The organism is Bradyrhizobium canariense (genome assembly GCF_019402665.1).
Lineage (GTDB): Bacteria > Pseudomonadota > Alphaproteobacteria > Rhizobiales > Xanthobacteraceae > Bradyrhizobium > Bradyrhizobium canariense.
The window spans coordinates 57,672-105,671 of record NZ_VSST01000022.1 but is presented as its reverse complement, the minus strand read 5'-3'; the positions used below and the strand labels follow the sequence as shown (position 1 = coordinate 105,671).

Genomic DNA, 48,000 nt, shown 5'->3' with positions numbered 1-48,000 from the left:
ATGGAAACGATCGAGACCAGTTTCCATCAGGATCTGAATGGCGATGGGGTCATCGGGCTCAACAACCCCTCAGCCATGGCTGCTGCCGAATCGTTTCAGTTCGCCGCCGTTAATGCCTCTACTCCGGCTGTAGTCGACACGAGTCGCGTGGATACAATCCAGCCGGCGGTGACGCTTGTCGCCTCGACACCACAGGCCGTTCCCGACCACAGCACAGACCTGTCAAGCGTCCTATTGGCGGACCTGCACGCCCACGGCTTCCTGATCCAGTGATGCGTGATCTCAGGCGCTTGACGATTGCGGACTTGTAGTCCAAATCCCGTCCGCTGGCCCGCGCTTGGAATCGTCGCAATTTTGTGAAAGATCCGGGAGCCGCGTCTTTCGGCATAGCTGCCAAATGCGCTACAAGTGCTTCCATGACCAAAACCGATCAACCGAAACCCAGGCAAATCGTCATATTCGGAGCCGGCGAAATCGCCGAACTCGCGGATTACTATTTTTCCTGCGATTCCCAATACGAGGTCGTCGGATTCGTAGTGGATCGCGCGTTCCTGAAGCAGGCAGAGTTTCGCGGTCGGCCTCTCGTCGCGTTCGAGGAGGTCGAGGAGAAGTTCGCGCCTGAACGCCACGCGATATTCGTCGCCATCAGTTATGCCAGGGTCAACGCGGTGCGCGCAGAGAAAGTGGCTGCAGCGCGGGCGAAGGGATACAGGATCGCGAGCTATTTGAGCAGCCGGGCGACAGTATTCCCCGAGTTCGAGCTGAAAGAGAATTGTCTCATTCTCGAGGACAACACCATCCAGCCCTTTGCTAGTGTAGGAGCGAATGTAACGCTGTGGAGCGGCAACCATATCGGCCACCATTCGGTGATCGAGGACGATGTCTTCCTGGCGTCTCACGTCGTCGTCTCCGGAGGAGTTCGCATCGGGCAGGGGTGCTTCGTGGGCGTGAACGTCACTATCCGCGACCACGTCACGATCGGCAAGCGATGCGTGCTTGGCGCTGGTGCATTGGTGCTAGAGGACCAGCCGGATCTATCGGTGGTCGCACCACGCGGAACTGAGCGCTCGCTGGTGCCCAGCAATCGCCTCCGGAATCTGTGAGGCACGTGATGCCGTGGCGTCGCCTGGGTCTGGTTTATGTTCCTGATGGTTCGCTTCCATGGGCGCGCAGCCATGCGGCGCTGCCCACTCCTGTACACCTTGAAGGCGACACCTTTCGCTTCTTCTTCAGCTCGCGCGATGCGGAGAGGCGCTCGCATGTCGGGTGGGTCGATGTTGAAGTTTCCGAGACGCCGCGTGTGCTCGGAGTGGCCGAGCAACCGGTCATCTCGCCTGGCGAAGATGGTACGTTCGACGACAGCGGTATCAGCCTTGGCTGCATCACGCAGGACCGGGGCGGGTATCACCTCTACTACATGGGATGGAACCTCGGTGTCCGATCGCCGTGGCGAAATGCGATCGGTCTGGCGCGCTCACGCTCGCCTGATGGTCCCTTCGAGCGCGCTTCGCCCGGACCTGTTCTGGATCGCTCGCCCGAGGATCCGTACACACTTACCTACCCCTGCGCGCTCAAGATTGGGCCTGGGCATTGGCGCATGTGGTATGGATCCAATCTGTCAGCAAATCTCAACGAGGAGATGCTCCGGCACGCGATCAAGGTTGCGGATTCCAGCGACGGCTTTCGCTGGGCGCGGGATGGCTCGATCGCCCTAGGGCTGACAGCGCCTCAGGAACATGTGATTGTGCGACCAAGCGTCGTCCGGGTTGGCGACCTATATCTGATGACATTTGCGACGCGCGGGGTGCGTTACACATTGGGGGCCGCCTGGAGTAAGGATGGAGTCCATTGGGAGCGCATCGACGAAATCATGAAAATCGATCGGACCACGCCTGGCTGGGACTTCGATATGGTCTGCTACCCATCGCTTTTCTGGCACCGTGAGCAGCTTTGGCTCGCCTACAACGGCAACGCCTATGGAGGGACGGGGTTCGGACTTGCTGTGTGGGATGGCGATCATCCGTTGCAAAAGCTCGCGAGCTGACTTGATGTCCTGCTTCAGTACCTCCCGTTCGCTTTGCTAGCTCTCGAGGGTAAGATATGACCAAGACAGGTATCGCACGTTACGGCGTTCACACGCAGGCTCAGAGCAGCACCGCACTGGACAGGGCCCTTGAACAGATAAAACTGGTCGGATTTGCCGTCGTGAGTGGAGATTATGATGCGAGCGATCTGCGTCGGTTCGCCGATGCGTTCGATCGCACGTTGCAATTAACCCAGGGCATGTACGGAGGGCGCGACAAGCTCAAGCGCATCGATGAGCACAATACGATCCGGGTCCCGCTCGCTCATGACCCTCTGTTTCTCAAGCTGGCAATGAATGCAAACATTCTCGAAATCTGTGGCCGGTTGATCGGCGACTACATCATCCTCAATCAGCAGAACGGCATCGTCAATCCGCCAAACGCGCAACATTACAACCAGGCGGCGTACCATCGGGATTTGCCGTATCAGCATTTCGTTTCGAGTCGTCCACTTGCGCTCAATGCGCTTTTCTGTCTCGACCCCTTCACGGCAGAAAATGGGGCCACGCTGGTGGTGCCCGCGAGCCATAAGGAGGAGGCGTTTCCATCCGATTTCATGGTGGAGACCTTGCAGAAGACCGTGACTGCCGAGGCCGGCTCATTTCTGGTCTTGGATGCAATGCTCTTTCACTGCGGCGGCGTGAATCAGACCTCGAATGTGCGCAGGGCGGTCAATCATCTCTACACCATTCCGCTGATGCGGCAGCAGATCGATCTGCCCTCGATGCTCGGACCCGACTACGCAACAGACAAGCAGACACGTCGTCTTCTTGGCTATGAAGTCCAGACGCCGCGCGACGTTTCCGCCTTCTACGGAGGACGTCTGTCGAGGGTGTCGACCTGATCGAGCAATGCGAGATTCCAATGAACGGAGGAACCAGTTCATGACGGAGACGGGGTTTTTCTGTCCTCGCTCACACGAGCCTCTTGTCTATTCGGCCGACGGTCGCTTTTTGGAGAGCCCCGCTGGCGATCGCTACCCCATCATCGATGGCATTCCCTCGCTGTTGCTGGCCTCCGGTCACGAGGAGGCGGGCGGAGACAGGAATAAGTACTATCGAGAGCGCGCGGCCGAATACGATCGCGGCAACGACGTCATGTTTCGCATGCTCAAGTGCGAGGAGAAACAGACCCGCGAGCAAATGACCGACCTGCTGAAGATCGCTCCGGGTGATCGCGTGCTGGAGGTTGGTTGCGGCACGTGTCGCGACACGCGTTACTTCTTGAGCCGCGGGGGCTCGGTTTACGCCGGCGATATCAACCGCGAGATGGTCCATATCGGGCGCGAACGGCTGCAAACGACGGGTGTCGACACCTCTGCGCTGAAACTCTTTCTGGCCGATGCCGGCCGATTGCCGTTTCCCGCCGGCTTCTTCGACCGCGCTTTCCACTTTGGCGGCCTCAACCTGTTTCCCGACGTGCGAGCGTCCATCGCGGAGATCGCGAGGGTCGTCAAGCCGGGTGGCCGGGTGGTGCTCGGTGACGAGGGTGTTGGAGCTTGGCTCGGCGAAACCGAGTTTGCGAAGATACTGAAGAACTCAAATCCGCTTTTCCATTATCAGGCTCCGCTCGAGAAGATCCCGGTGCTCGCGCGCAATGTGTCGTGTCACTGGATCCTGAACGGCTCGTTCTATCTGATGGTGTTTGACGTGGGCGTTGGAGAGCCGCAGCTCGATCTCGATGTCGAGTTTCCCGGCTGGCGCGGCGGATCTCACCGCACGCGTTATCTCGGCAAGCTCGAGGGGGTTTCGCCCGCGATCCGCGACAGCGTCGTGAAGGCGGCGGCCGCGGAGGGGGTCTCGGTTGTCTCCTGGCTCGAAAAGGCGCTTCGCCGCGCGCTGGACTGACAGCGGCTAGACTGCCTCGGACACGCTATTGCGAACGATGATCGTGAATTCGTAGAGCCCATAATCCTGGAGAAGGGCCACCGATCGTCCGTATTGGGACAGGCAGTAGGATAGTATTTCCGCAGGGTCGGCATAGTAAAGATCCGGTCTGCGTCGGTCCGGGTCGCTCGACATGCTGAGCACGTTGAATCCGAAGCCCTGTCGTCCAGCTCGCGCCAAGACGTCAATCGTTCGCAGCACGTAGCCCTTCCAGATGTCGCCCGGGACGTCACCTTTGACGTTGAATATGCCGCTCGCGACCGCGAAGTCGGCCCTCTCCGAAGGGACTGCGCCGACATGCCACTGCCGGTCGTACCCTTCGCCGTAAAGCTCCCGCGCCTTTTCGATCATGCTCGGCGCGATGTCATAGCCGGCAAAGCGACCACGGTACCCAGCGAGGCGCAGGAAGCGCAGGAAATCTCCGAACCCGCATCCGAGATCAATGAGTGAGGCATCAGGGTTGTCATTAACGAGGCGAAGAAATTGCCGGTGCCGCAGCTCATGGGAGTGAGGGTCGTTCCAGTCGACCCCTTTCGAAGTCGAGCCGTGAGTCTGGAGCTTGGACGTGTAATGGGTCGCGACCTGCTGCAAGATTGGGGAATCGATCGAGTTATTCATCTCGGGTGCCGTTGAGCTGCGAGCTGTGCATCGGAAGCCACGTCGCGGTTCAACTTGCGATCGGCCACGGCGCTCGACTTGTAGATGCGGCGGACCACGGTGTAGGGGCGTCGCTTGGTTTCTGCCATGATGTTCGCGATGTAGATCCCGAGAATGCCGAGAATGAGGGTTATCAAGCCTCCCAGGAACCAGATCGATATGATTAGAGAGGTGAATCCATCCACGCCGATGCCCGAGGTGAAGTAACGCATCAGGTAGAATAGGATGATGACGCCAGAAAATCCGAAAATCAGGACGCCGGTGTAGAGAACGAAGTAGAGCAGCCGTGTTGACGTGGTCGTTACGTGCTTCACCGCTAATTCGATGCGGCTCCGCAACGAATAGGTCGACGGCGACAATGAGAGTTTCCTTACGACGATCGCGGTCTGACGAAAGCCCGTCACCTGCCACAGATCGGAGATGACGAATTCGCGGTCCCGGTGGCGAACCAGGGCGTTGACATAGTCGCGGGTCATCAGACGCGACGTCACCAGATTCCGCGGGACTGGGCGGTCACCCAAGGCATCGAGGATGGCAAAGAACACCGTGCCGGTCGTCCGCTCGAAGAATCCGCCGCGCCGGCTGTCCTGAATACCGTAGACCACATCGCAAGCCTCTCGCTTCATGACCGAGTGGAACTGCGCGAGATCTTCAGGTGGCTCCTCCAGGTCGCTGTCGACGAGAAATATCAACTCCCCAGTTGCGTGGGCGAGGCCCGTCATCATCGCCTTGTGGTGACCGAAATTTCGGGCAAGATCGACGACCGTCACGCGCGGATCGCGCTGATGCAGTTGCAGCGCGAGACCAAGGCTATCGTCAGGCGAGCCGTCATTGACAATGACCATTTCGATATCGCTGGTCATGGCTTGTGCAGCCTCCATCGCGCGTTCGTAAAACGCCTCAATCGTATCGGCGGATCGATATAACGTTGTTACGATAGAGAGCTTCACCAAACGGTCTCAATACGAAGGTTGACATCTACAACTTGCTTGCCTTGTTAGCCGAATTGCTCGCTCAGTCCAATGGGATAGCGAAGGCCAGGATGCGATCCAGGCATTGCTTCTTCGCCTCTGAAGCGGCACGGGTGCGGCGCTCCTGAGGCCCGTGCTGCACAGCAGATCAAGCGTCGTCACACAGTGCTCGAAGAGACCGCAAAACCCAGCCTTCGGTCCAGGGCGGAGGTTGTTGCTGTGCAAAACGAAAGCGTCGCCCCGGTGCGCTCAATCAGCACCACAGTCTGCAGCAATTTCAGGTTGCAACTGACGGGAATTTGGAAAAACGTCACCATTCTTCAATACCTTAGGGGAGGCATCGGGAGTCCGCTTCTTACGACAATTATATGCCAGGCGCGAAGGCGCAGAACCTTCCGATCAACCAAGGCGATAGATGCGACAAAAGTGCACCGAGATTGAACTAAGGGGCGCAATTCGCGCACAATTAGCGGGGTGCCATCTCGTCCTTCCGCCCGGAATTGCCTTCTGGCCTCGCTCCTGGAATTTGTTGACTGCGTAACCGGTCAGTCTAGCAGACATCCATGTACACTTCTGGGCGGGGTAGTCGCGACTGCCTTCTTCCAGAGATGCGTACCGGCTCCGCCGAGCAGTTCCATGGCGGACGAATAGTGTATTTCATTCAAGCGGACCGGAAAGAAGTTCCGGTCAGAAGGAGGTTTTAATTATGCGCAGTTTAGCAATTGTTGCGTTTGCCGCGTGCCTGATACTGCCGGCTCTGATTTCGGCCCCGGCCCACGCGCAAGCGTCACGCACTTGGGTGTCGGGCGTCGGTGACGACGTCAATCCCTGCAGTCGTACCGCCCCATGCAAGACTTTCGCCGGGGCAATCTCTAAGACGGCCGCATTCGGCGAGATCAATTGCCTCGATCCGGCGGGTTACGGCGCGGTGACGATCACCAAGTCGATCACACTGAACTGTAGCTCCACCATCGGATCCGTGCTGGTCGCGGGAACCAACGGTATCGTCATCAGTGCCGCGACGACCGATAGAGTGGTCCTCCGCAACATCCAGCTTCAGGGTCTTGCGGGCACGGCCTCTCCCGGTCTCAACGGTGTCAGGATCCTGACCGCGGCATCGGTCTCGATCGAGAACTGCGTGATCCAAGGGTTTTCGCAGGCCGGCATCAGCGACACACGAACCGCGGGCAATACCCAGCTCTACGTTCGCAACAGCGTCGTCGTCAACAATACTGGGACCGGCATATCGATCGCTGCGACCGCTCCGAACAGGGCTACCCTCGATGGCGTCGAATTGGTAGGCAATCTGTTCGGCATTGCCGCTGCGAACGGCAATACTGCTATGGTCACCCGCTCCGTGGTGTCCGGCAATACCACGGGCGTTGAGGCAGATTCCGGCGGCGCAATCAATATCGACAGTAGCTCGATCACCGGCAACGGCACCGGCGTACAATCCACCAGCAACATCCGCCTGTCGAACTCCGACGTGACTCTCAACACTACGGGCTTCACCGGCACAGCCCTTACTCATGGCAACAACCGACTACTGGGGAATACGTCGCTCGGAACGTCGCCCACCGCGGCCGGCGGTGTCTCCAACAATCTCGGTGAGCAGTAAGCGCTTGCTGGTCCGTAATCCCTCGTCTGAGCGGCGGATCACGGCATCGGACGGGAAATGCGGGGACCTTGTCCCGGGATTTTTTAGGCCAGAGAAAGCGGCTCCGCCTTAGGCCGTGATCCGAGGGCGCATGAAACGCGACGCTCCAGGGCCGGTGTTGAACAGGAGGTCGAGCACGCTGACGGCATGTTCGAAGCCGCTATGGAGTTGTGGATATTCTGGATAGCCCGCGTAGCTCATCCATTCCGTAACGATCCCTGCATTGGCGAGCAGCCTCTCGTCAAGATAGGTCTTGGCCGAGGGACCACTCAAATAGCGATCCGCACCGGCGGCCTGTGCTATCAACATCAACCGCGCACTCTTCGCGCCATCCGCCGGATACTCCGCGTCCCTGATAATGCGCGTCTTCAACCCGAGTAGGTCCGCAATCCCTCTTATAAACAGCTCGTTCACGTCGGTGAGCCGCCTCTCTCGCTCGGCGCGCTCATACCAGCCTCTGACTTCGGGCGCGAACAGGTTAAAGAACGGTGCGCGCCGGTAGGCCAGCTCGAGTGTCCGCCAATGCTTGTCCGCCCAGGGCTTCTCGATCAGGACTTCGTCGATCGCCTGATCGAACCGTCCTTTGGTCACCACGGGCACAGTGAGCCATTCGACGCCATTGGCGGTCTTGATCCGGTTACGATTGTGCCAGTGACGCTTCACAAACTGCATGCGATCATAGATTACGTATTCATCGCACCGTCCAATCAGGTCGAAAAAGCCCTTCCACGGGATATAGCAGGATTGGACAATCGAGATTCGCACGTTCTAACTTGCAGCCTGCTGAGGAAGTGAGCGTCGCCGAAACAGGGTACGACGCGCATAGTTGATCCGAAAAGATGGCCAGCTTGGCCGCCCCGAGCCTCTCTACACTGACTTCGTGACGAATTCACCCTCAATCCGCGTTTCTCGTCGGGCTCTCAACCGATCAGCGCTTCGCAATCAGCGCAGAAGTCGTCCGCCCATGGTCGGGCGACCTGAGCGACCGGGATATCTGGATTCCGTTATGTAACCACAATAGTCTATCGCAGCTGTGATCGATGAGAAGGCCAGACGAGAGCGAAATTGACCCAATCGGGGTTCAAACTGTCAGGCTCCATTGCTGTGGTGTGGGCTTGTGACCCTTGTATCGCCGGCTTGATGATCGCAACCGCGACTGATGCGACGGCCCAATCCCTCCGCCAGGGCATCGCCGCGTTCCAGCGTCAGGACTATGTGGCGGCGTCCCGCGTCTTCATTCCGCTCGCCGAGCGCGGCAACGCGGCGGCGCAGAGCCATCTCGGCTCCTGTTCGAGACCGGCCGCGGCGTGCCGCAGAACTACAGGAAGCCGCCATGTGGTACCGGCGCGCTGCGGAGCAGGGCGACACCCGGGCCCAATATTCGCTGGGCCTGCTCTACGACCGCGGCTTTGGCGTGCCGCAGGACATTGTGGAGGCCTCCAAATGGCTCAATTTGTCGACGGCCGCGGCGCCGCCTCCGGTGCGCGAGCCCGGGGCCCGGATCCGCGACGCGGTCACCACCAAGATGACGCGCGGTGAGAGATGGCCCAGGCCCGCCTGCGGGCGTTGGAATGGGCGCCGAGCCGCGATCACTAACGGCCTTTCAGCGCCCGCTTTCCCCGGCCGTTCGGGCTCCGAAAAAAAGCGCGAAAACAACCCCATGCAAAGTAGAAGTCGATCGCCGGCGCGGCGTCTCCCACCTGCGCCTGAATGACGATTTATTCCGGTATCATAGCGGCTTAGCCCGGCCAGCCGCCGAGACAGTTCGTATACCAGGTCTCGCCCAGCCAACCGATCCAGATCGCAGGTGCCAGGAACAGCCCGAACGGCAGGAAGGCGGTCGCGCGCAGTGGTCTTCTTTGCAGCGCAGCATGGACGGCATAGGCGCCGATCGCGAGCAACGCCGCCAGCTCGATCACCGCGGCCACGGTCGCAAGATCGAGCCAGGCGCAGCACACCACGGCGAGCTCGACGTTGCCGAGCCCGAGCCCGTCGCGGCTGCGCCAGCGCCGGTAGAGCGCCATCACAGGTCCATAGTTTCGTGCGGCTGCAACGTGCAGCAATGAACGGGTAGCAATCTGCGATGAGTTCCTGGCCCATCTCTTGTAATTTTAGCGGTCGTGGCGATTGGGCAACATTTTCATGTGCCGCAACATACGGCTCGGCAATATGGAACCCGGCGGTGGTAGCTGGCCCGGTCGGGTTGATGGCAAGGCGCGTCCGGACTAGGCTGACGCGGAAGGTCGCCTGCGTCGTGGTACGGGGCCGATCGCAGGGGATCCCGATTTTGGGGTGCTGAGGCCAGCAGGACCAGCAGGGTTGGCCGTCATCTGGTAGATCCTGGACATTGCCGGAGCTTTGGCCGCGACCTCCTCTCGCGTGGGCATCCTGTCCGACGATGCCGTGCGGGGGCCAGCTGAGACCATCGACGTCGGCACGGTCAAGCCGATCGCCCGGCCCGCGCACCCCGCCAAACCCGTCCCGCGCGGCAACCCGCTGTGGTCGGTGCCTCTGTCGGCGCAGGAGCGTCCGATTTTCTCGGCCGTGCGCCGGCCGCCGCAGCGGGCGTCGCCGCAGTGTCGGTCGAAGTGGTCATGCCGCCGCCGCCAAAGCCGATCAGCGCGCCGCCGCCGCTCCTGCTGGTCGGGCTGTGGTGGGCGAGGGCGATGCGATTGCGATCCTCATCAACCACCTTGATCGGAAGGTCATCCGCCTGTGCCAGGGTCAATCGCATGACGGCTGGTCGCTGATCTCGGTGCAGCCGCGCGAGGTGACGTTCAAGAGGGCGATCGCAGCGAGGTGTTGGCGCTCTAGCGGCCGGACGGCGCGTCCGCATCGACCGCTCCGCCGGCAATCGCTGCCGGTGCCGCCGCGGCGAGCGCCAAGGTGACAGTATCGGCCACGGGCGACGCCTCGTTTGCTCCATTCGTGCCGCACGCGACGCCGAAGAACGGCGAGTCGGACAGGCTCTGAGCTCTACAGCATGATTTGGAAAAGTGCGCACGCTTTAGCGCCTGAGGATCGCGCCGAGCGTGTCGCAGACCCGCTGCTGCTGGCTTTCCCGCAAACCTATCCACAGCGGCAACCGGATGAGGCGTTCCGATAGATTGGTGGTGAGCGGAAGATCACCATGCGCGCGCCCGTAGCGCAGGCCGGCCGGCGCGGAGTGCAGCGGCACATAGTGAAACACCGCGTGAATCTCTGCTTCCTTCAGCTTGCTGAGCACCATGCCGCGATCGACCCGAGGCGGCAGCAGCACGTAGTAGAGATGACCGTTGTGCTTGCAATGGGCGGGCACGATCGGACGACGCAGTAGGCCGCGCTGCTCGAGCGGCGCCAGCATGGCGTGATACTTGTCCCAGGCTGCGATCCGCTCGCGCATGATGTGCTCGGCATCCTCGAACTGGGCCCAGAGGAAGGCCGCGGTGAGATCGCTCGGCAGAAAGGACGAGCCGATGTCCTGCCAGGTGTATTTGTCGACCTCGCCGCGGAAGAAGCGGCCGCGATCGGTGCCCTTTTCCCGCATGATTTCGGCGCGCAACACCAGTTCGGGGTTGTTCACCAGCAGGCTGCCGCCTTCGCCGGAGATGATGTTCTTGGTCTCATGAAAGCTGAAGGCACCGAGGTCGCCGATGGCGCCGAGCGGCGAGCCCCTGTAATTCGCCATGACGCCCTGGGCCGCGTCCTCGACCACCCGCAGATTGTGGCGCTTCGCGATCGTCATGATGGAGGCCATCTCGCAGGACACGCCGGCATAATGCATCGGGGCGATCGCACGTGTTCGCGACGTGATGGCGGCCTCGATCAGCCGTTCGTCGAGATTGAGCGTGTCCTCGCGGATGTCGACGAACACCGGAACGGCGCCGCGCAACAGGAATGCATTCGCGGTCGAAGCGAAGGTGAAGGACGGCAGGATGACTTCGTCGCCTTCCTTCAGGTCGAGCAGCAGGGCGGCGAGATCGAGCGCAGACGTGCAGGAATGCGTCAGCAGAGCCTTCGCTGTACCGGTGCGCTGTTCGATCCATCCGTGGCAGAGCTTGGTGAAGCGTCCGTCGCCCGAGATGTGCCTGCGCTCCAGCGCCTCTTGGATGTAGCCGTGCTCCTTGCCGGTCGCGTAAGGCCAATTGAACGGGATGAAATCGGTCACCATTGCAAAAGCTTCCCAAATACCTGTCAGAAGGGGCCTTCAATGCCTCAATTCCGGAGGAGTCAAGGGGATGCCGCCTATCGCCTCGCTCGACACGGCGGGCGCCCTTGCTTCCCGGCCAATTGAATGCCATTGGCTACCCTTTGATCCATATCCCATGTCAAAGATCAGACCAATGCGACGTGTTCCGCCCCCGGGATCGACTGTCGAGCGCGTGCGAGCTGGCATGGCCCAACGAGTTGAAAAGGCGTGAGAAAAAGTCCGTCCGATCTGCTCGGAAACTCGGCTTGGAACGCGTTCGCGTTCGTGGTGGCGGTGCTGCTTAATCTTGCCATCCTGCCGTTCGTCGTCAGCCGCCTCGGGCCCGGTGCGTTCGGTGTCGCGGGGTTGGTCACGGCATGCATCGCGCCCGCGCTTATGTTCAGCAACTCGCTGGCCCTGTCGACCGCGCGCGAGCTGGCGCAGCGACTGGCGCCGTCGGACCGCCGTGATGCGCGACGTCTGTTTGCAACCGCGGTGGCGTTGGCGGCTTGTGTGGGCGGCCTGATCGCGGTCTTCTTCTGCGTGGCCGGGGCACCGCTCGCGCGGCTTGGTTTCCATCTCGGCGGAGCCGCGGCCGACGATCTCGGGCTCGCTTTTGTGTTGGCGGGACTTAGCTGGCTGTGCCAATGCCTGTCGGCGGTCTTCCTAACACTGTTCACGGCGCGCCAGGACTATCGGCGCATTGCCTCCATCAACATCGCGAGCACCGTGATTGCGACCTTATCCATGCTTCTGCTGATCCCGGCCGCGCCGCGTGCCTCGACGTTTCTCGGATGCCAGGCGCTCGGTTTTGCAACCAGCCTGATTGTGGCGTTCGCCTGGTCGCGCAGCGCGGTCAAGGACTGGCTGGCGCGGCCGGCAATTCATCGCGATGCTCTCGGGCGGCTGGTTCGGCTGGGCGGCTGGCAGGCCGCGGCACAGGGCGGCGCGCTGTTTGCAGGACAGGCGGACCGTTATCTGCTCGGCGCACTACTCCAGCCGCAGTTCGTCGGCTTCTACGGTGTCGCGCAGCGTCTCGAAGAGGCCGTCTATATCGGCGTGCTAAAGGTCGGCGAGACCTTGTTTCCCTTCTTCAGCTCGCTCCAGGCGGAAACCGAGGAGCGCAAGGTCGACCTGCTGCTGCGTTCGTCCTGGATCTTGAACGTGTTTGCCGCGAGCGCACTGGGCGGCCTCATTCCCGTCGCCGGGCCACTGCTCCATCTTTGGACCGGCGGCGAGGTCGCCACTGAGGGGGAGACCGTGCTGGTGGTGCTGTCGATCGCTGGGATATTGGGTTCGAGTGCCAACGTTCTCGCATTCTATCTGCTGGCGCAGGGGCGCTCACGTGACAATGCGCTCATCGCGCTGTTCACCGGCGCGGCCACGCTCGCGACCAGCCTCATTGTGCTGCCGCGGTTCGGCTGGCAGGCTGCGGGCTGGAGCACTTGCGTTGGCATGATCGTTCAGATGATCGCGACCGTGGCGCTGGTCCGCCGCAGCATCAGCGCCGCCGGCCTGGGGTCGCGCGTTTTTCATTTCATGCTGACGCCACTCGGCGTCGGGATCGTGACGTCCCTGGCCCTGCGCTCGGGGCTCCGTCACGCAGCAGTCGCCTCGACATCGGCGTGGTGGTATGTTGCAGCCGTCGGTGCCTTGTCGGCCGCGATCATCTTCGTCGTCGCGGTTGCAGCGTCACAGGCCGGTCCCTATCGCGCGGTCTGTCGGCGTGACCTCCTTGCCATCGCCGGCCGTTTCGTTCCGTTGAAGGCGGTCTAGAGCATGTGCGGTATTGCCGGCATCGTAAATTTTGATGGTCACGCCGTATCGCCTGCGGACCTCAGCCGCCTGACGAACCTGATCGCGCATCGTGGCCCTTTCGGCGAGGGCGCCTGGTTCAGCGCGGACGGAAAGCTTGGCCTAGGGCACCGCCGGCTTGCGATCATCGATCCCGGCGAAGGCGGTCGCCAGCCGATGGTCTCGGTCGATGGCCGCCATGTCATCGTCTACAACGGCGAGATCTACAATTTCCTCGAACTGCGGCGCGAGCTTGAGGGACGTGGCGCGGTGTTCCGCAGTCAGTCCGACACCGAGGTGATTCTCGCAGCTTGGCAGGCTTGGGGGGAGGACATGCTGCCGCGTTTCAACGGCATGTGGGCGTTCGCAATCGCCGATAAAGTCAGCGGCGAGCTGTTTCTCGCGCGCGATCGGTTCGGCGTCAAGCCGCTGCTCTACAACCTGTCGTCCGAACGTTTCGTCTTCGCCTCCGAGCAGCGCGCGCTGGCGCGGTGCGGATTGGTCGACGCGTCGGTCGACACCGATGTGGCGCGGCGCCTGCTGCTCGATGCGTTCGGCATCGAAGGCAGCGAGCGGACGCTGTTTCGCAACATCCGCCGCCTGCAGGGCGGACATTGCATGTGGCTGCGCCAGGGCAAGTTGAGCATGCGACGCTGGTGGCGCACGGTCGATCTCCTACCGGAGATCCCGCGCACCGAAGCCGAGCGCGTCGAACGTTTCCGCGAGCTGTTCCTGGATGCGGTGGCGTTGCGGATGCGCAGCGACGTTCCGATCGGGACCTGCCTCTCGGGGGGCTTTGACTCATCGGCGGTGATCTGCGCGATGGCTGCGCATGAGAAAGCCGGAATGGGGCCGCGCGACAGCACCGCTTGGCGCCACGCTTTCGTCGCGACCTTTCCGGGCGCGATAAATGACGAGCGGCCGATGGCCGAGCAGGCCGCCGCCTGGGCCAACGTCGCGCCGACGTTTCTCGAGATTGGACGAGGCGACGCGCTGACCGATATCGACCAGATCCTGGACGACCATGACGACGTCTATATCAGCCTACCGAGTGCGATCTGGCTGATCTATCGGGAGCTGAGGCGCCACGGCGTGACGGTATCGCTGGACGGGCACGGCGCGGACGAATTGATGGGCGCCTATTTGCAAGATGGCCAATCGGGCGCGTTCCGGATCAGAAATGCCGCGGCGGATATGGCCTCTCGCTCGGCGCTGGCGCGTCGTGGCGTGGATATCGCGCGCGCCTGGACCATCAAGGCCAAGGGACATGGCTTCCTGCGCGGCGGGCTGAACGTGCCCGACGCGCTGCCGCTCGTTGCGGAGAGCGACGAATTGCCGGCCGAATGGGGCGGGCTGAACCGGCGGCTTTATCGCATGTTCCACAGCACGGTATTGCCTACCATCCTGCGCAACTTCGACCGCCTTTCGATGGCTCACGGGATCGAAGTCCGTATGCCGTTCATGGACTGGCGTCTCGCGACCTATACGATGGCGCTGCCGGAATCGAGCAAGCTCGCCGACGGCACCACTAAAGCGATCGCGCGGCGGGCGATGGCGGGCCAAATGCCGGAATCGATCCGTGCGGGGCGGCGCAAGGTCGGCTTCAATTCGCCGATGCCGGAATGGCTCAACGGCCCGCTTGCCGGCTGGGTCGCCGCGCTGCTCGACCAGAAAGTACCGGCCTTTACCGAGCTGGTCGATGAAGCTGGCCTGTCGCAGGCCGTCGGCCGCTTGACGGCATCGAAGGCATGGGACTGGGAGACCGCCGGCCGGATCTGGCCGTACCTCAACATGAAATGGATGCTGGCAAGGTCGACTTAGACGATGCGTCTTTTCCAAAACAGCGCTCTTTACCCGTCCTATCTGGTCCGGTTGAACCAGCTTGCAGCGAACACCCAAAGCTTCGCGGAGCGACGGCGCCTATTTCTGGACGACCGCTTCGGCGCGTCGCATGTCCTCAAGCCGGTGCTCGACGGATTGGCCGAGGCTTTCTTCACCAATGGCGACGACGAGGTTCTGCAGCGCCGCTGGGCGCGCGAGCAGGGTATGCCGGGCGAGCCGGCCCTCGAGGCCATCCTGCTCGCCCAGATCGAGCATCACGCCACCGAGGTGTTCTACAATCTCGATCCCGTGCGCTATCCGAGCGCGTTCGTCGCAAAGCTGCCGGGTTGCGTGAAGACGGCTCTGTGCTGGCGCGTGGCGCCGTCCGCCGGCGCCGATTTCTCGAGATATGCTGCCGTGCTGGGCAACTTTCCCTCGATCCTCGATATGTGGCGTCGCCAGGGGTGCCGCGCCGAGCCATTTTTTCCGGCGCATGATCCCGTGATGGATGAGTACGGCCATGGCGAGCGTTCGATCGATATTTCGTTCGTCGGCGGCTATTCGCGACATCATCGCGGGCGCGCGCGGACATTGGAACAGGTGGCGCAGCTCGCCGGAAGCTACAACGTCGTATTTTGTCTCGATGCCTCGCGCCTGACCAGGCTCGCCGAAAGCGCGATCGGGCGGTTGCTGCCGCTACGGCAGCATCGGCGTCCCGGCGCCATCGCCGCTATCGCACGGCCGCCGGTGTTCGGGCGAGACCTCTATGACTTGATCGGCTCGTCGAAGATCGTGCTGAATGGCTCGATCGACTTGGCAGGTACCGACCGTGGCAACATGCGCTGCTTCGAAGCGATGGGGTGCGGCGCAATGCTCGTCTCGGACGCCGGCAGGTATCCGGACGGCATGCAGGAAGGAACCACCATCGCGACCTACGACACGCCCCAGCAGGCCGTCGAGGTCATCTCGCGCAGTCTGAAGAACTGGTCCGCCTCCGCGGAAATAGCCGCTCGCGGCCGCGACCAGATCCGAACCGTCTACAGTAAGGATGTTCAGTGGAGGCAGTTCTGCGACCTCGTCGGATGCATCTAGCTGTGTTAGAGCCTCCAACACGCCCCGCTTTCAGTTGATCGCATGAGCTTGAATTTCCTCATCCAAAGGCTCACCGGCCGCAATGCCGACTACCTGATCCAGCGGGTGGTCGGCCGTGCGACGTGCCGGTTGCGGGCAGGTGCAGCACTCGGCGCAGGTGCGCGGATCAGGAACGTCCTTGGTGATTCTGACAAAATCGTCGTCGGCGCACAGAGCCGGATCTTCGGTGAGCTCATGACGTTCGCCCATGGCGGCGAGATCAGGATCGGCGAGTGGAGCTTCGTCGGGAAGGGGACGCGAATCTGGTCGGCCGCCTCCATCGAGATCGGAAACCGCGTGCTAATCTCGCATTCGGTCAACATCTTCGACAGCCTGACCCATCCGCTTGGAGCGGCCGCGCGCCACGAGCAGGTCCGTCAGATCTTTACGCACGGACATCCCCGCGACATCTCGCTGGGCGAGGCGCCGGTCAAGATCTGCGACGACGCCTGGATCAGTGCCGGCGCAATGGTGCTGCGCGGCGTGACCGTCGGGCAGGGTGCCGTGGTGGCGGCCGGCGCGGTCGTGACCAAGGATGTCGCGGCGTTCTCGGTCGTGGCCGGCAATCCGGCGGTCCTCGTCAGGGAGCTGCGGCCCGATGAGCGGTGAAGGTAAGTTCACGACGTGGGAAGAGGCCGTGCTCTGGCTGCGCAATCAGCCGGATCGAGGACAACTCGTGCGCGATGCCTTTTACGATGATCCGCTTGCCGAGGCTGCCGAGCGTTATTTTCAGAGCACGGAGTGGAAGGCTGTCGCAGCGCTTCTGTCGGGTCGGAAAGGTTCCGCCCTCGATGTTGGCGCCGGGCGCGGCATTGCGAGCTACGCACTCGCGCGCAGCGGATTCACGGTGACGGCGCTCGAGCCCGATCCCAGTGCGATCGTCGGCGCGGCGGCGATCCGCGATCTCGCGGCGCGCACCCATCTGCCGATCCAAATCGTCAAGGAGTTTTCCGAGCGTCTGCCGTTCGCCGACGAATCTTTCGACGTCGTGTTTGCCCGCGCTGTGCTGCATCACATGCGCGATCTGGACGACGCCTGCCGCGAGATGTTTCGCGTGCTTCGTCCCGGCGGTGCGCTGATCGCCGCGCGTGAGCACGTCATCAGCAAGGAAGCCGACCTCCCGCAATTCCTCGATCAGCATCCGCTGCATCACCTCTACGGAGGCGAGCACGCCTATTTGCTCGACCGCTATACCGATTCGCTGAAATCAGCCGGCTTTGCGGAGATCGAGATCCTTGCGCCGCTGCGCAGTCCGATCAATCTGTTTCCGTACACCATGGAGACCCTGAGGACCGCAGTCATCGCGGGATTGACCCGGAAGATTCCCATTGGTCCGCTGTGGCGCGTTGCGTTGGGCTCGCCGAGCGTGTTTGCATCCTTGCTTCCGCTCGCCGAACGCTTTGATCAGCGGCCCGGGCGGCTCTTTTCGTTTGTCTGTCACAAGGCCTGAAACCATGTCCACATGGATCACCGGCGCCAACGGATTCATCGGCCGCCATCTCGTCCGCGAGCTGGCGGATGCTGGCCGCATGGTGCATGGCGTCGGTCATGGTGCGCTCGATTCGGGTGATGCACGGGCGCTCGGCTTGCAGAGCTGGATCAACGGCGAGGTCGATGCGGCCAATCTGAACGCGCTCGCGGACGCGCATGGATTGCCGTCGGGGGTGTTTCACCTGGCGGGCGGATCGTCCGTCGGGCTGTCGATCGAACGCCCGTTCGAGGATTTTTCCAGGACCGTGGCGAGCACGGCGCGACTCCTGGAATGGCTCCGCAGCGCCGCACCCGACTGTCTATTGGTCGTGGCCTCGAGTGCGGCAGTCTATGGAGCGGATCACCCGGGCCCGATCCCGGAGGATGCTGCCCTGCTGCCGATGTCGCCCTATGGCGAGCACAAGCTGATGATGGAGCGCTTGTGCAGGAGTTATGCACGCAGCTACAACGTCCGCTCTGCCATCGTGCGGTTGTTTTCGGTCTATGGGCCAAACCTGCGTAAGCAACTGCTTTGGGATATCTGCTCACGGCTGAATGCCGGAGGCCCCGTGCTCACGCTCGGTGGGACCGGCACCGAGATTCGCGACTGGACCGATGTGCGCGACGTTGCTCGTCTGCTGGCGCAAGTTGGGGAAGGTCCGCAGCAGGATGATTTCCGCGTGCTCAATGGCGGCTCGGGACAGGGGGCGAGCGTCGCCGAGATCGCCCGAAACCTCATTGGGCACTGGGGTGGACAGACCGAGCTTCGCTTCTCCGGCGTTGCACGCCCGGGCGATCCCGCCAGTCTGCTTGCGGATGACGGACGTTTGCGCGACATGACGTTCGAGTGGCAGATCCCGCTCGCGCGCGGGCTTGCCGACTACGTCGATTGGTTCAAAGGCCGAAATCGTGACTGAGCAGGCGACGCGGCGGGTCGCTTTCACCAACATCCCTGGTCGGCTGTGGGCGGGCGGATACAATTACCAGCGCAACCTGTTCGAGGTCCTGAACCGCTATCGCCCCGGTGCCATCGCGCCGGTCCTGTTCGCGGGCGCGAAGGCCGATGCCGACGAGATTGCGGTGTTCGCGCGAATTCCGGGTGTGGAGGTGGTTCAGTCGCCGGTGTTCGATCGCGCCGGCGGCAATCTCTTCAAGGTGCTGACACTCGGGCTCGACTGGCCTGCGGCCGCGCTGTTCCGCGCGCACAGGGTCGACATGGTGTTCGAATCAGCCCGCTTCTTCGGCTGGCGCCTGCCGTTTCCGGCGATCGCGTGGTTTCCCGATTTCCAGCACCGGCTCTTGCCTCACCTGTTCTCGGGGCCAGCCTATTGGCGCCGCGATCTCGGCTTTCGCGTTCAGATCGCATCGCATCGGCATGTCATGCTGAGCAGCGAGAGTGCCCTTGGCGATCTCAGACGTTTTTATCCCGGGCTCACGAACGGCGTGTCGGTGGTGCGTTTTGCCACCGCGCCTCCGGCTCATCTGCTCGCGGCCGATCCGGCCGAGGTTGCCGCGCAATACGAATTGCCCCAGCGCTATTTCTATTTGCCGAACCAGTTCTGGCGGCACAAGAACCACCAGCTCGTTGTCGATGCGCTTGACCTGCTCAAGCGAGACGGGTTCGAGGCCACAGTCGCCGCCTCCGGCAGCCGGTATGACGCGCGCGAGCCCGACTATTTCGCCAGCGTGGTGCGGCAGGCCGAGGCGGCCGGCGTCGGGCGGAATTTCCGCCATCTCGGCATGATTCCGCTGGATCATGTCTATGCATTGCTGCGGGGGTCGATTGCGCTGATCAATCCGTCGCGCTGCGAGGGATGGAGCACGACGGTCGAGGAAGCGAAATCGTTCGGCGTTCCAATGTTGCTGTCCGACCTCGACGTGCACCGCGAGCAGACCGGCGGAACAGCACGCTATTTCGGCCTTGATGACCCCCGCGCTTTGGCCAACCATATGCGCGAGATCGCCGAGACAGCGCCCGTCGGGGTTGTCCGGGGGTTGCAGCCGGAGCTCGAGGACCGGGTTCGGAGCTTTGTTGATGATTTCGTGCGGCTCGCGGCCGACGTGATGCGCGCTCGATCGGCCCGCTAGCCTCGGTTCATGCGCGAGAAGGCTGTCGTGCTGGTCTAAAGCCTTGATTTGTTCAGGCTTTTGTTAATATAGCTCATGCTGGGCAGGGCGCCTGGATCTGCTGTTTCGGGGGCGCCTAGTGAACACCGAGGTCCCATGATCAGATTTGGCTTGCTCGGCTGCGGGCGCATTGCCAAGCGCCATTCCGACCTACTCGGCGGCGATCACATCGCGGGCGCGAGCCTCGTTGCCGTCTGCGATTCCCAGCGCGCGCGGGCGGAAGCGATCGCGGACAGGTTCGGGGTCGCTGCGCATGACCATCTCGACGCAATGCTCGCGCGCAAGGATATCGACGCGGTTGCGGTGCTGACCCCGAGCGGGCTGCATCCGCAGCACGCGATCGCCTGCGCCCGCGCGGGCAAGCATGTCATCGTCGAGAAGCCGATGGCGCTGCGTCTTTCGGACGCCGACGACATGATCCGAGCCTGCGATGAGGCCGGCGTGAAGCTCTTCGTCGTCAAGCAGAACCGTTTCAATGTTCCGATCGTCAAGGCGCGCGAGGCGCTCGATGCCGGCCGCTTCGGCAAGCTCGTGCTCGGCACCGTCCGTGTGCGCTGGTGCCGCGACCAGGCCTATTACGACCAGGACGCTTGGCGCGGCACCTGGGCCCAGGACGGCGGGGTGCTCACCAACCAGGCCAGCCATCACATCGACATGCTGGAATGGTTCTTCGGCGACGTCGTCAGCGTTCATGCGCGCAGCACGACGGCGCTGGTGAAGATCGAGACCGAGGACACCGCGGTTGCGACGCTCAAGTTCCGCAATGGTGCGCTCGGCATCATCGAGGCGACCACCGCGGCACGCCCTGCCGATATCGAGGGGTCACTGTCGATCCTCGGCGAAAGGGGAACGGTTGAGGTCGGCGGCTTCGCCATGAACCAGATCCGGCACTGGCGCTTCGTCGACGAGCGGCCGTCGGACAAGGAAGTGATCGAGAAATTCTCCGTCAACCCGCCCAACGTCTACGGCTTCGGCCATCAGGCCTATTACCAGCACGTCGTCGAATGTCTCGCCGATCGCGGTGCCGCACTGGTCGACGGGTTGCAGGGCCGCAAGAGCCTGGAGCTGATCTCAGCGCTCTATGAATCGATCGAGACCGGACAGGAAGTGCCGCTGCGCTTCGTGCCGCGCCGCAGCCGCCTCGGTGTCGTCTCGTGAGCAAGCCCGAACTTTATCAGGCCAGCATTCGCGACGTCGCGTTCGGCAATGGCGTCAAGATCGTCGAGCCCTGCAATCTCTATGATTGCACCATCGGCGACGATTGCTTCATCGGTCCCTTCACCGAGATCCAGAAGGGCGTTGGCATTGGCGCCCGTACCCGCGTGCAGTCGCACAGCTTCATCTGCGAGCTCGTCACCATCGGCGAGGACTGCTTCATCGGCCATGGCGTGATGTTCATCAACGACACTTTCGCGGCCGGCGGCCCCGCGCGCGGCCGCAAGGAGTTGTGGCGCGAGACGCGGATCGGCAACCGCGTGTCGATCGGCTCCAACGCGACGATCATGCCGGTGAGGATCTTGGACGGTGTCGTGATCGGCGCCGGCGCGGTGGTGACCAAGGACATCACGGTCGCCGGCACCTATGCCGGCAATCCGGCGCGGCTCGTGCCGCGGAGATAGAGGCGCATGGCAGTCCCTTTCGCTGATCTTCAGCTCCAGTATCAGAACATCAAAAGCGAGATCGACGCGGCGGTGGCCGGCGTGATCCGCGACAACGCTTTCATCCGCGGGCGCTATGTCGACGCTTTCGAACGCGACTTCGCGACGGCCACATCGGTCAAGCATTGCGTCTCCTGCGCCAACGGGACCGATGCGCTCTACCTTGCCATGGCGGCGCTAAAGGTGAAGCCAGGCGACGAGATCATCACGACCGCGCATTCCTGGATCTCGACGTCGGCGATGATCACGCATGCGGGCGCGACGGTGAAGTTCTGCGATACCGACGGGGTGACCTTCACCATCGATCCCAAGGCGATCGAGACGGCGATCACGCCGCGAACCGTGGGCATCATCCCGGTGCATCTCTACGGGCAGCCGGCGGACATGGACGCGATCATGGCGATCGCGCACAAGCACGGCCTCTGGGTAATCGAGGACGGCGCACAGGCGCATCTGGCGCGCTACAAGGGCCGGATGGTCGGCACCTTCGGCGTGGCCACAACGTATTCTTTCTATCCAGGCAAGAATCTCGGCGCGATGGGCGACGCCGGCGCCGTCGTCACAAACGACGACGCTTTGGCGGAGCGGATGACCATGCTGGCCCGCCACGGTGGGCTCGTGAAGCACCAGCACCAGATCGAGGGCATCAATAGCCGTCTCGACGGCATGCAGGCCGCAATCCTGTCGGCAAAGCTCCCGCATCTGGCGGATTGGACCAGGGCTCGTCAGGACGCGGCTGCTTTTTATGACGCGGCGCTGAAGCAGGTCGAGGACGTCGAGGTGCCTCAGGCCGCGGCCGGGCGCGCCCATGTCTATCATCTCTACACGATTAGGCATTGCAGGCGCGACGCGCTGGCAAAGCACCTTGGCGCGAAGGGAATCCAGACCGCCATCAATTATCCGACGGCTTTGCCGTTGCTGCCGGCCTATCGTCGCTTCGAGCATACGGCAGAGCAGTTTCCGCACGCCTGCGCCGACCAGGGTAGCATCCTGTCGCTACCGATGTTCGCCGAGATCACGCGCGCGCAGCAGGAAGAGGTTGTCCGCGCGATCCGCGAGTTCTAGCGCTCGTCGGCGATCACCTTGCCGTCGTTGGGCAGCGCTCCGGGCGACACGAGCTCGACGTTTCCGCCGAGCCTCGTCACTGCGCGCAGGCTCGCCGCGATCTCGTCGCGCAGCGCATCGCTTGCCGCGCCCGTCTCTACCCGCAGCGTCATCGCGTCGGTCTCGCCCTGACGCGACACGACGAGGCGTAGGCGTCCGAGCGCGGGATGGCGGTTGCCGATCTCGGCGACCTGCTCGGGGCGCACGAACATGCCCTTTACCTTGGTGGTCTGGTCGGCGCGGCCCATCCAGCCTTTGATGCGCATGTTGGTGCGCCCGCAGCGGCTCGTGCCCGGCAGGGCCGCGGTAAGGTCGCCGAGCGCGAGGCGGATCCAGGGATGGTGCGGGTCGAGCGAGGTCACCACGATCTCGCCGACGTCGCCGGGCGCAACGGGGTCGCCGGTGCCGGGCCGGACGATCTCGAGGATCAGATCCTCGTTCACCACCATGCCCTCGCGCGCCTCGGTCTCGAAGGCGATCAGGCCGAGATCGGCCGTGCCGAAGGCCTGGTAGGCGTCAATGCCGCGCGCCTTGATTTCGGCCTGGAGCGACGGCGGGAAGGCGGCGCCGGAGACCAGCGCGCGCTTGATCGAGGAGACGTCGCGCCCGGTGCTGGCGGCGGCGTCCAGTAGGATCTTCAGAAAGTCCGGAGTGCCGCTGTAGCCGACCGGCCGGTAGGCCTCGATCAGCTCGAGTTGCTGCTCGGTGTTGCCTGGGCCGGCCGGGATTACGGCGCACCCCAAGGCGCGGGCCGAGGCATCGAAGATGAAGCCCCCGGGGGTGAGGTGATAGCTGAAGGTGTTGAGGACGACATCGCCGGGCCGGAAGCCGGCGGCGAACAGCGCACGTGCCCCCCGCCAGGGGTCGGCCTGGGTCCCCTCCGGCTCGAAGATCGGGCCGGGGGAGGTGAACAGGCGGGCAAAGCTTCCCGGAGCGGTCGCCACAAAGCCTCCGAAGGGAGCCGAGGCCCTGTGCAGGGCCGCCAGTTCCGACTTGCGCAGCACCGGCAGGCGCGCCAGCGCCGCCCTTGCGGTCACGGCGGCCGGGTCGAGCCCTCCGAGCCGCTCGGCATAAGCCGGGGCGGCCATCGCGCTGCGCAGGACGTCCGGCAGGCGGGAGAACAGCTCGGCTTCCCGGGCGGCGGCCGCGCGGGTCTCCAGGGCGTCGTAATGGGCGGTCATGGCTGGTCCTTGAGGGCTGGCACCCGTTGCGCGCCGCCGCCGGCATAGCTATCAGACGGCCATTGTGGTGGGCTGTGATGTGACTTGGAGCGCTTGAGTTGGCGGACGAACGGATCATGGGGGCGGAGGGGACGGACGACGTCGTCGCGCGCCTGAAGCGTCGTCTCGTCGGGGAGGCGCTGCCGCTGTGGTCGACGGTCGGCTGGGATGCCGGCGGCTTCGTCGACCGGCTGGGCCGCGACGGCACGGCCGATAGGGCCGCGCCGCGGCGGGTGTTCGTGCAGGCGCGTCAGATCTGGTGCTATGCCAAGGCCGCGCAGATGGGCTGGTATTCGGACGGCCGCGCCGTCGCGCTGAAGGGTCTGGAGCGCCTCTTGGCCAAGGCCAAGGCGCCCGACGGCCGGCCCGGCTACGTGCACTGCCTGACGCCGGACGGCGCGGTGCTGGACGCCCGCCGCGATGCCTACGACCACGCCTTCGTCCTGTTTGCGCTCGCTGCGGTCTATGCGCTCGACCGCGACGCGCAGATTCGCGCCGAGATCGACGCGCTGCTGGCCTTCCTCGACGGCCATCTGCGCTCGCCCCATGGCGGCGTTCACGAGAGTTTGCCGGTGTCGCTGCCGCGCCGGCAGAACCCGCACATGCATCTGTTCGAGGCGATGATTGCATGCTTCGACGCGACCCACGATTTGTCGTTCCAGAACCGCGCCGGCGAGTTCTTCGCGCTGTTCCTCGCCAATCTCTACGACAAGCAGACGCGCGCGCTCGGCGAATATTTCGAAGAGGACTGGTCGAAGATCGCGCCGGTCAGCGTCGAGCCCGGCCACCAGGCGGAATGGGTCTGGTTGCTGAAGGGGTTCGAACGCATCACGGGCTGCCCGACCGGACAGCGGCGCGCCGAGCTGCTGGAAACCGCGCTGCGCTATCGCGACGAGGCCACCGGCTGCCTGATCGACGAGGGTGACGACGCTGGCAGCATTCGCCGTAGCACGCGCCGGCTGTGGCCGCAGACCGAGATCGCGAAGGCGTGGATCGCGCAGGCCGAATCCGGCGAGGCGGGCGCGGCGGACGAGGCGCGCATGGCGCTGGCGCGGCTCGAACGGTACTATCTCAGCCATCCCGTGCGGGGCGGGTGGTACGACCAGTTCGATCGCGACGGAACATCGCTGATCGACACCATTCCTGCGTCGTCGTTCTATCATGTTCTCTGCGCAGTCACCGAAGCGGAGCAGGTGCTGCAGTAAGAGTGTATTGTATTGACGCGTTTTCTTCACGCGAACCGGTTCCCACTTTGCTCGAAAACGCTATGTCAAAGCCAGCGCTTGCGCCGCTTGAAGCTCTTGAGGTTCTTGAAGCTCTTGCGCTGGTCGCCGGCGCCGCCGAGGTAGAATTCCTTGATGTCTTCGTTGTTGCGCAATTCGTCCGCGGTACCGTCGAGCACGACCTTGCCCTGCTCCATGATGTAGCCATGGCTTGCCACCGACAGCGCAGCGCGGGCGTTCTGCTCGACCAGAAGAATGGTGACGCCGAGGTCGCGGTTGATCTTCTGGATGATCGAGAACACCTCTTTCACCAGCAGCGGCGACAGGCCCATTGAGGGCTCGTCCATCAGGATCATCTTCGGGCGCGCCATCAACGCGCGGCCGATCGCGAGCATCTGCTGCTCGCCGCCGGAGAGATAGCCGGCAAGCCCGGTGCGCTCCTTCAGGCGCGGGAAGTAGTTGAAGACCATATCGAGATCGGCACCGACCTCGCGGTCTTTGCGGGTGAAGGCACCTAGCTTGAGGTTTTCCAGCGAGGTCATGTCGGCAACGATGCGCCGGCCCTCCATCACCTGGAAGATGCCGCGGCGGACGATCTTGTCGGGATCGATGCCGTTGACGCGCTCGCCCTCGAACAGGATCTCGCCGCGCGTGACTTCGCCGTCCTCGGTCTTGAGCAGCCCCGAGATCGCCTTCAGCGTCGTCGACTTGCCGGCGCCGTTTGCGCCGAGCAGCGCCACGATCGCGCCCTTGGGCACGTCGAGGCTGAGACCGCGCAGCACCAGGATGACGTCGTCATAGACGACCTCAATGTTGCGCACGCCAAGGAGAGGCGGCGCGGGTACCACGGTTCGGGAGGGGCGAGCAGCTGCTTCGTGAATGTCGGTCATGCCTCATACTCCGCTGTCGTCGCCCGGCTTGACCGGGCGACCCAGTATTCCAGAGACGCCTGAGGACTCACGGAGAGGCTCCGGCGTACTGGATCCCCCGCCTTCGCGGGGGATGACATTTGTGTGTGAGGTGAGCGCTAGGCTCACCACCCAAGCAATTCCGGCTTGCGCGGCAGCTCGACGGTCTTGACCTTCTCGAGTTTGATCGCGCCCTTGGCCATGAGGTCGTTGAGGTCGCCGTCGGTCGCGCCCGCAATCTTGGTGCGGTAGAGGTCGACCTTCAGCGTGCCGCGGTGGTCCTTGTCGGTCCAGGTCGAGGGATTGCAGACGCCCTCCATGCCTGCCGGCACCCAGTCCTTCTTCTGGTAGAAGCCCTTGGCGACGTTCTCGCCGGTGGCGCCGCCGTTCTTGGCGGCCCAATCGATCGCCTCCTTCATGTAGAGCGCCGAGCAGACCGCCGCGATGTAGTGCACGGGCCGATAGACCTTACCGGTCGGGTCGGACATCTTCGAGATCTCCATCACGGTCTTCATGCCGGGCGCATCGCCGCCCCAGCTCACCGCGGTGCGCAGCGGGAAGATCACGCCGTCGGCGGCATCGCCCGCGGTCTTGGCGGCGTTCTCGTCCATGCCCCAGACATTGCCCATGAACTGGATGTCGACTCCGGCGGTCTTGCAGGCCTTCATCACCGAGATGTTGGACGCGGCGGTGTTGCCGAGATAGGCGTAGTTGGCGCCCGAGGATTTCAGGCTCAGGCACTGCGCGCTGTAGTCACCCGGCGCGAGCGCGAACACCAGCGGCGGCAGCACCTCGAAGCCAAGCTCCTGCGCCATGGCTTCGCCGGCGGCCTTCGGTGCGTTCGGATAGGGGTGGTTGGCGCCCATGTGGACGAATTTCGGCTTGCCGGACTTGCCCTTGGCCTTCCAGTCTTCGGCGGCCCACATCAGCATCGCGCGCAGCGAGTCCGAATAGCTCGGACCATAGAAGAAATTATAAGGCGCGGGCTTGGCCTTGCCGCTGACGCCTTCGGGATCGGTGAGGGCGGCGGCGTAGGAGCCGGAGAGATCGGGAATTTTATCTTGTGCGAGGAAGCCGGTCAGCGCTTCGGTGTCTGCCGTACCCCAGCCCATGATCGCCGCGACCTTGGAGTCCGGCGCCGACCACTTCTTGTAGAGTGCGATCGCGCGCGGCACCTGGTAGCCATAGTCGTTGGTGTCGACGTTGAGCTGCTTGCCGCCGACGCCACCGTTCTTATTGACCCAGGCGAAGGTGTCGGCGACGGCCTGGCCGTAGGGCGTACCGACGTCGGACGTGCCGCCGGAATAATCGGCGAGATGCCCGATCGCGATCTGCGCCTGAGCGCACGACGAGAATGCGGCGATCGCCAGCGCAAGTGACGCGGTGCTCAAAAGGGATTTTGTCTTCATGGGTTGCCTCCTCCTGTTTATTTGTTGGTTTGCGAGTTGCCCGCGCTCAATGCGAGAACGGGTAGAGTTTCCAATACGCCTTGATCTGTCGCCAGCGATGGGCGAGCCCGTCGGGCTCGAACATCAGGAACGCGATGATGATCACCCCGATCGCGATCTCGCGCAGGAAGGTGATGTTGTTGTTGAGCGACAGCGCCTTGTCGATCGCGCCGCCCTTCAGCGCCACGCTGAGGAACTCCATCGTCTCGGGCAGCAGCACCACGAACGCGGTGCCCATCAGCGTACCCATGATCGAACCGGTGCCGCCGATGATGATCATTGCGAGGAACAGGATCGAACGTTCGATGCCGAAGCCCTCTTGCGACACCACGAGCTGGTAGTGCGCATAGAGCGCGCCGGCGATGCCGGCGAAGAACGCGGCGAGGCCGAACGACAGCGTGCGATACTTGGTGAGATTGATGCCCATGATCTCCGCGGAGAGATAATGGTCGCGGATCGCCACCAGCGCGCGGCCATCGCGCGTGCGCATCAGGTTGGTGACGAGGACGTAGCTTGCAACCACGTAGGCGAGCACAACGTAGAAATATTGCCTGTCGCCGCGCAGCGTGTAGCCGAAGATCGAGAACGGACTGGCGCTGGCCGGCACCGAGCCGCCGGTGAACCATTCGGCACGGGAGAAGAAGTCGAGCAGGATGTATTGTGCCGCGAGCGTCGCGATGACGAGGTAAAGCCCCTTCAGTCGCGCCGCCGGGATGCCGAAAATCAGCCCGACCAGCGCAGTGACGACGCCAGCGAGCGGGATCGCGAAGAACACCGGGATCGATGCGCTGTTGGAGATGTAGGCAGACGTGAAGGCGCCGAGCAGGAAGAAAGCCGCGTGGCCGATCGAAATTTGGCCTGTGAAGCCGACCAGGATGTTGAGGCCAAGCGCGGCGATCGAGAAGATGCCGATCTGGATCAGGATGCTGAGCCAGTACCCACCAAGGAATTGCGGCACGAGACAGAGCAGCACCACGCCGACGATCGCAAAGTTGCGGCTGGTCGTGGTCGGGAAGATCGTGGTGTCAGCCGCGTAAGAGGTGCGGAAATCACCAGCAGGGATGAGGGCGGGGCCGGCCATGGATCAGATCCGTTCGATGTCGTGGGTGCCGAACAGGCCGTAGGGCTTGATCATCAGCACGATGATGAGGACGTAGAACGGCGCGATCTCATAGAGATTGCCCCAGTGCAGGTATTCGCTGTCGACATATTGCGCGATGTTTTCGAGCAGGCCGATGATGATGCCGCCGAGCACGGCGCCGCCGACGGAATCGAGCCCGCCGAGGATCGCGGCCGGAAACACTTTAATGCCATAGGCGGCGAGCCCCGAGGATACGCCGTTCACGACGGCGACGACGACGCCCGCAACGGCCGAGACCGTTGCGGAGATCGCCCACGCCATCGCGAACACGCTTTTCACGGAGATGCCGAGCGACTGTGCCACCTGCTGGTTGAACGCGGTGGCGCGCATCGCAAGTCCGTACTTCGAGGCGCGGAAGAACCAGGCCATGCCGATCATCATCGCGACCGAGACGACAAGGCTCATGATATAGACGGTCTGGATCTGGAGCCCGAACAGGCTGACGGACTGGCTCTCGAACACGCGCGGGAACGGCTGCGGATTGACGCCGAACATCCATTTCAGCGTCGCCTGCAGCACGGTGGACAGGCCGATCGTCACCATGATGACCGAGATGATGGGTTCGCCGATCATCGGCCGCAGGATCAGGACCTGCACCGCGATGCCGAACACGAACATGAACACCAGTGTCATCGGCATGCCGATCCAGAACGGCACCTGGTATTTGGCGAGCAAGGTCCAGCACACCCAGGCGCCGACAAGCAAGAGCTCGCCCTGCGCGAAATTGACGACCTGGCTAGCCTTGTAGATCAGCACAAAGGACATCGCGACCACGCCATAGAGCGTGCCGACCACGAGGCCGTTGACCAGGAGCTGGATGAGGAAGGCGGTGTTCATGAAGTGGTGCTCGCTGACAGATCCGGCGCGCTCTTCCCCTCTCCCCTTGTGGGAGAGGGTGGCTTCGCGAAGCGAAGACGGGTGAGGGGTTGTCTCCGCAATGAACGCGCGGAGAGAGGACCCCTCACCGAAGTGAGGGTGGAGCGGGCTGCGGAGATGCCCTCTCCCACAAGGGGAGTGGGCGCAGCAATACGCATTGCGTCTGTGATTGCCACGAAGTTCACTCCGCCGCCTCCGCCAAATGCCCCGGTCCGCCGAGATCCACCACTCGCAGCGTCGTCCGCACCCTCTGCGTGGTGCCGTCCTGGAAGCGGATCACGGTGTCCACGGGGATGTCGGCCTGGCCGCGATAGATCGCGTCGATGATGCCTTCGTATTTCTCGTTGATGACGCTGCGGCGCACTTTCCGCGTGCGGGTGAGCTCGCCATCGTCGGCGTCGAGCTCCTTGTAGAGCAGCAGGAAGCGAGAGATGCGCTGTGCGGGCGGCAGAGTCGCGTTGACGGTCTCGACTTCCTTCTTGAGTAGCGCATAAACCTCGGGCCGCGAGGCCAGGTCGCTGTAGGTCGTAAACGAGAGCCGGTTCTTCTCCGCCCATTTCGAGATGATGGAGTAGCGGATACAGATCATTGCGGCGAGCGCGTCCCGGCCTGCACCAAGCACCACGGCTTCCGCGATATAAGGCGAGAACTTCAACTTGTTCTCGATGAATTGCGGCGAGAAGCGCTCGCCGCGCGAGGTCTCGGCGAGATCCTTGATGCGGTCGATGACCACGAGCTGCTTGTCGTCGTTGAAATAGCCGGCATCGCCCGACAGCATCCAGCCATCCCTGACGTCGGCGACGCTCGCCTCTGGGTTCTTGTAGTAGCCGAGGAACATGTTGGGATGCCGCACCACGATCTCGCCGACGCCGTGGACGTCGGCATTGTCGATGCGGATTTCGACGCTGTCGGCCATCGGCACGCCCGTCGTGTCGGGGTCGACCTTGCCTGCGGGATGCAGCGTGTAGGCCCCCAGCAGCTCGGTCTGGCCGTAGAGCGTGCGCAGCGGCACGCCCATCGCCTGGAAGAACTTGAAGGTCTCGGGCCCGAGTGCCGCGCCGCCGGTTGCGGCTGAACGCAGGCGGGTGAAGCCGAGGCGGTCGCGCAATGCACGGAACAGGATCGCGTCGGCAAAGCCGGAACGCTCGCCCTGTTCGAGCGCGGCAAGCCCGCTCTTCATGCCGATGTCGAACAGGCGCTGCTTGAACGGCGTTGCGTCCATCACCCTGGCGCGGACGTCGGCGGCAATCGATTCCCAAACGCGCGGTGCAAACAGGACAAAGGTCGGCGCGATCTCGCGCAGATCGTTCATCATGGTCTCGGGCTCTTCGACGAAGTTGATCTTCATCCGGCACAAGAGGCCTTTGCCGAGTACATAGACCTGTTCCATGATCCAGGGCAGCGGCAGCACCGAGACGTATTCGTCGTCTGGCTCTTTCGGGTCGAAAGCGAGATACGTCGCGCAATGGCTGAGCACACGGCCGGCCGCGAGCATCGCAAGTTTGGGATGCGAGGTGGTGCCTGACGTCGTGCAGAGGATCGCGACATCCTCGCCCTTGGTCGCGTCCACCAGCCGGTCGTAAAGTTCTGGTTCGCGCGCAGCCCGCGTCCGGCCGAGTTCGGCAAACGTCTCCGCCGACATCAAGCGCGGATCGTCGTATTTCCGCATGCCGCGCGGATCGGAATAGATGATGTGCTTCAGCCTCGGCACGCGCTCGGCAAGCACAAGCAGCTTGTCGACCTGCTCCTCGTCCTCGGCAAAGACGAGCTGCGCCTCGCCATAATTGAGGAGATACGAGGCTTCCTCGTCGAGCACGTCGCGATAGAGCCCGAGGCTCAGGCCGCCAATTGCGTGGGTGGCGATCTCGGCTGCAACCCAGTCCGGCCGGTTGTCGCCAATGATGCCGATGACATCCTCGCGTCCCAAGCCCAATTCGACGAGGCCGAGCGCGAAGTTGCGCACCCGCGTCTGGTAGTCATTCCAGGTGAACGGGCGCCACAGCCCGAGGTCCTTTTCGCGCAGCGCGATCTCGTTGCCGTACTCCTTCGCATTGAGCCGGAGCATTTTGGGATAGGTGTCGGCCTGCGCGACGCGGCCTGCGTAATCCATCATGACGCGCTCTCCTGCGCCGGCGGAGCATCGTCGGGATCGACCAGTACCTCGTCCTCCTCGCCGAGATAGGCGCGCCTGACGTGCGGATCGGCGAGCACGGCGGCCGGATTGCCCTCGGCGATCTTGCGGCCGAAATCCAGCACCATGACGCGGCGGGAGATGTCCATCACCACGCTCATATCGTGCTCGATCATCACCACGGTCATGCCGAACTCCTCGTTGAGATCGACGATGTAGCGGGCCATGTCCTCCTTCTCCTCGAAGTTCATGCCGGCCATCGGCTCGTCGAGGAGAATGAGGCGCGGCTCCAGTGCCATGGCGCGCGCGAGCTCCACGCGCTTGCGCAAGCCATAGGAGAGGGTGCCGGCCTGCGCCTTTCGGACCGACTGGAGATCGAGGAAATCGATGATCTCCTCGACTTTGCGACGGTGCTCGAGCTCTTCCTTGCGTGCGCCGGTGAGCCAGTACAGCGAGCCCGTGAGGAAATTGTTCTTCAGGAGGTGATGGCGGCCGACCATGATGTTGTCGAGCACGCTCATGTGGTGGAACAGCGCGAGGTTCTGGAAGGTGCGGCCGATGCCGAGCGAAGCGCGCGCGTTGGGCGTCAGGCCGGTGATGTCGCGGCCCTGGTAGAACAGCTGGCCTTCGGTCGGCTTGTAGCGGCCGGAAATACAGTTCACGATCGAGGTCTTGCCGGCGCCGTTGGGGCCAATGATCGAGAACAGCTCGCCTTCCCTGATGGCGAAGCCGACATCGGTCAGCGCACGAACGCCGCCGAATCGCAAGGACACGCCGCGCACTTCAAGACTGGTAGCCACCAAACAGATCCCTCCCGGTGATGGCGCATTCAGCTGCGCTCTTCGTCCGTTCCTGTCGAGCGATCCTAGTACGGCCGTACCGGCGAGGCCATGCAGCAGATGGTCTCGACCGGAGCCGCGCCGCTCTCGTTCCCGCTTGGGATCAAAAGTCGCATCGCCCGAGGTGGTCCTCAATAGGGGAAAGCGCTATTTTGAAATGTCTCCCGCCTGACAATTCTGCGACAAAGTTTTTTGGACGGCGGCCGCCTTCATCTTTCGTCGGATGGCGGCGGGAACGATCGTGTTGCAATGCAACAGAAGAATGGAGTGACCAAAAAGGTGCGGCTGGCTTCTAGATCATGATTTCAGAGGATCAACTGAAGCGCGTTGCCGCGTGGTCACGCGAGCTCACGCAAGCGGAGATCGAGGTCGCCCGCGCCGGAATCACGGAACGGTCCTACGGCACAGGCGAGACCGTGTTCATGCGCGGCGACAAATTCGACTATTGGGCCGGCATGGTGAGTGGCCTTGCCCGCATGGGCGGGGTCTCGCGCGACGGCAAGGAGACGAGCCTTGCGGGGCTCACGGCAGGCGCTTGGTTCGGCGAGGGCAGTGTGCTCAAGAATGAGCTGCGCCGTTACGACGTCGTCGCGCTCCGCGACAGCCGCGTCGCGCTGATGGAACGGATCGCCTTCATGTGGCTGTTCGAGAACAGCGTCGGCTTCAACCGCTTCCTGGTGCGCCAGCTCAACGAGCGGCTCGGCCAGTTCATCGGCATGCTCGAGGTCAATCGGACGCTCGATGCCACCGCGCGCCTCGCTCGCGGCATCGCCTCGCTGTTCAACCCGATCCTATATCCGGAATCGACCGCGCATCTGGAGATTACGCAAGAAGAGATTGGTGCGCTCTCCGGCATGTCCCGCCAGAACGCCAACCGCGCGCTGAACCGGCTGGAGAAGGAGGGGCTGCTGCGGCTGGAGTATGGCGGGGTGACCATCCTGAATGTCGAGCGGCTGCGCGGGTATGGGGACTAGCGACGGCTGCGAGGCGCGGCCGTCTCACCTCACGGTCGCCTTCGGTCCTTTCTTCGCGAGCGCGGCCGCCATCGCCGAGATAAGCGGCCGCATGAAATAGGCCTCATCGGCGGGCGCGATGTCCGTACGCAAACCATGCGCTGCGAGCTCGCCCGAGACTGCCGGTCCCACCGACGCGATCAGCGTCCGCTCGAAACCGGCGCGCAGTTTCGCTTCGCTGCCATGCGCTTTCGCCGCCTCGATCAGGCGGCGGACTTGCCCGAGATTGGTGAGCGCGATGGCATCGATCCTCCCCTCCGCCATGTCGTTGATGGCAGCGACGATGTTGGCGTCCGCCGCCTTGGAATCGTAAACATATGGCAGCACAGTATCGACCTCGGCACCTTGCGCGGCAAGCGCGCCGGTCAGCGCGCTGTGGTCCTTGTCCGGATAAAGCTGAAGGCCGAGGCGGTGTCCGCTGAGGTCGAGCTTGCCCAGCATCTCGATCACGCCCTCGGTGGTCGGCTTCTCGGTGGTCTGCTGCGCCTCAAGCCCGTTCTCGCGTAGCGCCTTGCCGGGCTTCGGGCCGCGCGTGAATTTTCGCGACCTGGCCAGCGTCGCGATAAAGGCCTGGTCGAGGCCGCGTGCGCGCGCGAGGTTCATCATCCGCCGCAGGCCTTCGCCGGTCATCAGCACGAGATCGTCAAACGGCTTGTCGATGGCGCGGCGGACCCAGGCCTCGACCGAGGCGGGGTCCGGCGCGTCGTGGATGGTGAACATCGGGCATTGCACGACCTCGGCGCCTTGCTCGGCCAGCAGCTTTGAAAACTGCGCTTCCTCGCGCGTTTCCAGGATCAGGATGCGGTTGCCGTTCAAGCGGTCGGCCATGGGCGAACTCCGGTCAGTCAAAATCGCAATCGTACGTTCATCCTGACTCAGTCGCCGGGATTGGCGCAAGGGGCGCGTCGGTGCTAGAGCAGGGCGCAAATCGCGGGTCGTTCCGCAACCCCATTGCCCAAAACTTCATCAAGAGCCATGCCCGATCATCAATATGTCCTGACCCTGTCCTGCCCGGATCGACCCGGCATCGTCTCGGCGGTATCGACCTTCCTGGCCCATAACGGCCAGAACATTCTCGACGCCCAGCAATTCGACGACGTCGAGACCAAAAAATTCTTTATGCGCGTCGTGTTCACCGCGGCCGATCTTGCCGTGGAGCTGTCGGCGCTCCAGACCGGCTTTGCCGCGATCGCCGAGCGCTTCGGCATGGAGTGGCAGATGCGCGACCGTGCCGTGCACAAGAAGGTGATGCTGCTGGTGTCGAAGTCCGACCACTGCCTGGTCGACATCCTCTACCGCTGGCGCACCGGCGAATTGCCGATGATCCCGACCGCGATCGTCTCCAACCACCCGCGCGAGGTTTATAGCGGCATCGATTTCGGCGACATCCCGTTCCATCATCTGCCGGTCATCAAGGAGACCAAGCGCGAGCAGGAGGGGCAGATCGTCGATCTCGTCTGCAAGACCGGGACCGATCTCGTCGTGCTGGCGCGCTACATGCAGATCCTGTCCGACGACCTCTCGGCCAGGCTCTCCGGCCGCTGCATCAACATCCACCATTCCTTTCTGCCGGGTTTCAAGGGCGCAAAGCCCTATCACCAGGCGCATGAGCGCGGCGTCAAGCTGATCGGCGCGACGGCGCATTACGTCACGCGCGATCTCGACGAGGGCCCGATCATCGACCAAGACGTCGAGCGCATCAGCCATCGCGACACGCCGGAGGATCTGGTGCGCAAGGGCCGCGACATCGAGCGCCGCGTGCTGGCGCGCGCGATCCGTTATCACCTCGACGACCGCGTCATCCCCAACGGCCGCAAGACGGTGGTGTTCACGGACTAGTTGTGCGGGCGCCAGAGTAAGTGGGTCGCGTTCATGTAGGTCGTGGTCCCGCGCGCGACTTCCTCATAGTCATCCGGAAATTTGAGGCCGAGATCCGTCAGGATATCGGTGGGCAGGTAGCCATGGCCGCCCGGAGAGGTGAGGATCCAGGCGCGCCGCAGTTCGGCGCGGGGAATGGTCGAAAGCACATAGACGGCCAGCCCCTGGCTGCCGGAATAGCCTCCGTTGATCCAGGGCAGTCCGATGGCGGCGCCACCGAGCACGTAGATTGACGTCGGTCCCATGCCCGAGAGGTCGATGACCGGCGTGCCTCTCTTGAAGCCGGCGGCTTTCGCGCCGGTCAGGAGCGCTCGAAAGTAATCCGCCGTGACCGGATCGACCTTCACAAAATGCGCGCGGCTTGCGGATGAAATCCATTCGGTCTGGGCCCACAACGGACCGTTGAGCCGGTAGGGCTTCTGCACCGCCCGCACGATGACGGCCGCCACCAGGGTGGAACAGATCGCCATGGCGAGGCATGCAAGCGGCAAACGGATGCGCGAGGGCGCGGCGAAGATGAGGACGTGCGCGGCCGCGACGACCCAGAAGATGCCGGCGCGCGGGACGCTGTGCAGGATTCCCGTATTGGTGCCGAGCGCGAGCGCGAGCGGGGCAAGGATCAGTGCCAGGATTGCGGCAAGGTGGCGCCGATCCCTGTTCGGCATCAACCAGCGGCCGAGCGCATATCCGACGACCACGCCGAGCAGCATTCCCGCTCCGAGCAGCAGCGAGCTACCAACGTCGTGACCGGTCTCGGAGAGCTCGTTGAGGACGAGCACATTGCGATAGCGCTGGATCGCAGCCGGAAGATCGCCGTCGATCGCCACCAGCGCCAGCACGACGAGACCGATGGACAGCGCGCCCCCCGCGATCACCTCGATCAGCGCGCGCCGCCCGAACGGCAGCGTCAATCCCATCGCCCCGACTGCCAGCACCGGCGCCGCGGTCGGCTTGACCAGGGCCACGATCGCAAAGCCGATGGCGAACGCGGCGATCGCGACCAACCGGCGCCAGCCGAGCAGCACGGCCTGTTCCGGTATGATCAGAAACCGGAACCAGCCGCCGAAGACGAGCATGACGCCGAACAGATTCAGCAGATTGTAGTTCGGCGTCGGGATCCAGGGATAATAGGCCAGCAGCACCGCGCACGCGCCGCCGAGCACGAGGGGAAGACGCGCGCTGCCCGGCAACGCCGGGACGCCGGGCAGACGGAAGGACGATGACACGAAGTACGCCGCGGCCAGCGTCAGCAGCACGACGCCGCTCAAGCGCAGCAGGATGAGGTCGCCGCCGAGCAGCAGGTCGATCGGATGAAGGAGGAATCCGAACTGTGTATAGGTCGCGGGGTACAGATAAGGCTGGCTGATCGAATTGAGGTAGAAGCCCTCGTCGGTGACGTCGAGGCCGCGGCCGAGCCCCCACAGCACGATGCCCCAGGCAAGCAGCGCCGCAGCCGTCGTCCAGGCTGCCACGTACAGACCGGAATTGCCTTTCAACCGAGGTTCGATGGGAGCGGACATTCGTGCGTCGTCAGATGGATCGAGTCTCGAAGCGCGCGATGAGCTCGCGTGATATGGCTCTCAAGTCGCAGCGCCCGCGCAGTCACACGCCGGCAAGCTGAGCTATCCGGCCTGGAGCACCAAATCAAGCAGCCATTGTCGAGGACCGACGGTCTCCTCGTCCAGCCGGCCCCAAATTCTGAAAAACAGCCCCATGCAAAGTAGCAAGGGACGGATCCTGTTGCGGGCCCGGATTGCCAATATTTGGTGGAAATCGAAAGATTTTCCTGATGTTGCGCTCTTTCAGAGGCAGCTGTGCTATTGAGCTATTGAGCGGTCCCGCCGGCGCCGATCGCGCAGCGTGACGAACCTGCCGGCGGACGTGGTAACAGGTTGGTACGGAAGACGTCATGGGATCCGAATTAAGCAATAGGTGGTCTCTTTCTCTGTGGGCGTGCGGACTGGCTGTTCTGGGGGCAGCGATCTTCTATCTTGCGCAGTGGCATCAAATGCCGCTCTACCCCGACGAGGTTGCGCTCCGGCTCGCCAGGGCGCGATTTCTGATTGACGGCGCGTTCGAATATTCGCTGCTGCCGCAGTGCCCGTCGGTTGCGCGGGACGTCCCGGTTCTGCTTCGTCCCATCGCCTATCAATTCTCTGCTTTCGACGTCTCCTTTGGCTGGTCGCTGATCCGGGGAATTCCGTCGGCCGGTGTCATGCTCGCCGTGGCCGCCGCCTTGATCCTGCTCCGAGACCGCCGTGCGCCGGCCGCCGCGTTGCTCATCGCAGCCGGCTTCGTCGGTGTGGCCGGCGCCGGACTCGTGCTGTTTCGCATGGAGCTGCCGCTCATTCTCTTTGGTGCGGCATGTATCGTCGGATACACGCTTCTCCAACGCGATGGGACCCATCCGGTCGTGGTCTGCCTCTATCTTGCGCTCTCGACCGTGCTGGCGCTGTTCGCCTTCTTTGCCCATCTGCAAGGCCTCATTCTCGCACCGGTCGGGATCCTGCTTGCGGCGGGATTCATGGTCAGACAGCGCCCGGTCGCAGTGCGGATCTTCGCCGGCCTTTGCGCCCTCTGCATTGCGACCGGGGCGGTCGCGAGCACGGCCATTCCCGCGATCAAATGTCCGGAGCTTCCGCATGTGGAACGCTTCTTCGACACCATGACCCTGCCGGGCCTTGCAAAGCATGAAGGATGGCCCGCCGTGACGGACTATCTCGCCGACAAGGTCAATAAGTATCAACACCAGTTCCTGTTCGAACCGGCCTACGAGCACGGCTATTTGCCGGGCACGGAGACGGACAAGAGCAAGACGTTCTACGTGACGTTCAACGTCTTCATTTCGGTATTGGTTGTGCTCAACCTGCTGATTGCGTGCGGTCTGTTTTTCCATGGAGGCATCGAGACCCTTCGACGCCTGGTTTCGAAAGAGCACTCCATTCGTGATCGAGTGTTGCTATTGGTCGCGGCGCCGCCGCTCTACCTGTTCCTCGCCATCGCCGGGCATCTCGGCCTCTTCCTCATCGATGTGCCGACGAACTTCTATCGCGCTTTCTACATCAACTTCGCGCTTGTGCTCATCAATGCGCTCGCGCTCGGCCATCTCCGGGGCTTCGCGAGGGCGATGCTGTGGCCAATCGGCGCCGTCAGCCTCGCGGTCTGCGTCTTGTCGGCGAGCGTGACGCTGGACGAGATCAAGCCCAATTTCGTGGCCGGCTGGTCGGGACCGTCGATCCCGCTCGACACGGACTGGAATGCCGTGAGATCGAACGTGACGAAGTTTGCCGGCAAGTGCGGCATCAGGCCTCAGCAAGCGCACATCTTCATCGACGACATGACGTTCGACGCCATGAGGGCCCATCAGCATCTGATGCCGATCACCTATCTCGGCGTCGGCTACAATGCGCGCGATCCGGGGGCGAAGACGGTGGATCATTTCGTTCGAAGCTTCGGCGCCACCTTTGTGCTCGCGCGATGCAATTACTTCCCGGTATACAAGATCGATCCCGACGTCCGCATGGATGATCTCTGCTGCGCCAGGCTGTGACGCCTTCTCAAAACACCGATCGGGCAGGACGATGCTCATTGTTCGCGCGAAGCGCTTTTGTCTTCGCTGGCGCCGATCTCCGGACGATAGAACAGCAGGTTCCGGTCTGACCCGACGAGCTTGACGGAGGGCAGCAATTTGTCCCTGAGTGCTGTCAAATTGGCTTTCGTTGTTGCCTTCAGGGCGCATCGCGACTGGGTCTGGAGGTATCCGGTCGGACACGGGCTCTCCGTGGCCCGGTCATAAACAATGAGCGTCTTGGGCGATCGGGTTGCGCAGGCCAGGATGACATCTTCGATCGCGTGGCTGGCAAGGTTGCTCAAAATATCGAAATGGCCGCAGACCGTCTTCGGATTAACGTAGAAACTCAGGACCTGGTCGAAGGGCGACAGGAAGATCAGCGTGTCGTCGGGGCCGATATGTTCACGGATGCTCGCGACCCGTTCGCTGATCGGCTCCTCCGGTGCCACGAAGCCGATGGATTCGCCGAGCGAGGGCCAGTTGCTGATAGCGTAGTCATCGGCGAACAGTTTGCGGAAGGCTGCGGCATCTGACTTGTAGATGCTGCCGGCGACGGCAGCGATGCAGACGGCTACGACCGCGATGAAGGGTCTCATGCTCGCCGCGATCGGAGGCAGATAGAGCAGCAGCGCCGGCCATAGCAGCGTGTGAACCAGATAGAGATGCGGCGAGGACGGATTGTAGATGTACTTGACGATCAGCAGGCCCAGCACGGGCAGATAGCACAGCCGCAAGGTGCGCTCGGGCTTCAGAAACAGCAGCGCCAGGCCGAACAGACCGGCTTCGATGGCGATCAGGCTTGCAAAGAACCATAGCGCGTCCCTCGGTCCCAAGAAGGGCATGCCGATGTTGAAGAACGACAGCTGAACCGTCCGGATGATGTCGGGCGAGGTCCAGAACAGCATTGGATAGACCAGGGCGCAGGCGGCCAACGATCCGAGCAGGAGGATCCGCCGCATCAGCGTCAGCTGCATGACGGGGGCAATCGTCAGCAGTCCCTGGCCGACGAGGCCAAGAAGTGCGAACTCGGTATTCCAGAACAGCGAGGCGGCTGCGGCGAGCGGTAGCAGCAATAGCAGTCGCGTGTTCGCGGGATTTCTGCAGCACACGCAGATCGAGGCGAGCTGGAACAGCAGGCCCACATAGCGTGCCGGGCTGAAGCTCGCGGCGAGGAACACCGGGACGTAGGTGATGGAATAGAACGCGGCGAGGGACAGCGCGAAGGCCGCAACGGCCACCCAGCCGCTACGCCCGACCAGCAGAACCAGAAGCGCAATTCCGGCGATTCCCGCCAGCTCCGCAACCGGGAACGTCGAGAAGTAGGAGCTCAGCGTAGGACCGCCGTCCAGCCGCATGAGAGCGGCATGCATGAGCGTATTGCCGTATCCGTAGAGATAGGGAACGGCCCGATCGATTCCGTAGGTCAGAAGGTGCTGCGCCGGCACGAAGATGTAGGAGTGGTGAAACAGGGTGCGCCCGACCTCGCCCTGCCAGCCGGTGGTCGATACCAGCGAGTCCTGGAGCCCGCTCCATTCGTCGACCGAAAGGGAGAGCCCGGCGCAACTGAACGTCGCGGGCGGATCGTTCGGCGAGGGGACCTCTTCCGTGCCGTCCTTTGCGCCCATCTTGCTGAGACAGTCGGACATCTGGTCCCGGCTGATATCGATAGTCCCGGTTGAGGTCTTGAGCCGGAAACGGTCGACTGCTTCCAAGTAGTCGTTGGGAATGATGACCGGATACCAGGCCGCAAGAACAGGCCACGCCAGAACGGCGCACACCAGGAGTCCCGCGACCAGCGCCAGGCTCTTGCGGGCCAATGGCGAGATGCGGAACAACGGTCCGGAGATCGCCGGCATCGTTGCGGCCTTCAAGCGCGCGATCGACGCGGTGTTGAGTTGCGGCGAACGGGAGCTGCGCCGCGTCACGGCCAGCGTCGCCAGGACGGGCCTGCGCGCCAGCGTAAAGGTCAGATATGGCCAGGGCGCGAGCAGGATCAGCAGCATGACGATCGCGCAGGCAACGAGAATCTTCGCCGAAATGCCATAGGCGATCAGGAGATGAGCTGCGGACAGAGCGCAGATCCCCGCGATCAGTTTGCGAGGAATGCGATCGAGCTCTGGTTTTCCAAGAGGTGTCGCGAACCAGAAAACCGCCAAAGTGCCGACCAGCGACATCTCGACGAGCATGAAGAGGAGAAGTTGCGAGTTGAACGGCGGCGCGCCTTCCAATCGCTGGAATCCCGGCAGCAGCGTCCGCGTGATGAAGTCGGATTCCTGGAGAAAATGACGGATCGCTGCCGAATAGAGGGCGGCGCTCAAGTTCAGAAGGATCGACAGGCAGATCAGCGGAAGCGGCAGCTTCGTCAGCAGAATCTCCAACTGGTGTTTCAGGATTCCGGCCCGTTGGATGTCGATGTCCGAGGGGACGAAGGAGAGAGGATGATGCGCGAAATACCTTTGAAGGAGGACAATGGCGAACAGGCCGAGGAACCATTCAATGCGAATATTGACGATCGCCAACCACACGCGAAACAGAGGTGACGACCCGACCGAGACATGGATATTCTTCAGGTCACCGCGGAAACGTCTCAGGTCGTCGAAACCGATGCCAACCCTTGTGTTCCGCATGGAAAAGGGTTTGTCGAACCTCATCGCGTCGGGCCAAAGGCCATCGAGCGCGACGTCGACATAGCGTCCTCCGACGATGCGAATGGTCAGATGATGCCATGTTCCGATCGACAGTTTCGTGAACAGGGGTATGGCTTGGTACGGTACTCCATTGGCGCGGCTGCCGACGATGAGCGCGAGAACGCGACCGCCCAGCTCGACACGAAGGCCCTGATTGGCAGCGTCGGTCTGCAGCAAATTGGGATGGCCCGTTGTAGTCGAGACCTTGAAGTCGAGATCAAGCTTGAGCGCGGTGGACCGGTCGGACGTTCCGAGGGCTCCGAGGTCGAGCGGGGCCTGTTCCTCGGTGAGGCTTTGGTCGGAGACCACGGACCGGGTGAATACGAGGCCTTCGGGAATCAGCTCTCGCGACAGCATGGGCTGTGAGAGCACGGCTATCGCCAAGACGAGCAAAGCCAGGATGGCGATCGGGTCTCTCAGCAGCCACCTGTACGGGGCGTATCTACTGGCCGCTTTCGCTGAGACGGTCATGAAATCATCGCCTCAGTGCTGCCTATCGCTGCTGAGCTGCCGGAGAGAGCCAAATGTGGCGGGAATCCGGCCAATAATTTATTGCTCTTACAGCACGCGATCTCATCTTCAAAGACGGATCGGTCTGCTGTTCAAAGTCTTTTTGGATCCTTCTCGCTCGATGTGCAGCATTCTGCCCCCGGTTGTGGTCCGCTGAAGCTGCATCCCGGCACCGGATATGGGCTGCCGGACTGTTCGACGACCGGCGGAACCGATCGCGAGCACGGCAATTGATCGTCAGTTGCGGCCATCGTCGACCGCCAAGGTATCTTTTGGCGTAGCCGGCCCTCCCGGCTCAGGTTACTGAGCTTTCGTGGCGCCGATGCCAAGAGCTTTTGCACTTCCGTCACGGCATAGTTGCACCGCTCATCTATTTCGCAATAAGTCCACGAGAAGCAGGTTTCATGCCGCGCTTCGCGCACGGAAAAGGCTGGGGAACAATTGGAGCAGGAGAAATCCGATGACCAGACCCACCACTGTCCCCGCCGCGGTCATTCGGTAGAACGAGCCGCCGCTCGTCGTCATCACCGTTGGAGCCGCGACGATCTGGGTCTTTCGGCTGTCGACGGCAAGGACCGTCAGAGCCCTCGCGCTGTCCACAAGTGAACTCAGCCCGGTTTCGGTCAAGGCAAGGGCGGAGCGAAGTGCCGCGATCTCCTGATCGGTCTGTCCGTCCTGAGGCAGGCTTCCTAGGCGCTTGGTGATCATGTCGCGGGATTCGACCAGTTGCGACACGCCTTTCTCGATCAACGGCAAAGACGATCGAACGCTGTCGGTCAGCGGCCGCTCCTTCATCTCGTGATCAGCAAGCAATTGGTCCATGACCGCCGCGACAGCCTTCTGGGCCGCTTCCGCCCGCGGAAGATTGACCCGAATCTCGATGAGCGTCGGCTCTCTCAGGGTGCGGGCTTCAAGCGCGCCGGCTCCGCCGTACTGCCGCGCGGGAAGCAGGGTGGTCAGGTCTGGCATGGCCGCACGTGCAGCCACGGTTGTGGCAAACCCGGTCGACTTGATCCGCTCAATGAGCGAAAACGGTTCCTCCAGGAAGCCGTCCTTATTGGGTTTTCCAATGCTGATGACGGCGATCGCCTGGCTGCTGGCGACGGTGGTGCGCGTGGCGGCGAGGCCCGCGAAGAGGCCGAGAAGAGCTGCCACCAGCAGGATGATCACGGTTCTTCTGACGGAGATCGGTTTCGAACTTGCCTGCGACAGATCGGTCATGCTGGCCTCGAGAATCCATTGCGTTGGAAGGTAGCAATCGGCGACAAGCGGTCATCGCGACGGATCGCCAAGCGCGTGTCTTTCAGAATCCCCGGCATCGAAAACGCGCGATTGGTCAGGATCTCGACGGTCATGACGAACAGTAGGACGAAGTTGACGACGGGGCGCATCAAGGCGCCGGCGGTCAGTTGAAAGGCCACGGGGACCGTCGCGCCAGAGAGATAGGAGTAGCTATCGCCGAGGCTTTCGTTGAACAGCACCACGGCATCGATCGGAGCGAAGATCAGGCAGACGCAGGCGAGATAGATCTTGCTGTACGTCAGGCGGCAGAAGATTGGAACGAGGCAGGCATAGAAGATGAACGAGTAGCCGCCAACCCAGACGCCGAGATTGCTAATTGCGATAGTCGTTGCAGCCAGCGTCGTCTCGACGGAGATGCAGGCCCTCACGCGCCAGAGTGCGATGAACAGCGCAAGGATCGTCAGCCATTTCACCGTTTCGATCAGGGTGGCCATCGCGTCGATATCGAAGCCGGCGATCGAGAGTGTGCCTCCACTGTACTGGTAGAGCCGCAGGATGGTGCTGAAGGCCGAGACACTCGAGGGCAGGCCGAGCAGCTCGCGCGGCGAGAACAGGCTGAACTCCTGGGAGAATTGCAGGAGGTTCGTCACGAAGGTGAGGAACTGCGCGTCAAGCACGATGCCGGTGAGGATATAGATAGCGCCTGCCATCAAGGTGCAGGAAATCAGCTCTTTCGGCCTTTGTGTGACCACGAATGCGATCAGGTAGAGCGCAAAGTACGGCTTGATGTTGATCAGCATTCCGATCGCGAGCGCTCTTGCCCAGCCGAGGCTCGAGAGCGCCAAGGCGAGAAATCCCAGTACGAAGATGATCAGATTGCCGCGCTCCACCGTGAACAGGATCGGCGGGGACAAGAGTACCGCGACGAAAACCAGCGCCCTCTGCGGCCGCGTGAAGTCACGCCACAATGCGTCGCGGAAGACGAAGAGGACTGCGACGGCGTAGGCCGCAAGGACGTAGAGGAAAAAGGGCTGTGCCGCGTCCCGCAGGTTGAAAGCATCCGACTCGTGCGCGGCGCCGAACATCAGCCATCTCACGCTCTTCAGGACAAGAAAGTTGAGCGGCGGGTAAACCGAGTTCCAGGCCGTATAGCGCCCGGACTCGTCAGCCCAATACATCGTATGGAATAGATCCATAAACGTATCGGCCTTGTCGTACACGAACGGCGAGGCAAGGTAGCCGTTCTTCTTGAAGAACAGCCAGTAGTACACGCATCCCGCGATCTGAACGACGCAACATGCGAGAAGGAATGGCGTCGTTCGCTTGCTGCTCGCGGGCCGGATCAAAAATTGACCCTCTCTTTTTCCACGACGGTCGGCCGGCGCTGCACGTAGGTGTGGATCGAACCGATGTACTCGCCGAGGATGCCGACGAACAGGAGCTGAACCCCGAACAGGAAGAAGACGCCGATCATGATCGGGGCGAGGCCGAACGGAAAATCTTCCCAGAACATGAGCTTCAGCACCAGATAGCCTAGCGCCGCCAGGATGCTGAGAAAGCCGATGAGGAAGCCGAAGAAGGCGGCGATCCGGATCGGCACCTTGGAATGGCTGACGATGCCGAGCATCGCGATGTCGTAGAGCGTGTAGATGTTGTTCTTGGAGATGCCCCGCAACCGGCGCGGCTGCTCGAACGGGATCGTCTTGATCTCGTATCCGAGCTCGCAGATCAGTCCGCGAAGGTACGGGTAGGGATCGCCGATCTCGCGGACATGGTCCAGAACTTCCTTGTCGTAGAGGCCGAACCCGGTCGAATCGCTGAGCAGCGAGATGTCCGAGATGCCGTCGAGGAAACGGTAGTAGCTCTTGCGCAGCGAGTGGACGAGGGCATTTCCCATGCTGACGGGCTTGATCGCCATCACCAGCTTGTAGCCGTTCTCCCATGCACGGATGAACTGCGGAATGATCTCCGGAGGATCCTGAAGATCGGAGGCGAGATAGATCGTGGCCGCGCCGCTCGACTGGGTGATGCCGTGATAGGGCGAGCGGATGTGGCCGAAATTGCGGGTGTTGACGATCAGCTTGACCGCCGGATCGAGCGCGGCGAGCGTCTTCACCTTGGCAACCGTCCCGTCCCTGGACGCGTTGTCGATGAAGATGATCTCGAAATCGTAGGCGGTCTCGCCGGTTATCACGGCCTTGATGCGGCGATAGAGCTCGTCGACGTTGTCTTCTTCGTTGTAGCAGGGCGTGACGATGCTGAGCAGCTTGCGGTCAGTCATTTGAGGCGGCTCTCTTCGGGGTCGCGATGGTCAGCATGTTGCCGAGCTTGAGCCCGACGGCGACCTGTCCGAAGCTCGGAACGGAATTGACCTTGAGCCCCAGGGCCCACAACAGCTGCTTGAGAAGGAAGGCGATGGGGAAGTAGTTCACCGTCTTGGCCTGCTTGACCACGTCATAGCCGGCGATCTCGAACAGTTTGCGCATGGTTTTGAGATTGTAGATCTCGGGATGCTGCAGGCAGAAGGCCGGCCACTTCCAGCCGATCGCGCGGCGAAGCAGCGAGGACTCGTCGTGGGTGACGAGCATGACGTTGCCGCCAGGGGCGAGCTTTCCGCGGAGTTCGCGCAGCGTCGCCACGGGGTCGAGCAGATGGTCCATGACGTGAACCATCACGGCCACTGACGCAGCTCCATCCGGAACCTGCGAGAAGCCGAACATGTCGTGGATGATGTGGAATTTCGCAGCCCCCATCGTCGAGCTCAGGGCCGACTCGACGTCACGGTTGGGCTCGAACAGCCAATACTGGTCGAAGCGTCCGTCCTTGACGCAGTTCCTGGTGAACAGGCCGACGTCCGGGCCGACCTCGATGAAGCCGCCTTGAAGCGGCGCTGCGGACTTCAGCATGTCGAAATAGCCGCGCTGGGTGCGCTCGAGCGAGTCGAGCGGCACGACGTCCATGTTCGGCGGCATCTGCGCGTAGAGCTGCGCAAGCTGCGGCCCGGTGAAGAATGTCGGCGTGTACAGAAGTCCGCAGGTCTCGCAGCGATAATAGGAAAAGAAGACCTTGTCCTTGAATAACCCGTTCCAATAGGGAACCAGGGACTCGAAGTCCTTGGTCTCGGCGGGGACCTCGGAGGAGATCTCCGGCTTGGCCGGCGGCTTGCTCCCGCAGATCGGGCAGTGTCTGGAAAGATAGCCGTTCTGGATCATTCTCTGCTCGTCGGTGCAGCGGCAAACGTGATCCTGCTGTGCCAGAAATAGCTGGTGACCACCACCGCAAATGCGAAAAACGTCTGCCCCCAGACCGGTGAAGCGCCCAGGACTTCGACGAGAAAAGGCAGCGCAACCAGGTTCAGGAGGAAATAGCCCAAATGAAATGACGCGAACTTCCCACTCTCGCGAAGATAATTGCCGCTGGTGCGAAAGACCAGAAACTTGTTGGTCAGATAGGAGAACGTGACGCAGGTGACTTGGGTGATGCCCAGGACGACCATGTAGTGAAGCTTCAGCGGCGCGAGCAGGACGTACAGGATCGGATAGGCCGCGAGGCCGAAGCCGGTGTTCAGTGCGCCCGCAAACAGGAAGCGGATCTTCGTCTCGTGCTGACGAAGGTATTTCCGAGCATCCCATGCCTGCGAGCGCACGGCCGCCACCATCACTCTTCGATCGTGTCGATGATCATGCTGTCGCGGAACACGTCGCGCGGCAGGAATGGCGAGAGATCTTCCAGCGGCGGCGACACGATGCGCCCGTCCGGCAGCGCCTTCGCGCCAAGCTTCGGTTCGAACTTAGTATTCTCGTCGAGCATGATCTCGCACACCGCGGGACCGTCGACGCTCATCGTGCTGTTGATCGCCTCGGCCATGTCCTGATGGCGAGAGCAGCGCCGATAGGGGAAGCCGAACGCCTTGCTGAGCGGCTCGAAGTCGGGGAAGCTCACGCCGCTCTTCGGTCCGCCGCCGATCTCGACGCCGTTGAAGAAGTTGCGGTGCGTCTGGAAGATCGAGACGTAGCCGTTGTTGTTGAGAATGAAGATCTTGATCGGCAGGTTCATGCCGATGATGGTCTGCATCTCCTGCAAGTTCATCATGATGCTGCCGTCACCCGCGAGGGCGACGATGGGCTTGCCGCCGGAAGCCTTGCAGGCGCCGATCGCGGCCGGCAAATCGTAGCCCATGGTGGCGCAGCCGGAATTGGTCCACAGCCGCTGGCCGCGCTTGATGTCGGCGACCTGGAAGCTGATCACGCAGGCGCTGCCGTTGCCGGTCACGACGATCTGGTCCTCGTCGAGCTCGTCGAACAGTCTCTTCATGAAGCAGTAGGGATTGACGAGCTGGTTGTTCCAGTACTCCGGCAGCACGGTCGGGAAGCGGGCTTGCTTGTCCTTGGACCAGGCCAGCCAGGTGCGGTGGGCCTCAGTCGGCCCCGCATAGGGCATCTCGGCGAGCACCGGAAGCAGGTCGGTCAGGCTCGCCAGGATCGGCATGTCCGGCTTCACCGACGGCTTCTTGAACTCGGTCTCGTCGATCTCGACCCAGATCTTGTAGGCCTCACGGGCGAACATTTTCCAGTTGTAGCTGACCTGGCGGATGTTCAGCCGGCTGCCGAGTACGAGCAGGCAGTCGGAGTTCTGGACGACGAAATTGCCGCCGCGATCGCCGAGGCTGCCGGGCCGGCCGACATAGGTCGGATGTGCGTCGTAGATCACGTCGTGCGCGTTCCAGCCGGTAACCACGGGAATGCCGAGCTTGTCGATGACCTTGAGGAAGGCCTCGTGCTGGCC

At 62.7% G+C, this 48,000-nt stretch carries 44 protein-coding genes (1 of these 44 cut by a window edge); 21 read left to right on the top strand and 23 right to left on the bottom strand.

Annotated elements, in window-relative coordinates; all coding sequences use genetic code 11:
* The 5 genes from FXB41_RS13745 to FXB41_RS13725 form a co-directional block, all read left to right on the top strand.
* Positions 1–273, top strand: a 273-nt coding sequence (locus tag FXB41_RS13745) for a hypothetical protein (protein WP_219682148.1), incomplete at its 5' end; no start/stop codon positions are given.
* A 143-nt stretch (positions 274–416) separates the two neighbouring features.
* A complete protein-coding gene (locus FXB41_RS13740; protein WP_219682147.1) occupies positions 417–1,103 on the top strand; it encodes an acetyltransferase in 687 nt (228 codons plus the stop codon).
* 8 nt (positions 1,104–1,111) lie between these two features.
* Positions 1,112–2,044, top strand: a complete 933-nt coding sequence (locus FXB41_RS13735; RefSeq protein ID WP_219682146.1) for a glycoside hydrolase family protein — start codon at positions 1,112–1,114, stop codon at positions 2,042–2,044.
* 56 nt (positions 2,045–2,100) lie between these two features.
* A complete protein-coding gene (locus tag FXB41_RS13730) occupies positions 2,101–2,928 on the top strand; it encodes a phytanoyl-CoA dioxygenase family protein (RefSeq protein WP_219682145.1) in 828 nt (275 codons plus the stop codon).
* A gap of 109 nt (positions 2,929–3,037) precedes the next feature.
* Entirely contained in the window at positions 3,038–3,931 is an 894-nt protein-coding gene (locus FXB41_RS13725; RefSeq protein ID WP_219682144.1) for a class I SAM-dependent methyltransferase, read from the top strand.
* A 6-nt stretch (positions 3,932–3,937) separates the two neighbouring features.
* On the opposite strand, the gene FXB41_RS13720 is transcribed toward FXB41_RS13725, so the two are convergent.
* Both FXB41_RS13720 and FXB41_RS13715 read right to left on the bottom strand, forming a co-directional pair.
* Positions 3,938–4,588 carry a class I SAM-dependent methyltransferase gene (locus FXB41_RS13720; RefSeq protein WP_219682143.1) on the bottom strand — a complete coding sequence of 217 codons (651 nt, stop codon included), beginning with the start codon at positions 4,586–4,588 and terminating at the stop codon, positions 3,938–3,940.
* Positions 4,585–5,577 (bottom strand): glycosyltransferase family 2 protein, encoded by a 993-nt coding sequence (locus FXB41_RS13715; RefSeq protein ID WP_219682142.1) that lies wholly within the window; start codon positions 5,575–5,577, stop codon positions 4,585–4,587. Before FXB41_RS13715 ends, FXB41_RS13720 begins: the two co-directional genes overlap by 4 nt.
* Before the next feature lie 727 nt (positions 5,578–6,304).
* Here FXB41_RS13715 and FXB41_RS13710 point away from each other — a divergent pair.
* Positions 6,305–7,216 carry a right-handed parallel beta-helix repeat-containing protein gene (locus FXB41_RS13710; protein WP_219682141.1) on the top strand — a complete coding sequence of 304 codons (912 nt, stop codon included), beginning with the start codon at positions 6,305–6,307 and terminating at the stop codon, positions 7,214–7,216.
* A 108-nt stretch (positions 7,217–7,324) separates the two neighbouring features.
* On the opposite strand, the gene FXB41_RS13705 is transcribed toward FXB41_RS13710, so the two are convergent.
* Entirely contained in the window at positions 7,325–8,020 is a 696-nt protein-coding gene (locus FXB41_RS13705; protein WP_219682140.1) for a WbqC family protein, read from the bottom strand.
* A gap of 568 nt (positions 8,021–8,588) precedes the next feature.
* Here FXB41_RS13705 and FXB41_RS40670 point away from each other — a divergent pair.
* Positions 8,589–8,969, top strand: coding sequence for a tetratricopeptide repeat protein (locus tag FXB41_RS40670; protein WP_246648815.1), 381 nt, complete (start codon positions 8,589–8,591; stop codon positions 8,967–8,969).
* Positions 8,970–8,994: 25 nt separating this feature from the next.
* On the opposite strand, the gene FXB41_RS13695 is transcribed toward FXB41_RS40670, so the two are convergent.
* The 3 genes from FXB41_RS13695 to rffA all read right to left on the bottom strand — a co-directional run bounded on the left by FXB41_RS13695 (position 8,995) and on the right by rffA (position 11,405).
* Entirely contained in the window at positions 8,995–9,279 is a 285-nt protein-coding gene (locus FXB41_RS13695) for an A24 family peptidase (RefSeq protein WP_246648814.1), read from the bottom strand.
* Positions 9,280–9,695: 416 nt separating this feature from the next.
* Positions 9,696–9,989, bottom strand: coding sequence for a hypothetical protein (locus FXB41_RS13690; RefSeq protein WP_219682139.1), 294 nt, complete (start codon positions 9,987–9,989; stop codon positions 9,696–9,698).
* A 273-nt stretch (positions 9,990–10,262) separates the two neighbouring features.
* The gene (gene rffA / locus FXB41_RS13685) at positions 10,263–11,405 is read right to left on the bottom strand and encodes a dTDP-4-amino-4,6-dideoxygalactose transaminase (protein WP_219682138.1); all 1,143 of its coding nucleotides are present in this window, start codon (positions 11,403–11,405) and stop codon (positions 10,263–10,265) included.
* Between the two features lie 246 nt (positions 11,406–11,651).
* Here rffA and FXB41_RS13680 point away from each other — a divergent pair, with 246 nt between their 5' ends.
* Genes FXB41_RS13680 through FXB41_RS13670 form a run of 3 tightly spaced genes read left to right on the top strand, consistent with a single transcriptional unit; the run spans position 11,652 to position 16,130 of the window.
* Positions 11,652–13,199, top strand: a complete 1,548-nt coding sequence (locus FXB41_RS13680) for a lipopolysaccharide biosynthesis protein (protein ID WP_219682137.1) — start codon at positions 11,652–11,654, stop codon at positions 13,197–13,199.
* A gap of 3 nt (positions 13,200–13,202) precedes the next feature.
* Entirely contained in the window at positions 13,203–15,038 is a 1,836-nt protein-coding gene (gene asnB / locus FXB41_RS13675; RefSeq protein ID WP_219682136.1) for an asparagine synthase (glutamine-hydrolyzing), read from the top strand.
* A 3-nt stretch (positions 15,039–15,041) separates the two neighbouring features.
* Positions 15,042–16,130, top strand: coding sequence for a glycosyltransferase family protein (locus tag FXB41_RS13670; protein WP_219682135.1), 1,089 nt, complete (start codon positions 15,042–15,044; stop codon positions 16,128–16,130).
* 30 nt (positions 16,131–16,160) lie between these two features.
* Here the strand turns inward: FXB41_RS13670 and FXB41_RS40665 are convergent, their stop codons facing one another.
* Positions 16,161–16,379, bottom strand: coding sequence for a hypothetical protein (locus FXB41_RS40665; protein ID WP_246648812.1), 219 nt, complete (start codon positions 16,377–16,379; stop codon positions 16,161–16,163).
* On the opposite strand from FXB41_RS40665, the gene FXB41_RS13665 reads away from it, so the two are divergent.
* The 7 genes from FXB41_RS13665 to FXB41_RS13635 all read left to right on the top strand — a co-directional run bounded on the left by FXB41_RS13665 (position 16,365) and on the right by FXB41_RS13635 (position 22,489).
* A complete protein-coding gene (locus FXB41_RS13665; protein ID WP_246648811.1) occupies positions 16,365–16,778 on the top strand; it encodes an acyltransferase in 414 nt (137 codons plus the stop codon). The two genes, FXB41_RS40665 and FXB41_RS13665, sit on opposite strands and share 15 nt — an antisense overlap.
* Entirely contained in the window at positions 16,768–17,619 is an 852-nt protein-coding gene (locus tag FXB41_RS13660; RefSeq protein ID WP_219682133.1) for a class I SAM-dependent methyltransferase, read from the top strand. The genes FXB41_RS13665 and FXB41_RS13660 overlap by 11 nt, the downstream gene beginning before the upstream one ends.
* A gap of 4 nt (positions 17,620–17,623) precedes the next feature.
* Entirely contained in the window at positions 17,624–18,556 is a 933-nt protein-coding gene (locus FXB41_RS13655) for an NAD-dependent epimerase/dehydratase family protein (RefSeq protein WP_219682132.1), read from the top strand.
* Positions 18,549–19,727 (top strand): glycosyltransferase family 4 protein, encoded by a 1,179-nt coding sequence (locus FXB41_RS13650; RefSeq protein ID WP_219682131.1) that lies wholly within the window; start codon positions 18,549–18,551, stop codon positions 19,725–19,727. Before FXB41_RS13655 ends, FXB41_RS13650 begins: the two co-directional genes overlap by 8 nt.
* 135 nt (positions 19,728–19,862) lie before the next feature.
* On the top strand, positions 19,863–20,924 hold the full coding sequence (locus FXB41_RS13645; protein ID WP_219682130.1) for a Gfo/Idh/MocA family protein: 1,062 nt from the start codon (positions 19,863–19,865) through the stop codon (positions 20,922–20,924).
* Positions 20,921–21,385: an acyltransferase gene (locus FXB41_RS41475; protein ID WP_219682129.1), complete on the top strand. Its 465-nt coding sequence runs from the start codon at positions 20,921–20,923 to the stop codon at positions 21,383–21,385. The genes FXB41_RS13645 and FXB41_RS41475 overlap by 4 nt, the downstream gene beginning before the upstream one ends.
* A 6-nt stretch (positions 21,386–21,391) precedes the next feature.
* Positions 21,392–22,489 (top strand): DegT/DnrJ/EryC1/StrS family aminotransferase, encoded by a 1,098-nt coding sequence (locus FXB41_RS13635; RefSeq protein ID WP_219682128.1) that lies wholly within the window; start codon positions 21,392–21,394, stop codon positions 22,487–22,489.
* Here the strand turns inward: FXB41_RS13635 and FXB41_RS13630 are convergent.
* On the bottom strand, positions 22,486–23,709 hold the full coding sequence (locus tag FXB41_RS13630; RefSeq protein ID WP_219682127.1) for a phenylacetate--CoA ligase family protein: 1,224 nt from the start codon (positions 23,707–23,709) through the stop codon (positions 22,486–22,488). The two genes, FXB41_RS13635 and FXB41_RS13630, sit on opposite strands and share 4 nt — an antisense overlap.
* Before the next feature lie 98 nt (positions 23,710–23,807).
* On the opposite strand from FXB41_RS13630, the gene FXB41_RS13625 reads away from it, so the two are divergent.
* A complete protein-coding gene (locus FXB41_RS13625) occupies positions 23,808–24,953 on the top strand; it encodes an AGE family epimerase/isomerase (protein WP_219682126.1) in 1,146 nt (381 codons plus the stop codon).
* Positions 24,954–25,018: 65 nt separating this feature from the next.
* On the opposite strand, the gene FXB41_RS13620 is transcribed toward FXB41_RS13625, so the two are convergent.
* The 6 genes from FXB41_RS13620 to FXB41_RS13595 all read right to left on the bottom strand — a co-directional run bounded on the left by FXB41_RS13620 (position 25,019) and on the right by FXB41_RS13595 (position 32,275).
* The gene (locus FXB41_RS13620) at positions 25,019–25,861 is read right to left on the bottom strand and encodes an ABC transporter ATP-binding protein (RefSeq protein ID WP_219682125.1); all 843 of its coding nucleotides are present in this window, start codon (positions 25,859–25,861) and stop codon (positions 25,019–25,021) included.
* Positions 25,862–26,004: 143 nt separating this feature from the next.
* Positions 26,005–27,288 (bottom strand): ABC transporter substrate-binding protein, encoded by a 1,284-nt coding sequence (locus FXB41_RS13615; RefSeq protein ID WP_219682124.1) that lies wholly within the window; start codon positions 27,286–27,288, stop codon positions 26,005–26,007.
* Between the two features lie 46 nt (positions 27,289–27,334).
* Positions 27,335–28,408 carry a branched-chain amino acid ABC transporter permease gene (locus tag FXB41_RS13610; RefSeq protein WP_219682123.1) on the bottom strand — a complete coding sequence of 358 codons (1,074 nt, stop codon included), beginning with the start codon at positions 28,406–28,408 and terminating at the stop codon, positions 27,335–27,337.
* 3 nt (positions 28,409–28,411) lie between these two features.
* Positions 28,412–29,305, bottom strand: coding sequence for a branched-chain amino acid ABC transporter permease (locus FXB41_RS13605; RefSeq protein WP_219682122.1), 894 nt, complete (start codon positions 29,303–29,305; stop codon positions 28,412–28,414).
* A gap of 220 nt (positions 29,306–29,525) precedes the next feature.
* Positions 29,526–31,457 carry a long-chain fatty acid--CoA ligase gene (locus FXB41_RS13600; protein WP_219682121.1) on the bottom strand — a complete coding sequence of 644 codons (1,932 nt, stop codon included), beginning with the start codon at positions 31,455–31,457 and terminating at the stop codon, positions 29,526–29,528.
* Positions 31,454–32,275, bottom strand: a complete 822-nt coding sequence (locus tag FXB41_RS13595; protein WP_219682120.1) for an ABC transporter ATP-binding protein — start codon at positions 32,273–32,275, stop codon at positions 31,454–31,456. Before FXB41_RS13595 ends, FXB41_RS13600 begins: the two co-directional genes overlap by 4 nt.
* Before the next feature lie 338 nt (positions 32,276–32,613).
* Here FXB41_RS13595 and FXB41_RS13590 point away from each other — a divergent pair, with 338 nt between their 5' ends.
* Positions 32,614–33,288 (top strand): Crp/Fnr family transcriptional regulator, encoded by a 675-nt coding sequence (locus FXB41_RS13590; protein WP_219682119.1) that lies wholly within the window; start codon positions 32,614–32,616, stop codon positions 33,286–33,288.
* A 24-nt stretch (positions 33,289–33,312) separates the two neighbouring features.
* Here the strand turns inward: FXB41_RS13590 and FXB41_RS13585 are convergent, their stop codons facing one another.
* Positions 33,313–34,155 carry a uroporphyrinogen-III synthase gene (locus FXB41_RS13585; RefSeq protein WP_219682118.1) on the bottom strand — a complete coding sequence of 281 codons (843 nt, stop codon included), beginning with the start codon at positions 34,153–34,155 and terminating at the stop codon, positions 33,313–33,315.
* Positions 34,156–34,302: 147 nt separating this feature from the next.
* Here FXB41_RS13585 and purU point away from each other — a divergent pair, with 147 nt between their 5' ends.
* Entirely contained in the window at positions 34,303–35,166 is an 864-nt protein-coding gene (purU, locus tag FXB41_RS13580) for a formyltetrahydrofolate deformylase (protein ID WP_219682117.1), read from the top strand.
* On the opposite strand, the gene FXB41_RS13575 is transcribed toward purU, so the two are convergent.
* Entirely contained in the window at positions 35,163–36,725 is a 1,563-nt protein-coding gene (locus tag FXB41_RS13575; RefSeq protein WP_219682116.1) for a hypothetical protein, read from the bottom strand. The genes purU and FXB41_RS13575 overlap by 4 nt on opposite strands.
* Positions 36,726–37,213: 488 nt before the next feature.
* Here FXB41_RS13575 and FXB41_RS13570 point away from each other — a divergent pair, with 488 nt between their 5' ends.
* A complete protein-coding gene (locus FXB41_RS13570) occupies positions 37,214–38,755 on the top strand; it encodes a hypothetical protein (protein WP_219682115.1) in 1,542 nt (513 codons plus the stop codon).
* A 35-nt stretch (positions 38,756–38,790) separates the two neighbouring features.
* Here FXB41_RS13570 and FXB41_RS13565 read toward each other — a convergent pair whose 3' ends face one another.
* From FXB41_RS13565 to FXB41_RS13535, 7 genes are all read right to left on the bottom strand, one after another.
* Positions 38,791–41,835 carry a hypothetical protein gene (locus tag FXB41_RS13565; RefSeq protein ID WP_219682114.1) on the bottom strand — a complete coding sequence of 1,015 codons (3,045 nt, stop codon included), beginning with the start codon at positions 41,833–41,835 and terminating at the stop codon, positions 38,791–38,793.
* 540 nt (positions 41,836–42,375) lie between these two features.
* Complete coding sequence (locus FXB41_RS13560) at positions 42,376–43,194, bottom strand: hypothetical protein (RefSeq protein ID WP_219682113.1); 819 nt, start codon at positions 43,192–43,194, stop codon at positions 42,376–42,378.
* Positions 43,191–44,486 carry a glycosyltransferase 87 family protein gene (locus tag FXB41_RS13555; protein ID WP_219682112.1) on the bottom strand — a complete coding sequence of 432 codons (1,296 nt, stop codon included), beginning with the start codon at positions 44,484–44,486 and terminating at the stop codon, positions 43,191–43,193. Before FXB41_RS13555 ends, FXB41_RS13560 begins: the two co-directional genes overlap by 4 nt.
* Positions 44,487–44,557: 71 nt before the next feature.
* Positions 44,558–45,496, bottom strand: coding sequence for a glycosyltransferase family 2 protein (locus FXB41_RS13550; protein ID WP_219682111.1), 939 nt, complete (start codon positions 45,494–45,496; stop codon positions 44,558–44,560).
* The gene (locus FXB41_RS13545) at positions 45,489–46,427 is read right to left on the bottom strand and encodes a class I SAM-dependent methyltransferase (protein WP_246648809.1); all 939 of its coding nucleotides are present in this window, start codon (positions 46,425–46,427) and stop codon (positions 45,489–45,491) included. The genes FXB41_RS13550 and FXB41_RS13545 overlap by 8 nt, the downstream gene beginning before the upstream one ends.
* Positions 46,424–46,873 (bottom strand): GtrA family protein, encoded by a 450-nt coding sequence (locus FXB41_RS13540; RefSeq protein WP_219682153.1) that lies wholly within the window; start codon positions 46,871–46,873, stop codon positions 46,424–46,426. The genes FXB41_RS13545 and FXB41_RS13540 overlap by 4 nt, the downstream gene beginning before the upstream one ends.
* Positions 46,873–48,000, bottom strand: the 3' portion of a protein-coding gene (locus tag FXB41_RS13535; RefSeq protein WP_219682110.1) for a thiamine pyrophosphate-binding protein. It continues 678 nt past the right edge of the window; only the last 1,128 of its 1,806 coding nucleotides appear in the window; its start codon lies beyond the right edge, outside the window; its stop codon occupies positions 46,873–46,875. Before FXB41_RS13535 ends, FXB41_RS13540 begins: the two co-directional genes overlap by 1 nt.

What these genes read in the sequence shown, in the direction of transcription:
- FXB41_RS13740 (WP_219682147.1), top strand. Translation starts at nt 417, where the DNA reads ATGACCAAAACCGATCAACCGAAACCCAGGCAAATCGTCATATTCGGA.
- FXB41_RS13735 (WP_219682146.1), top strand. Translation starts at nt 1,112, where the DNA reads ATGCCGTGGCGTCGCCTGGGTCTGGTTTATGTTCCTGATGGTTCGCTT.
- FXB41_RS13730 (WP_219682145.1), top strand. Translation starts at nt 2,101, where the DNA reads ATGACCAAGACAGGTATCGCACGTTACGGCGTTCACACGCAGGCTCAG.
- FXB41_RS13720 (WP_219682143.1), bottom strand. Translation starts at nt 4,588, where the DNA reads ATGAATAACTCGATCGATTCCCCAATCTTGCAGCAGGTCGCGACCCAT.
- FXB41_RS13710 (WP_219682141.1), top strand. Translation starts at nt 6,305, where the DNA reads ATGCGCAGTTTAGCAATTGTTGCGTTTGCCGCGTGCCTGATACTGCCG.
- FXB41_RS40670 (WP_246648815.1), top strand. Translation starts at nt 8,589, where the DNA reads ATGTGGTACCGGCGCGCTGCGGAGCAGGGCGACACCCGGGCCCAATAT.
- FXB41_RS13695 (WP_246648814.1), bottom strand. Translation starts at nt 9,279, where the DNA reads ATGGCGCTCTACCGGCGCTGGCGCAGCCGCGACGGGCTCGGGCTCGGC.
- FXB41_RS13690 (WP_219682139.1), bottom strand. Translation starts at nt 9,989, where the DNA reads ATGCGATTGACCCTGGCACAGGCGGATGACCTTCCGATCAAGGTGGTT.
- rffA (WP_219682138.1), bottom strand. Translation starts at nt 11,405, where the DNA reads ATGGTGACCGATTTCATCCCGTTCAATTGGCCTTACGCGACCGGCAAG.
- asnB (WP_219682136.1), top strand. Translation starts at nt 13,203, where the DNA reads ATGTGCGGTATTGCCGGCATCGTAAATTTTGATGGTCACGCCGTATCG.
- FXB41_RS13670 (WP_219682135.1), top strand. Translation starts at nt 15,042, where the DNA reads ATGCGTCTTTTCCAAAACAGCGCTCTTTACCCGTCCTATCTGGTCCGG.
- FXB41_RS13665 (WP_246648811.1), top strand. Translation starts at nt 16,365, where the DNA reads ATGACGTTCGCCCATGGCGGCGAGATCAGGATCGGCGAGTGGAGCTTC.
- FXB41_RS40665 (WP_246648812.1), bottom strand. Translation starts at nt 16,379, where the DNA reads ATGGGCGAACGTCATGAGCTCACCGAAGATCCGGCTCTGTGCGCCGAC.
- FXB41_RS13660 (WP_219682133.1), top strand. Translation starts at nt 16,768, where the DNA reads ATGAGCGGTGAAGGTAAGTTCACGACGTGGGAAGAGGCCGTGCTCTGG.
- FXB41_RS13655 (WP_219682132.1), top strand. Translation starts at nt 17,624, where the DNA reads ATGTCCACATGGATCACCGGCGCCAACGGATTCATCGGCCGCCATCTC.
- FXB41_RS13645 (WP_219682130.1), top strand. Translation starts at nt 19,863, where the DNA reads ATGATCAGATTTGGCTTGCTCGGCTGCGGGCGCATTGCCAAGCGCCAT.
- FXB41_RS13635 (WP_219682128.1), top strand. Translation starts at nt 21,392, where the DNA reads ATGGCAGTCCCTTTCGCTGATCTTCAGCTCCAGTATCAGAACATCAAA.
- FXB41_RS13630 (WP_219682127.1), bottom strand. Translation starts at nt 23,709, where the DNA reads ATGACCGCCCATTACGACGCCCTGGAGACCCGCGCGGCCGCCGCCCGG.
- FXB41_RS13620 (WP_219682125.1), bottom strand. Translation starts at nt 25,861, where the DNA reads ATGACCGACATTCACGAAGCAGCTGCTCGCCCCTCCCGAACCGTGGTA.
- FXB41_RS13615 (WP_219682124.1), bottom strand. Translation starts at nt 27,288, where the DNA reads ATGAAGACAAAATCCCTTTTGAGCACCGCGTCACTTGCGCTGGCGATC.
- FXB41_RS13610 (WP_219682123.1), bottom strand. Translation starts at nt 28,408, where the DNA reads ATGGCCGGCCCCGCCCTCATCCCTGCTGGTGATTTCCGCACCTCTTAC.
- FXB41_RS13605 (WP_219682122.1), bottom strand. Translation starts at nt 29,305, where the DNA reads ATGAACACCGCCTTCCTCATCCAGCTCCTGGTCAACGGCCTCGTGGTC.
- FXB41_RS13600 (WP_219682121.1), bottom strand. Translation starts at nt 31,457, where the DNA reads ATGATGGATTACGCAGGCCGCGTCGCGCAGGCCGACACCTATCCCAAA.
- FXB41_RS13590 (WP_219682119.1), top strand. Translation starts at nt 32,614, where the DNA reads ATGATTTCAGAGGATCAACTGAAGCGCGTTGCCGCGTGGTCACGCGAG.
- FXB41_RS13585 (WP_219682118.1), bottom strand. Translation starts at nt 34,155, where the DNA reads ATGGCCGACCGCTTGAACGGCAACCGCATCCTGATCCTGGAAACGCGC.
- purU (WP_219682117.1), top strand. Translation starts at nt 34,303, where the DNA reads ATGCCCGATCATCAATATGTCCTGACCCTGTCCTGCCCGGATCGACCC.
- FXB41_RS13575 (WP_219682116.1), bottom strand. Translation starts at nt 36,725, where the DNA reads ATGTCCGCTCCCATCGAACCTCGGTTGAAAGGCAATTCCGGTCTGTAC.
- FXB41_RS13570 (WP_219682115.1), top strand. Translation starts at nt 37,214, where the DNA reads ATGCCGCTCTACCCCGACGAGGTTGCGCTCCGGCTCGCCAGGGCGCGA.
- FXB41_RS13560 (WP_219682113.1), bottom strand. Translation starts at nt 43,194, where the DNA reads ATGACCGATCTGTCGCAGGCAAGTTCGAAACCGATCTCCGTCAGAAGA.
- FXB41_RS13550 (WP_219682111.1), bottom strand. Translation starts at nt 45,496, where the DNA reads ATGACTGACCGCAAGCTGCTCAGCATCGTCACGCCCTGCTACAACGAA.
- FXB41_RS13545 (WP_246648809.1), bottom strand. Translation starts at nt 46,427, where the DNA reads ATGATCCAGAACGGCTATCTTTCCAGACACTGCCCGATCTGCGGGAGC.
- FXB41_RS13540 (WP_219682153.1), bottom strand. Translation starts at nt 46,873, where the DNA reads ATGGTGGCGGCCGTGCGCTCGCAGGCATGGGATGCTCGGAAATACCTT.